Genomic DNA, 55397 nt, shown 5'->3' with positions numbered 1-55397 from the left:
TGGACGAAGCGGCGGGCCTCGGCCAGGCCGCGCTCGGTGATCGACTCGGCGGTGCGGACGTGGGTGCGGGCCTTCGCCGGGTCGGTGTCCCAGACGCGGTCGGCGGCCTGCAGCAGCATCTGCTGGCTGGACAGGCCCTGCGCGAGGGTGTCGTGGATCTCCATGGAGAGGCGCTGGCGCTCGGCGAGCGTGCCCTCGCGCCGTTCGGTGGCGGCCAGTTCGCGGCGGGTGCGGATCAGGTCGTCGATCAGCTCGCGCTGGCGGGCGGCCTGACGCTGCATGTACAGGAAGACGGCGGCCGCGACCGCCGCCCAGGCGGGCGGCGCGAAGAGCAGGTTCGGGTCGAAGCGGCCCGCGAGCTGCAACTGGGCGACGACCACGAACGTGGTGAGGACGGCGACCAGGAAGAGGGCGGCGCGCGGCGGCAGCGTACGGAGCCCGGTGTAGAAGAGCGGTACCGCGCACCACGCGAAGCTCGGCGCGAGTACGACGAGCACGACCCAGACGACGACGACCAGGATCAGCCAGCCGAAGCGGCGCGGCGCCGTGGGACGGGCGCCGACGGCGGGGCCGAGCAGGTGGAGCAGGGCGAGGGAGACGGAGAGCGCGATGATCCACGGCGTGCGCGGTTCGCCGGGGTGCCGCATCAGGAAGCGGGTCAGCGAGGAGCCGAGGAGCAGGAAGAACGCCGTGTGCATGACGGCCGCGAGCCAGCGGGCGTCGGGGTCCGGCCGCCCGGGGTCGAGCTCCGGCTTCCCCGGACCGGGGTCCGGCGCCCGGGGGGTGAGGCCCTGTCCGTGCTGTTCCACCGGGGCGCCTCCCTCTCGTGTCGGCGGTGCTTGTCGTGCGGGCGGTACTTCTCGTGCCGGGTGCCGGGTGTTTCTGGCGGCTGTCGTGTCTGGTGCCTGCGGACTGCTGCCCGCCCTGTCGCGTACTCCTCGTGTCTCGTCGGCGTCACCCACTCGCTGAACTGGGCAAACACCCTCATTGTGGCCCGTCGGGGCCCCCGCGGGGTCAACCGATCGGTTGACCCCGGTGTCGGCCGAGCCGCGCGCGGCCGCGAGCCGGTACGCCGAGGGGTACGGGGTGGTTCCGGCCGGAGGATCGATGGCAGAGGGAAAAACCCTCCCTCGCCCCCACCCTCACCGTATGGAGCCCCCGATGCAGAAGCTCTCCCGCCGCGCCCGTGTCCTCACCGTCGCCGCCACCGCCGCCGTCCTCGGCGCCGGTACCTTCGGCGCCGTCTCCGCCACCGCCGGCACCCCGGACGCCGCCGCCAAGGCCGCCGTCACCGCCGACGCGGGCAACAAGAACCTCACGCAGTCGACGCACCTCACCGTCGCCGCCGCCACCAAGGCCGCGCAGGCCACCCTCGACGCCGCCAAGAAGGAGAACCAGCGCGTCTCCGTCGCCGTCGTCGACCGCAACGGCAACACCATCGTCACCCTGCGCGGCGACGGCGCCGGACCGCAGTCGTACGAGTCCGCCGAGAAGAAGGCGTACACCGCCGTCTCCTGGAACGCGACCACCTCCGAGCTGGCCGGCCGCCTCGAGAAGGCGCCGAACCTGAAGGACATCCCCGGCACCCTCTTCCTGGCGGGCGGCGCGCCGGTCACCGCCAAGGGCGCGCCCGTCGCGGGCATCGGCGTCGCGGGCGCCCCGAGCGGCGACCTCGACGAGAAGTTCGCCCGGGCGGGCGTGGCCGCCCTCGGCCGCTGAGCACCCCGGGGCCGGTGAGAGCTTCGGACCCGCTGAGCGTGAAGGCGGCCGTCCGGCCACGCAACTCGCCGGGCGGCCGCCGACGCGCCGGATCACGAGCACCCCGCCGGGTCACCAGCACCCAACACGTCCCGCAGCCGTATGACGACGAGGAGAACGACCATGACCACCACCGCCGTCGACCAGCGGCTGCTCGACGCCGCACGGGCCGGGGACGCCGCCCAGGTGGCCGCCGCCCTCGGTGCGGGCGCCCGCACCGGGGTCCGGGACGCCGAACTGCGCTCGCCCCTCCTGCTCGCCGCCCTCGGCGACCACGTCGAGACCGCCCGGCTGCTGGTCGCCGCCGGCGCCGACGTCAACGCCCGGGACCACCGCTTCGACAGCCCCTGGCTGGTGACCGGAGTGACGGGCAGCGTCGCCATGCTGCACGTCCTGCTGCCCGCGGGACCCGACCTGAAGCTGCGCAACCGCTTCGGCGGGATCTCCCTGATACCCGCCGCCGAGCGCGGCCACGTCGCGTACGTACGAGAAGTCCTTCGCGTCACCGACACTGATGTCGATCACGTCAACGACCTCGGCTGGACCGCCCTGTTGGAGGCCGTGATCCTCGGCGACGGCGGCCGCCGGCATCAACAGGTCGTGGAGTTGCTGCTCGCCGCGGGGGCGACCGCGGACCTCGCCGACCGGGACGGCGTCACGCCGCTCGCGCACGCCGAGCGTCGGGGCTTCACGGAGATCGCGGCACTCCTGCGGGACGTCTCGTGAAGGCGCCCCGGGCCGTGCCCGGCGCGGCGGCCGCGCTGCTGGCCGCCGTCCTCCTCGCCGGCTGCGGCACGGGACCGGACCGGGCGGCCGGTGCCGCGCCCGCCACCGCCACCCTGCCCGCCGAGGCCGGGACCCCCGAAGGCACCCTGCTGGTCGCCGACTTCGGCTCCGACACCGTGACCTTCGTCGATCCCCGCAAGGGGCCCGTCGACTCGGTGCGGGTCGGAAAGGCCCCGTACGGGCTGGCCGTCGGCGCGGACGGCCGGGCCTGGGTCGCCACCGCGGAGGGCGTCGCCGTGGTCGACACGCGCGCCCGGGAGCGCGTCGACACCATCCCGTACGCGACGGAGACCGGCCCGGCCACCAGCGGCGAGTACCGCGGCGGCGGCATGGGCATCGCCCTCGCGCCGGACGGCCGGCACGCCTACGTCGGCGTCAACGTCCCCGGCGGCGACGGCACGCTGGAGGTCATCGACACGGGCACGCGCGAGGTCACCGACACCGTGCCCGTCGGCCGGCGCCCCTTCGACGTCGACGTGTCGCAGGACGGCCGGGAGATCTACGCCACCGGCCACGACTCCTTCGACGTGACGGTCATACGCGCCGGTTCGCTGGAGCCGCGCCGCATCGAGGTCGCCCCCTACGGCACCGAGGGCGGCCTCGGCTCCTGGCTGAAGCCGCACTACGCCGCCGTACGGCCGTCCGACGGGCGGCTCCTGCTGCCCTTCGAGGGCGAGCGGCTCGTCGTACTCGATCCGCGCACCGGTGAGTACGACGTCGAGAAGATGACCGCCGACACCCACCAGCACGGCGCGACCGTCACCGGCGACGGCACGCTGTTCGTGGTCGGCACCGGGCCCATCGACCCGGACGCCGACGCAGGGCCCTCGCTGACCGTGCGGCGTGCGGATGGAGAGGAGCGGGTCTTTCCGCTCCGGGGGCCGCACGAGGACGTCGCCGTCGCGAAGGACGGCCGCACCGCGTACGTCAGCGGCGGGTTCACGCGCGAAGGCCACTGGAACGGCATCTCGGTCGTCGACACGGCGGACGGCTCGGTGCGCCGACTCCCTGCGGGCGAGCGGCCGTTGGGCATCGCGGTGCTCTGACCCGGGTACGGGCGGCCGGGGGCCGGGGCCCATAACGCCCCGCCCCGAACATTTGCCGCATAAGATCACCGGGTGGACCTGCGATCTCCGGCCGTCCGAGCCGCCACCGTCACCTGCTCCCTCGCCCTGCTCGCCACCGTCGGCGCCTGCACGGGCACAGGCGTCGACGGCACCCCGGGCGCCGACGGCGTGCGCGACCCGTACTTCCCCAAACTGGGCAACGGCGGCTACGACGTGACCCACTACGGCCTGCGGCTCGGCTACGACCCGGACGACCGCCACCTCACCGGGACCGCCGACATCACCGCCCGCGCCACCAAGAACCTCAGCTCCTTCAACCTCGACCTGAAGGGCCTCGACGTCTCCGGCATCACCGTCGAGGGCAAGGCGGCCCGCTTCCAGCGCGCCGGACACGAGCTGAGGATCCGCCCCGCCGACGAACTCGACCGCGGCGAGACGTTCCGGGCGACCGTCCGCTACTCCGGCACCCCGGAGACCATCACCGACGAGGACGGCTCCGAGGAGGGCTGGCTGGAGACCGAGGACGGCGCGCTGGCGCTCGGCGAACCGGCCGGGTCCATGGCGTGGTTCCCCGGCAACCACCACCCCAGTGACAAGGCCTCGTACGACATGGAGATCACCGTCCCGAAGGGGCTGAAGGCCGTCTCCAACGGCGAGTTGACCCGCGAGTCGACGAAGAACGGCCGCACCACCTTCGCCTGGCACAGCGCCGAACCGATGGCGAGCTATCTGGCGACCGTGGCCATCGGCAAGTACGGGATGAAGACGTCGGCGACCGGCGACGGGCTGCCCGTCGTCACCGCCGTCGAGCCCTCGCAGGCCAAGGCGAGCGAGAAGGTGCTCGCGAAGATCCCCGACATCCTGGAGTGGGCGGAGTACAACTTCGGCCCCTACCCCTTCTCCTCGGCCGGCGCGATCGTCGCGGGCAAGGGCGCCGCCGGCTACGCCCTGGAGACCCAGACGCGCCCCGTCTTCCCCGGCGCCCCCGAGACCGGCCTCGTCGTCCACGAGCTGGCCCACCAGTGGTTCGGCGACTCCGTCACCCCCAAGTCGTGGCGCGACATGTGGCTCAACGAAGGCTTCGCCACGTACGCGGAGTGGCTGTACGAGGAGGACAACGACGGCGACAGCGCCCAGGAGACCTTCGACGCGCTCTACGACGGCGAGTACTTCGACGACGAGGAGGACAACGAAGCGGTCTGGGACTTCCCGCCCGCCAGACCCACCGACGCCGCCCACATCTCGGACTCACCCGTCTACGAACGCGGCGCGATGGTCATCCACAAGATCCGCCGGGCCGTCGGCGACGACACGTTCTACGACATCGTGCAGGGCTGGGCGAAGACGTACCGGCACAAGAACGCCGACACCAGGGACTTCACCGAGTACGTCGAAGAGCACGCGGGCGGCGACGCCGCGCGGGCCAAGGTCCGCCGGATCTGGGGCGACTGGCTGTACGGGGACGGCAAGCCCGACCACCGCTGAGGCGCCGTCAGAGCTGTTTGCGCAGGACCGCGCAGGGGCGGTGCAGGGCGCGGTCCTCGCGGTGCCCGATGACGAGGTAGCCGAGCGCGGTCCAGAAGCGCAGTGCCTTGGGGTTGTTCTCCAGGACGGCCAGGCGCACCGCCGCCCGCCCCGCCCGCCGGAACCGCTCCTCGACGAGCCCCGCCAACTCCCGCCCCACACCGGTGCGGTGTGCCCCCGCGTCGACCATCAGGAGCCCGATCCAGGGGTCGGGGTCGGCCGGGTCGGGGTGGCGGGCGAGTGTGACGGCGAGGCCCACGAGCCGGCCGGCCGAGCGGGCCAGGAGCACCTCGGCGTCCGGGTGGGCGAGCTCGTCGGCGAGGACCGCGGCGACCTGCTCGACACGGATGTCGTCCGGGTCGGGGAAGTCGCCGCCGAGCGCGAGGAACTCACGGTTCGACGCATACAGCGCGGTCACCTCGGTGAGGACGTGGCCGGGCAGCGCGCCGTCGACGGCGGTGAGCGGTTCGAGGATCATGCGGACAGACCCTAGGGGGTGCCGGCCGCCCCTACCCGTTACGCGCGCGGGTCGGTCTTCCGCTGCCCTCGCAGGGTGCGCCACTCGGTGAATGCGCCCCAGGCCGAGCAGCCGAACGCGCCCACGTAACAGGCCGCCCAGCCGAACGACCGGTCCTGCGCGTCGATCAGGTGGTCCACGGCCTGGGACGCGAAGAAGACGGCGGAGGCGACGGCGACGTACATCTTCTGGCGCGTCAGGCGCTGCTTCCTGCGCGGGCCCTCGGAGAGCCGCAGGGCGTAGATCTCGACGTCGCCGAAGACGTCCTGGGCGCTTCCCTCCTCCGGCGCGTCGGCGAGGTGCCTGCGGACCTCGCGCACGTGGCCGCGCGCTCGGCGGCCCGCATGCCGTGCCGCCCGCGCAGCAGGCCCTCGAGCCGGGCCAGCCAGGGTCCGTCGTCGCGGCCGCCGTCGGGGCGGGCGGGCGTGAACCACCGGTCGATCGTCTCGTCGGGCAGCAGGAAGGCGGCGGCCGCCCACGCGGCGCCGACCAGCATGAGCACCGGCGCGGGCACCCGGAACAGCTGGTCCTCGGGGAGCGCCGCGGCCAGCGCCGAGCCGCCCGCGATGGCGGCGACGGTAGCCGCGCACAACCCCCACATGCCGCGCAGCCATCCGGCGGCGCGCACGGCGAACGCGGCGCACAGCAGCGACGCGGCCGTCACGATCGCCGCGCACCCCGCGAGCGAGGACCAGCTGACGCCCACCCACAGCCCGTCCTGGATCCAGTACAGGCCGAAGACGGCGAACGCGATGAACCCGAGCGTGCCGACCGAGGCGGTGACACGCTCCCCGGGGCGCATGCCGCGCAGGTCGACCCCGGCGCGGTGGCGCTCGCTGACGCGCTCGGCGGCGACCGTGCGGGCGTAGGCGGCGGGGTCACCGAGCAGGTCGGCGGCGGGCCGTCCCGCCTCGGTCACCAGTTGGTGGGCCTCGGCGAGGATCTCGTCGGCGAATCCCACGGGCGCGGCCTCGTCGAGCGCGAGCCGGAACTCGACGACGGCGGCCCACTCCTCGTCCTCGGCGCGCGGCCAGTCGATCTCAGGCGTACGTGTCTTGCGCATCGTCATCCCCCTCGCCCGGGAGGAGTGAGGCGACGGTCCGGGAGAAGTTCCCCCAGGCGGCCTGGTCACGCCGCAGTCGCGCCCGCCCCTCCGCGGTGATCCGGTAGTACTTGCGTCCGGGGCCGCCTTCTCCGGCACCCCACTCGACCTCGACGGCGCCTTCCTCTTCGAGGCGGGTGAGGGCCGGATAGAGGGTCGCCGCCTTGACGCCGTCGAGTCCCGCGTCGGCGAGCCGGCCGAGCAGGGCGTACCCGTAGCTCCTCGGCTCGCCGTCGAGGATGCCGAGCAGGCAGAGGGGGAGAGCGGCGCGGGTCCAGACGGTGGGTGGGGCGGCCACGGGTCCCTCTCTCGGTTCGGCACGGCGGGACGCGACAGACTCTTTTTCCGGCTCTTCGGCATCCCGGACTATTCAAGAAACCATCATAGTCGCCGTCCGCGCGGGCCGAGGGGGCGGGCGGAGGGCAGGGACGCCGAAGGGCCCCGGCAGCAGTGCTGCCGGGGCCCTTCGGAGCGCGGCCCGTGGCGGGGCCGGTGATGTCCCGGGAGACGTCAGACGTTGACGCCGAAGTCCTGGGCGATGCCGACCAGGCCCGAGGCGTAGCCCTGGCCGACGGCGCGGAACTTCCACTCCGCGCCGTTGCGGTACAGCTCGCCGAAGACCATGGCGGTCTCGGTGGCGGCGTCCTCGGAGAGGTCGTAACGGGCGATCTCCGTGCCACCGGCCTGGTTGATGATGCGGATGAATGCGTTCCGCACCTGGCCGAAGTTCTGCGAGCGGTTCTCGGCGTCGTAGATCGAGACCGGGAAGACGATCTTCTCGATGTCGGCCGGCAGACCCGCGAGGTTCACGTTGATCTGCTCGTCGTCGCCCTCGCCCTGGCCCGTGACGTTGTCACCGGTGTGGACGATGGTCTGGTCCGGCGTCGCCTTGTTGTTGAAGAAGACGAAGTGCTGGTCCGAGAAGACCTTGCCCTGGGTGTTCACCGCGATCGCGGAGGCGTCCAGGTCGAAGTCGGTGCCGGTGGTGGTGCGGACGTCCCAGCCGAGCCCCACGGTGACGGCGGTCAGGCCCGGAGCCTCCTTGGTGAGCGAGACGTTGCCACCCTTGGACAGGCTTACTGCCATTGTTGGGAGTCCCTTCCCTCGTTACGACGCACCGCCTGTGCGGGCCGTGCGTACGGGCTTCGTACTGGGGACGAAGCTACCTTCACTGGTACCAACGCCGACCGGGGTCCCCAAGGTTCCACTCGCCTTTACTTTCTTTACCCGCGGAAAAGAGCGTGACGTGAGCCCGACAGACACGGGACCATGGGAGACATGTCCGGTCCCCATGTAATCCGCGGTTCGGTCTCCCTGCCGGAGGCCGAGCTCATGTGGCGTTTCTCGCGGTCCTCGGGGCCCGGCGGGCAGCACGTCAACACCACCGACTCCCAGGTCGAGCTCCGCTTCGACCTCGCCGCCACCGACGCGCTCCCGGAGGTGTGGAAGCGGCGCGCCCTGGAGCGCCTCGCGCCCCGGCTCGTCGACGGTGTCATCAGCGTACGGGCGAGCGAACACCGCTCCCAGTGGCGGAACAGGGAGATGGCGGCCACCCGGCTCGCGTCCCTGCTCGCCGAGGCCACCGCGCCGCCGCCCAAGCCGCGCCGCGCCACGAAGATCCCGCGCGGCATCAACGAACGCCGCCTGCGCAACAAGAAGGCGCGCAGCGAGACCAAGCGGGGGCGCTCCGGACAAGGGTGGGGCTAGCCCCACGCAGGCGCGTCTGCGGCTCGCCTGTGGTCGCTCGCGCCGTTCCCCGCGCCCCTTAAGGGGCTAGCCCAGCTTCCGGTACTTGCCGCGGAAGTACGTCAGAGGGCCACCGTCACCACTGGCGAGCGATGCGGTCAGTACGCGGCCGATCACCAGGGTGTGGTCGCCCGCCGTCACCGTCTGCTCGGTGCGGCACTCCAGCGTCGACAGGGCGCCGCCGATCAGCGGAGCACCGGATGCCTCGCCGCGCGTGCAGGGGATGTCCTCGAAGAGCAGCCGGTCGCTGATCCGCCCCTTCATGGCGAAGCGGCCCGCGATGTGCCGCTGGCTCTCGGCCAGCACCGACACCGCCCACAGGGGCTGCTCGGCAAGCAGGTCGTCCATGCGGGAGCCCTCGCGCAGACTCACCATGACCAGCGGCGGGTCGAGGGAGACGGAGACGAACGCCGTGGCCGTCATGCCCACGTCCTCGCCCAGCGGCGCGGCCGGATCGTCCGGGTCGAGGCCGGGCTCGCGCGCCGTCACCAGGACCACACCGGCGGCCAGCCGGGACATCGCCGCGCGGAACTCGTCGTTGCTCACCCCATCAGCATGCCCATCCGATGACGGGAGCCGTGGGGAAGGCGGGGCCGGAAGAGTCTTCAGTACGTGAGCCACACCGTCGAAGCTAGCCCGAGCGGTCCCCCCGAAACATCGGGCTGTGGGCCCAGAACGGTCCTAGGACCGAGGGCTGACCACCGGCCTTCCGCGGGTGGCACGCGGTGCCGCGCCTACGGTGGTCCAGTCCAAGGGACTGGACCAACGGCGGTTCCCCATCTGTGACTTGAGTCACAGGACCCATATTTTGTTGACCCTGTGTACCGAGTGAGCAGCTCGCTGTGATTCAGTGACGGTGGCAATAAGACACTGAGGGCACCAAAGGCACAAGGGCACAGAAAGAGCCACTGCCCCAGAAGTACGGGCACAGAGAACACTGCGGGCGCCGCGCATCCTGGAGTTGCTGTCGAGGTCTCGGGGAGAACGAGCATGGAGACCGAGTCGGAGCCGTACGTCCGTCTTGCGACCCTGCGGCAGCTGCACCAGGTGGTAGCGGAGCTGAACACGGCCCGGAGCCTGGCGGACACGCTGCAGACCGTCGCCGACGGCGTCGTCAACGGCCTTGGCTACGAACTGGCCTGCGTCAATCTCGTGCGCCCGGACGGCGACCTCGTCGTCGCCGCCTTCGCGGGCAACTCCTCCGCCGAGGCCCTCATCACCGGACGCGTCGGCTCCCGCGACGCCTGGGAGCGCCGCCTCGCCATGGGCGAGGCCTGGGGCGCCCTGCGCTTCATCTCGTACACCGAGGGCTGGGTCCTCGACGACGACGACGTCCCGCAGTGGTACACCGAAGGCCCCGAGCCCCGCTTCGAGGACGAGTGGCACCCCTCCGACCGGCTCTTCGCGCCCATGTACGCGACCGGCGCCGCCGGCGGCGAACTGCTCGGCGTGATCTCCGTGGACCGCCCCCGCAACGGCCGCAGGCCCGGCGCCTGGGGCCGCGAAGCCCTCCAGATGTACGCGTTCCAGGCCGCCATCGCGATCAGCAACGCCCGCCTGCGCGCCAACATGCAGCGCGCCCTGGTCCGCCTGGAGCGCGAACAGCAGGCACTGCGGGCCAGCGAGGAGTCCTTCCGGCAGGCCTTCGAGTACGCGCCCTCCGGCATGGCCATCGCCGAGATGGGCGGCGACCAGCACGGGCGGATCCTGCGCACCAACGACGCGCTCTGCCGCCTCCTCGGCCGCCCCGCCTCCGCCATGCGACGCTACTCCTTCTCCGACCTCGTCCACCCCGAGGACATCGGCACACTGCTGCGCACCTCCGCCGAGGGCGGCCGCGCCGAACTGCGCCTCGCCCGGCGCGACGGCACCTACGTGTGGGTGTCCCTGCGCAACTCCGTGGTGGCCGACGCCGCCGACGGGCCCCGCTTCTTGCTCACCCACGTCGAGGACATCGAGGAGCGCAAGCGCCGCGAGCTCCAGCTCGCCCACCGCGCAAGCCACGACTCCCTCACCGGGCTGCCCAACTCCGCCGAGCTGCGCGCCCGGCTCGGCGCCCGCCTCTGCCGCAGGCCCCACGCGGGCCAGCCCAGCGCCGTGGACTCCCTCGACGCCGCCTACGAACACGGCTTCGACTTCGGGCCCGCCGCCCACCGGCAGGACGACGGCTTCGACCACCACGTCCACACCGTCGCCCCCGAGGGCGGCGAGAACGACGTGGACGACGGCACCAAGGGCCTCGCCGTCCTCTTCTGCGACCTCGACGGCTTCAAGTCGATCAACGACAGGTTCGGGCACCACACCGGCGACGCCGTCCTCATCGAGGTCGCCCGGCGGCTGACCAGCGGAGTGCGCGACGGAGACACGGTGGCCAGGCTCGGCGGCGACGAGTTCGTCGTGCTCGCCGACGGGCTCGGCCGCGCCGACGCCCAGGACCTCGCCGTCCGGCTGCGCAACGCGATCATCCCGCCGATCCGCGTCGACGGCAGGGCGGTCCGCGTGGGGGCCAGTTTCGGCATCGGCTGGGCACACTGCGGCATGTCGGCGGACGAAGTGTTGCACTCCGCCGACCAGCGGATGTACGTGGAGAAGCGCTCCCGTGCCAAGCAGCACCGGCGCGCCGGCTGACGGTCCCGATGAGGTCAACGCCACCCCTTGGGCCCACCGGGACCGGGTAGGCTCCCCGCGTCAGCGATGTGAGGGAGTGACCTGGGAATGACGCCCGGCAATAACGGCGAGAACACGCCGAGCGCGCCGCAGGGCGACGACGATCCGTTCGGCTACCTGTACGAGGACGGACAGGCGGCCGGAGCGACCCCGCCCAGCGGCGGAGGCGGCTACGGATACCCGGGTCCCCGCTCCTCGTACAACCAGGTCAGAGCGGTCGGCGACCGGCGTCCGGCCTACGGCCAGCAGACCTACGGCGGCCAGCAGGCGTACGGGCAGCAGGTCCCGCCCCAGCAGGCCCAGCAGGGCTACGGCCGGCCCAACGCCCACTACACCGCCCCCGAGGCCCAGCCCGGCGGCGCGCCCGTCGCGTCGCCGCAGCACGCCCCCGCGGGCGGCGGCCGGGGCCGCGGACCCAACACCAAGGGGCTGCTGATCGCCGCCATCGCCGTGGTGGCGGTCGTCGCGCTGGGCATCGGCGCCGCGCTGCTCACCGGCAACGACGACGACAAGAGCGACGGCGCGAACGCCGGCGCCAAGCCGTCCCACGCCCAGTCCGTCGAGCCCAGCGAGAAGCCGACGAAGAAGCCCGAGAAGCCGGCCGCCCTGCCCAAGACCGACGCCAAGGCCCTCAAACTGGAGGGCGGCACGACGACGGCGTCCGACGTCGACGGCGCCAAGGCCGACGGCGGGGTCTACGTCGCCGGGTTCGACAAGGTCGGCGCCCAGGTGACGTGGACGGTCAACGGCATCCCCAAGGACGGGGCGTACAGCCTCCGGGTCAACTACGGCGTCCCCGGCAAGGACTCGAACGCCACCATCCTCGTCAACGGCAAGAAGCAGACCCGCCCCCTGAACATGAGGAACTTCGCCCACGCGGAGGAAGGGGCCTGGGACAAGGGCTGGACCAACACCTGGGCGGTGGTCCAGCTCACCAAGGGCACCAACACCATCACCCTCACCTGCGCGCAGAGCGACCTGTGCGGCACGACCGGCGCCAACATCGACCAGATGTGGCTGGTGAACGGCAGCAACGGCTAGCCGCCGCGCCTGTCTTCCCGGGTCACTTCAGCAGCCCCAGGAACCCCGCCACCGTCCCGGCCATCGCCTCGCGGGCCGGGGCGAGGTATTTCCGGGGGTCGACGCCCGTCTCGTGGGCGGCCAGGTAGGCGCGGACCTCGCCCGTGTACGCGGTGTTGAGGGCCGTGCCGACGTTGATCTTCACCATGCCGGAGGCGATGGCGCGGCGGATCTCCTCGTCCGGTACGCCACTTGAGCCGTGCAGGACGAGGGGCACCGGCACGGCTGCCGCGAGGGCACCGATCAACTCGTGGTCCAGGGACGCCGTGCGCTCCGTCATCGCGTGCGAGGAGCCCACCGCCACCGCGAGGGCGTCCACGCCCGTCTCCGCCACGTACGCGGCGGCCTCCGCGGGATCCGTCCGCACACCCGGCGCGTGCGCGTCCAGCGGCGCCTCGCCCGCCTTGCCGCCCACCCGGCCGAGCTCCGCCTCCACCCAGATGCCGCGCTCGTGGCCCCAACGCACCGCGTCCGCCGTCGCCTTCACGTTCTCGCCGTACGCCAGCTTCGACGCGTCGAACATCACCGAGCTGAAGCCCTCCGGGTGCGCGGCGCGCAGCAGCTCGGGGTCCGTGACGTGGTCGAGGTGGAGCGAGAGCGGCGCCGACGAGGCGCGGGCCACCGCCGCCGTCGCCGCCGCGATCGGGGCGAGCCGGCCGCCGTGGAACGTCACGGCGTTCTCCGATATCTGCAGGATCGCGGGGAGCCCGGCCCGCTCCGCGCCCAGTGCCACCGCCTCCGCGTGCTCCAGCGTGATGACGTTGAACGCGGCGACGCCGTGACCCGCCTCGCGGGCCCGTGAGACGAGTTCGCCGGTGCTGACCAGTGGCACGTGCTCCCCAATTCCCGGGGCGCTGTACCCCGTTGTGCGGTGCGGATACGGCTCTATGTGGGTGCGGACACGGCCGCGGCGACCGCGACGCGTGGCAGCAGTTCCTCGTACGTGACGGGATCGAACTCACCCGCCACCGGCGCCACCACCGTCGCCGCCGACAGCGCCACGGCGCGGGCCAGGCGGTCCGGCCACGGAAGGTGTTCGGCGAGGCCCGAGAGGAGCCCCGCGACCGCCGAGTCACCGGCGCCGGTCGGGTTGCCGCGGACCCGGGACGGCGGCCGGGCCTGCCAGGTGCCGTCCGGGGTGACGGCGAGGAGACCGTCGGCGCCGAGCGAGGCGACCACGGCGTGCGCGCCCCTGCGGCGGGCGTCACGGGTGGCCCTGGCCGGCTCGTGGGAGCCGGTCAGCTCGGCGAGCTCGTCGGCGTTGGGCTTGATGACGTCGGGGCGGGCGGCGACGCCGCGGCGCAGCGGCTCCCCGCTCGTGTCGAGCAGGACGGGGACGCGGGCGGCGCGTGCGGCCCGGATGAGCAGGGCGTACGCGCCGACCGGGACGCCGGGCGGCAGGCTGCCGCAGAGCGCGACCGCGTGGAGGCCGCCGCGGTGCACCAACTCCTCGTAGGAGTCGAGGAAGGCGGCCCATTCGGCGGGGGCGACGGGCGGGCCCGGCTCGTTGAGCTGGGTGGTGTCACCGGTCGCCGCGTCGACCACGGCGAGGGTGCGGCGGGTGGCGCCCGCGACCGGGGCGAGGGCGTCGGTGACGCGCGGTACGGCGGCGAGCCGCTCGCGCAGGACGCGCCCGGTGTCGCCGCCCGCGAAACCGGTGACCGTCACGTCGTGGCCGAGGGCGGCGAGGACGCGGGCGACGTTCAGGCCCTTGCCGCCGGGGCGCTCGGTCACCTCGGTGACGCGGTGCGAGGCGTGCGGGACGAGGGCGGGGACGCGATAGGTGAGGTCGAGCGCGGCGTTCAGCGTGACGGTGAGGATCACTCGTACCACCCCCGAAGTGCCTGTTCGTACGCGCGTGCCGTCGGCGTTTCCCGGGTTCTGATCATGCCAAACAGAAGGCGGTTGGCCCAGAGGTCAGGGCCAACCGCCTTGTGTCCGGATGGGGTTGTCAGCGGGCGGCGCCGGGGCGCCGGAGGGGGTTAAAAGGGCTCAATCACCCATTCGCCCTTGCGCATCACGCCCTTGAGGTCGAACGAGGCGTCGAGGACCACCAGGTCGGCGTCCTTGCCGGGCTCCAGGGAGCCCACCCGGTCGTCCATTCCGAGCAGGCGGGCCGGGTTGGCGGAGATGGCGCGGACGGTGTCCTCGACGGAGAGCCCGTCGACCGTCACCGAGCGCTTGAACGCCCGGTCCAGGGTGAGGGTCGAGCCCGCGATGGAGCCGCCCTCGACGAGCCGCGCCACGCTGTCCTTCACCTCGACCTCCAGCGGGCCCAGCATGTACGTGCCGTCGCCGAAGCCCGCCGCGTCCATCGCGTCGGTGATCAGCGCGACGCGGTCCGCGCCCGCGTGGTGGAAGGCCAGCTCGAAGGCGGCCGCGTGCAGGTGGGTGCCGTCGTTGATCAGCTCGACGGTGATCCGCTCGTCCTCCAGGAGGGCGGCGATCGGGCCCGGGGTGCGGTGGCCGAGGCCCGGCATGGCGTTGAAGAGGTGCGTGGCGACGGTGGCGCCCGCGTCGATGGCCTCCACCGTCTGCTCGTACGTCGCGTCGGTGTGGCCGATGGCCGCGATGACGCCGTGCTCGGCGAGGAGACGTACGGAGTCGAGGCCGCCCGGCAGCTCGGTGGCGAGGGTGCACATCTTCGCCTGGCCGCGGGCGGCGTCGAGCAGCTTGCGGACGTCGGCCGGGTCGGGGTGCCTGAGCAGGCTCTCGCTGTGGGCGCCCTTGCGGCACGGGGAGATGAAGGGGCCCTCGAAGTGGATGCCCGCGATGTCGCCCTGCTCGGCGAGTTCGGAGAGCACCCCGGCGCGCTGGGCGAGGAAGTCCATCTCGCCGGTGACCGTGGAGGCGACCACGGTGGTCGTGCCGTGCAGGCGGTGCGTGTGGACGCCCTTGAGCACGTCCTCGACGGTGCCGGAGGTGAAGGAGGCGCCGCCGCCGCCGTGGTTGTGGAGGTCGACGAAGCCGGGGACCACCCAGTGCCCGGTGAGGTCGACGGTCCCGGCGTCCGCGGGGCCGGCCGGGGCGGTGCCCGGGTCCGCGATGCGCGTGCCGTCGACGACCACGCGGCCGTCCGTGAGGGTTCCGGTGGGCAGTACCACCTTGGCACCGGCGAGAACCTTGCTAGCGGCCATCAGGTGGCTACCTCCGTGGGGTCGGTGTGCGGAGCGTTCTTCGGGTCGGTCTGCCGGTCGACGAGGTCCCAGGCGAGCAGGCCGGCGCCCAGGCACCCGGCGGTGTCGCCGAGGGCCGCGGGGACGATGTCCGGCAGGGTCTGGAACTGGACGACGCGCGCCGCGACGGCGGCCCGCAGCGGCGTGAACAACGTTTCCCCGGCCTCGGCCAGACCGCCACCGATGATCAGTGTCCGCGGGTCCAGCAGGGTGAGGGCGGTGAGCAGGCCGTCGGCCAGGGCGTCGACGGCGTTTTGCCAGACCTCCTCGGCCCGCGGATCGCCGGACTCCACGGCCTTCGCGCAGTCCGCGGCGTCCGCGTCCGGGTCGCCGCTGGCCGCCGCCCAGGCCTGGCTCACCGCGGAGGCGGAGGCGAGGCGCTCCAGGCAGCCGCGCTGACCGCAGCCGCAGGGCGGGCCGCCGGGGCGTACGACGATGTGGCCGATCTCGCCCGCCGAGCCGTGGGCGCCGGGCTCGATGGCGCCGCCGATGCCGATGGCGCCGGCGATGCCGGTGCCGAGGGGGACGAACAGGAACCGGTCGGCGCCCTTGCCCGCGCCGATGCGGCCCTCGGCGAGGCCGCCCGTGCGGACGTCGTGGCCGAGGGCGACGGGGACGCCTTCCAGGCGGGTGCTGAGGAGGTCCCTGAGCGGGACGTCGCTCCAGCCGAGGTTGGCCGCGTACACCGCGATGCCGCGTTCGGCGTCGACGATGCCGGGGACGGCCACGCCGGCCGCGGCGGCGGGTTCGCCGAAGTGGGTGATGCCGTGGGCGCGGAGGTCCTCGGCGAAGCCGAGGATGGACTCGACCACGGCGTCGGCGCCCCGGTCGCGTCCGGTGGGGCGGCGCGCCTCGTGCAGCAGCGTGCCGTCCGCCCCGACCAGGGCGGCCTTCATTCCGGTGCCGCCCACATCGAGGGCGATGACGTGTCTCACGGGGGACAGTCTCGCGCGTCACCCCGCGAGAGGTCTAGTCCATTCGGGGCAGACCTCGGCGCCGCCCCACCCCCTCCGCCCGTACGGGTGCGTCCGGAGCGGGGGAGCGGGGGACGACCGGCCTAGGAAAGGATCACGCTCCGCGTCAGGTTGCGGGGCCGGTCCGGGTCGTAGCCGCGGGATTCCGCGAGCGCCACCGCGAGCCGCTGCGCGCGGACGAGGTCGGCCAGCGGGTCGGCCTCCTGGCGGGCGACCAGCTCCCCGCCCACCCGGGCGACGTCACCCGCGAGCCCGTCCGGCAGCGTGCCGAACATCCACGCCACCCGGCCGGGTCCGGTGATGGAGATGGGCCCGTGGCGGTACTCCATCGCCGGGTACGACTCCGTCCAGGCGCCCGCGGCCTCCCGCATCTTCAGCGCCGCCTCAAGGGCCAGCCCGTACGTCCAGCCGCGGCCGAGGAACGTCCACTGCTCCGCGCCGACCACCGAGGCCGGCAGCGGCTCTGTCACCGCGAGTTCCGCGTCGAGCGCCGCCTCGGTCACCGTCTTCAGGCCGGGGATGTCGCCGAGCCCGGCCCGCAGGAAGGCCAGCGCCGTGGTGGCGAAGCGGGTCTGGACGACGGACTCCTCGTCGGCCCAGTCAAGGACCGCGACGGCGTCCGCCGCGTCCATGACCGGGGTCTTCGGGTCGGCGGTGAGGGCGACCGTGGGGACGGAGCCCTTCAGGCGGTTCAGGAGGTCGAGGACCTCCGTCGTCGTACCGGACCGGGTGATGGCGACGACCCGGTCGTACGTACGCCCGGCCGGGAACTCCGACGACGCGAACGCGTCCGTCTCGCCGAGACCGGCCGCCTCACGCAGCGCCGCGTACGCGATGGCCATGAACCACGACGTCCCGCACCCGGTGACGGCGACCCGCTCGCCCGGCCCTGGCAGCCCGTCGAAGGAGGCGGCCGCCTCCACCGCCCGTCGCCAGCAGGCGGGCTGGGTGGCTATTTCTGCTGCGGTACGCGACATGCGCCAAGGCTCCTCGTCAGTGCGGGACTGGTGCGGGGTTTCCGGTGTGCTGTGCATGAACGTGACGTGCATAGCAGCCACCGGCCGCGCGCGGCAATGGCGGACCCCCGGACGGGGGCGGCGGCCGCCCGCCGCGGAGGCCGTTGCACAAGTGATACGCGGGTGGTGTAGACCTTGTGTCCGGACTCGGGGGAAACTCGCAGTTCAAGAGCATGGGGGCCGAGGAGCCCCGGATCGCGGAAGCAATGAGGGTGGGACAGCTGTGCAGCGGCGCGTGACAGGACTGACCGCGGCGGTGGCCGCACTGGGCATGGCGGGCGTGCTCGCCGGCTGCGGTGGTCCCGGCGACTCCGGCGACGTCACCCTCAAACTGGTGGCCGCCGACTACGGCGACTCCGCGGCGAACAGCTCCGAGAAGTACTGGGCCAAGGTCGTCGAGGGGTTCGAGAAGGAGAACCCCGGCATCAAGGTCGACGTGACCGTCCGCTCCTGGAACGACGTGGACCGCGACGTCAAGGACATGGTCAAGAAGGGCGAGGCCCCCGACCTGGCGCAGATCGGCGCGTACGCCGACTACGCCGCGCAGGGCAAGCTCTACGAGGCCGACGAGCTCCTCTCGATCGCCACCCAGGCCGACTTCCTGGCCCCGCTCTCCCAGGCCGGCGAGGTCAACCGCATCCAGTACGGCATGCCGTTCGCCTCCTCCACCCGCCTGCTCTTCTACAACACCAAGCTGTTCAAGGACGCCCACCTCACCCCGCCGGAGAGCTGGAGCGAGCTGAAGGCGGACGCGAAGGTGCTCAAGGCGCGCGGCGTGAAGATCCCGTACGCGCTGCCGCTGGGTCCCGAGGAGGCGCCCGCCGAGACGCTGATGTGGATGCTGAGCGGCGGCGGCGGTTACACCGACAACGTCGGCTCGTACGACATCGACTCCAAGCAGAACGCGAAGACGTTCGGCTGGCTCAGGGACAACCTCGTCGGCGAGGGCCTGACCGGCCCGACGCCGCCCGGCGAGCTGAACCGCGCCGACGCCTTCGCGGCGTTCGCGCGCGGCGAGGTCGGCATGCTCAACGGCCACCCGACGCTAATGAAGATGGCCGCCAAGAAGGGCGTGAAGTTCGGCATGGTGCCGGCACCGGGCGTCAACGGCAAGGCGCAGGCCACCATGGGCGTCGCCGACTGGATGATGGCGTTCAAGCAGAACGGCCACCGCAAGGAGGCCGGCAAGTTCCTCGACTACGTCTACAGCAAGAAGAACGTGCTCGACTTCTCGAACGAGTACGACATCCTGCCGGTGACGACCTCCGCGTCCCAGGCGATGGCCGCCGACCGCGGCCACACCGCGCTCGGCAAGTTCCTCGAGGAGCTGCCGACCTCGCAGCTCTACCCGGTGGGCAAGACGTCCTGGGCGCAGGTCTCCGCGGAGATCAAGAAGAACATCGGCAAGACCGTCGAGAAGGGCGCCAGCCCCGACTCGGTCCTCGGCCGCATCCAGAACCGCGCGGTCTCCGAGGAGAACGCGGAGTAAGCGGAACAAGCGGAGCGAGCCGAATAACGTGTCGGCATGAACCCTCAGGAACCGCGGGAGCTCTCCGACCGGGACCGCGCCGTCCTCGCCCTCGAACGGCGCCAGTGGCCGGGCCCGGGGGCGAAGGAACGCGCCATCCGTGAGGAGCTCGGCATGGTGCCGGTGCGCTACTACCAGCTCCTGAACGCCCTCCTGGACGACGAGCGGGCCCTCGCCCACGACCCGATTACGGTCAATCGGCTGCGCCGGGTGCGGGACTCGCGGCGCGACGAGCGCTGACGCCGTTAAGGTCGGGCCCATGGGTGACCCTACGTACGCGCAGTCCGACCAGCCCGCACGTCCCGGCCTGCCCGAGCCCGTGACGCCCGCCGGACGCGACGGCCTCGCCGCGCTCCTCGACCGGCCCGAACGGGCCGTCGTGGCGCTGGACTTCGACGGCACGCTCGCCGCCATCGTGCCCGACCCCGAGCAGGCCCGCGCCCACCCCGACGCGGTGCCCGCGCTCGCCGCGCTCGCGCCCCGCCTGCGGTCGGTCGCCGTGGTGACGGGCCGCCCGGCGGGCGTCGCCGTCCGCTACGGCGGCTTCGCGGGCGTGCCGGGCCTCGACCACCTCGTCGTCCTCGGGCACTACGGCGCCGAGCGCTGGGACGCCGTCTCCGGCACCGTGCACGCCGCCGAGCCGCACCCCGGCGTCGCGGCGGTGCGCGCCGAACTCCCCGGGTACCTGGACGCGATCGGCGCCTGGCGCGGCACCTGGATCGAGGAGAAGGGCCGCGCCGTCGCGGTCCACACACGGCGCGCGGAGGACCCGCAGGCCGCCTACGAGGCGCTGCGCGAACCGCTCGGCGAGCTGGCGGCCCGGCACGGCCTGATCGTCGAGCCGGGCCGGATGGTCCTGGAGCTGCGGCCGCCCGGCATGGACAAGGGGGTGGCCCTCGCCGGGTATCTGCGCGAGGTGGGCGCCGAGTCCGTCCTGTACGCCGGCGACGACCTGGGCGACCTGCCGGCGTTCGGCGCGGTGGAGAAGCTCCGCTCGGACGGTGTCGCGGGGCTGCTGGTGTGCAGCGGCAGCGCGGAGGTCGCGGAGCTCGCCGACCGGGCCGACCTGGTGGTGGACGGCCCGGCCGGGGTGGTGCGGCTGCTGTCGGCGATCGCGGCCCGGCTGCCCTGACCGGCGCCGACGGCGGGCGGGCCGGGGGGCCGGTCAGCCGGTGAGGGCGTGCAGCTGGTCCAGGAACCACTGCGCGGGCGGCAGCGCGGTCGCCGCGGCGGCCAGCCGCTTGGTGCGTTCGGCGCGCTCCGCCGCCGGCATCACGAGGCCCGCGTGCAGGGCCTGTGCCGTGGCCGACACGTCGTACGGGTTGACGGTGAGGGCGTCCTCGCCGAGCTCCTCGTGGGCGCCCGCCTCCCGCGAGAGGACCAGCGCACAGCCCTCGTCGGAGACGACGGGGACCTCCTTGGCGACGAGGTTCATGCCGTCGCGGATGGGGTTGACCAGGGCCACGTCCGCCATGCGGTAGGCGGCGAGGGAGCGCGCGAAGTCGTCGTCGACGTGCAGCAGGACGGGGGTCCAGCCGGGCGTCCCGTACGTGGCGTTGATCGACTCGGCGACGCGGGAGACCTCCGCGGTGTACTCGCGGTAGACGGCCAGGTCCTGCCGGGAGGGGTAGGCGAAGGCGACGTGCACGACGCGCTCGCGCCACTCGGGGCGGGTCTCCAGGAGTTCCCGGTAGGCCAGCAGGCCGCGGACGATGTTCTTGGAGAGCTCCGTGCGGTCCACCCGCACGATCAGCCTGCGGTCCTCGCCGTCCTGCCGGCCCGCCTGCTCGCGCAGCGTCCGCATCCGCTCCTCGACGTCGTCCCGCCGCGAGCGCTCCCGCAGGAAGTCCGCGTCGGCGCCGAGCCCGTGCACCCCGATCCGGGTGCCCGACGTACCGCCGAGGATCCGCACGCAGCAGTCGGTGAACGCGTCGGCCCACCGGCCGGTGAGGAAGCCGAGCCGGTCGGCGCCGAGCATGCCGTTGAGCAGCTGCTCGGACACGTCGTCCGGAAGCATCCGGAAGTAGTCGACGGGCGCCCACGGGGTGTGCGAGAAGTGGCCGATGCGCAGGTCGTCGCGGAGCTCCCGCAGCATGCCGGGGACCAGCGTCAGGTGGTAGTCCTGCACGAGGACCGCCGCGCCGGGCGCAGCCTCCGCGGCCAGCGCCTCGGCGAAGGCGCGGTTGTACGTCTCGTACGCCGCCCACTGGGCGCGGAACTCCGGTCCGAAGGCCGGCTCCAGCGGCGTCTGGTAGAGCATGTGGTGGACGAACCACAGCACCGAGTTGGCGATGCCGTTGTACGCGTCCGCGTGGACGTCCGCGTCGATGTCCAGCATCCGGACGCCGGGCTCGCCGACGCCGCGCCGCACCGCCTCGCGGTCACCGTCGCCGAGCGCCGCGCACACCCACAGTGCGGCGGGGTCGTCGGCGGAGTCACCGATGGCGCTGAGCCCGGAGACCAGGCCGCCGCCACCGCGTTTGGCGGTGAGCTCCCCGTCCTCCCCGACCGTGTACGAGACGGGGCCGCGGTTGGACGCGACCAGGACCTGCGCTGCTGACGATGCGGACTCGGAGACCATGTGGCAAAACGTAGCCCGTGACGGGGTCGGGCAAACGTACGGCCCCGCTCCGCGTACGGCCCGGCCGGATGTGTCGCGTGCCGGGCGGCCCCGGCGCCGATCACCCGCGACGGGCAATGTAGGCAGAGCGCATGATCGGCGCGGGTTACGCCACGCGGCGACGCGCGTACTCCGCGACATCGGTCATCGGCGGCCGCTCCTCCGTGTCGACCGCGTACGTCCGCGGCACGAACCCGCCATCGCCCCGCTCGAACTGCGTCAGCTCGGGACGCAGGAGATGGCCGCGGGCGAGCCGCAGCTGCGCCGTGCGGTAGATCGCCGCCGCCATCCGGCCGAGCGCCTGCCCGTCCTGGTGCCGGTGCCTGCGCACCCCCACGTCCACCTGCGCGAGCGCGTCCAGACCCACGGTGTGCAGCGCGTCCACGAGCAGCCCCAGCTCCACGCCGTACCCGACGGGAAACGGCAGCCGCTCCAGGAGCGACCTGCGGGCGGCGTACTCACCGCCCAGCGGCTGGACGAACCCCGCGAGGCGCGGCCAGTGCATGTTCAGCAGCGGGCGCGCCATCAGCTCCGTCACCCGGCCGCCCTGCCCGGCCGCCTCGCCCAGCGGCCGGTCGTACATCGCCTTCACGAAGGCCACGTCCGGGTCGGTGAGCAGCGGGCCCACTATCCCCGAGACGAAGTCCGCGGAGAACTCCCGCAGGTCGGCGTCGACGAACGCGACCACGTCCCCGCCCGTCACGAGCAGCGACCGCCACAGCACCTCGCCCTTGCCCGGCACGGGCGCGATGCGCGGCAGGATCTCGTCCCGGTGCACGACCCGGGCGCCCGCCTCGGCGGCGGCCCGCGCCGTGCGGTCCGTCGAGCCGGAGTCGATCACCACGAGCTCGTCGACCAGCGGCACCTTCTCCATCAGCTCGCGGCGGATCTCGGCGACGATCGCACCGACCGTCTCCTCCTCGTCGAGCGCGGGGAGCACGACGCTCACCGAGGTGCCCGAGGCGCGCTTGGCCGCGAGCAGCAGCTCCGACGGCCGGTCGGCGACGGACCAGGAACGCCTGCTCAGCCACTGCTCGACCTCTTCCAGCACGGTCGCGGTCCTCCCATATGTGATCCATCTCGCGGTTCGGACGACTATCTCAAGGGTCCGGGGCTTCGGTTACAGTCTTGAACAACGCCGGTGGCCATCGCATGTCGGGGTCGCCGCCGCGTTCGAGATCGACAACTGCTGGACCACAATCGAATACCGCTCATCCAGAGGGGCAGAGGGATACGGCCCGTTGAAGCCCCGGCAACCACCCAGCCGCGCGTCGCAGGACGCCAGTGTCACCGTGCGCGCGAACAGCGCCGCGAGGCTCCCGGCTCGGGAAGGTGCCAATTCCGTCTCGCGGCGAGATGCGTCGCGAGGAAGATGAGGAGAAAGGGCCTCGCCTCCATGGCTGTGCAGACTGTCGCCACCGAAAGCACCACCTCTTCCGTAGACCTCGGCCCCGCCTCGGGTCTTTCCTGCCGGGAGTGCGGCACCACGTTCCCCCTCGGCCCGATCTTCGCCTGCGTCGAGTGTTTCGGCCCCCTCGAAGTCGCGTACGACCTGCCGCTCGGCGACCCGGAAGCCCTGCGCAAGCAGATCGAGGCCGGCCCCGCCAACATCTGGCGGTACGCCCCCCTCCTGCCCGTCCCCGCCGACGTCGCCGACAAGCCCAACCTGAACCCCGGCTGGACCAAGCTCGTCAAGGCCGACAACCTCGCCGCCGAACTCGGCATCCAACAAGGCAAGTTGTTCGTCAAGGACGACTCCGGCAACCCCACGCACTCCTTCAAGGACCGTGTCGTCGCGCAGGCCCTCGAAGCGGCCCGCGCCTTCGGGTTCACCACCCTCTCCTGCTCCTCCACCGGCAACCTCGCGGGCGCCGTCGGCGCCGCCGCAGCCCGCGCCGGCTTCCGCTCCTGCGTGTTCATCCCGCACGACCTGGAGCAGGGCAAGGTCGTCATGGCCGCGGTCTACGGCGGCGAGCTCGTCGGCATCGAGGGCAACTACGACGACGTGAACCGCTTCTGCTCCGAGCTCATCGGCGACCCGCTGGGCGAGGGCTGGGGCTTCGTCAACGTCAACCTGCGGCCGTACTACGGCGAGGGCTCCAAGACCCTCGCGTACGAGATCTGCGAGCAGCTGGGGTGGGTCCTTCCCGACCAGCTGGTCATCCCGATCGCCTCGGGTTCGCAGCTCACGAAGATCGACAAGGGACTCAAGGAGCTCATCGCCCTTGGCCTCGTCGAGGACAAGCCGTACAAGATCTTCGGCGCCCAGGCCGAGGGCTGCTCGCCGGTCTCCGCCGCCTTCAAGGCCGGCCACGACGTGGTGCGCCCGCAGAAGCCGAACACCATCGCCAAGTCGCTCGCCATCGGCAACCCCGCCGACGGCCCGTACGTCCTGGACATCGCGCGCCGCACCGGCGGGGCGGTGGAGGACGTGAACGACGAGCAGGTCGTCGACGCGATCAAGCTCCTCGCGCGCACGGAGGGCATCTTCGCGGAGACCGCGGGCGGCGTGACCGTCGGCGTCACCAGGAAGCTCGTCGAGGCCGGACTCATCGACCCCACGCTGACCACGGTCGTGCTGAACACCGGGGACGGACTCAAGACGCTGGACGCCGTCGCCGAGACCTCGCAGGCCACGGCGACCATCAAGCCGAGCCTCGAGGCGTTCCGCTCCGCGGGTCTCGCCGGCTGAGGCCGTAACGTCCTTGCGGGACGGCTGCGGCTGGTCGCGCAGTTCCCCGCGCCCTGGAGGGGCGGCCCCCGCGGCGCGCCCCCTTGATCTACCGAGGTGAATCCATGAGCGTCAACGTCCGCATCCCCACCATCCTGCGCACCTACACCGGCGGCAAGGCCGAGGTCGCCGCCGAGGGCGCCAACCTCGGCGAGGTCATCGCCGACCTGGAGAAGAACCACACCGGTATCGCCGCCCGCGTCCTGGACGACCAGGGCAAGCTGCGCCGCTTCGTGAACGTGTACGTCAACGACGACGACGTCCGTTTCGAGCAGGGCCTGGAGACCGCCACCCCGGACGGCGCGGGCGTCTCGATCATTCCGGCCGTCGCCGGCGGCTGACCTTTCCGCAAGTACCCTGCGTTATCTGAATTGCCCCCTCCGCGAGAGAAACGGAGGGGGCAATTCTGCATGGTTGAGCGCGGTACAGTTGGGAAGCGTGCTCCGCCGTTTGTGCCGAGCGCATATACGAAGTCGGCGCGGAGCCGACAAGAAGCAGCCAATGCGCGCCGCCCATTTCAGCCCTATGCGGCTTTTGCCCGGCCCGACTTGCCCTGAATTCCGGCAAATTCTCCGCATATTACCGATCGGGCCCGCCCAGAATTCTCGTCCGATTGACCTGTTGCAGACGGCAGTTGGACAGATACATTCAGCGGCGGTCGACGCGTTCCGGCGCACACCCCCAATCAGTGGGGGGTGAGGTCTGACCCGGGTCCGCGAAGTGCGGTCCTGTGCAAGGGCCAGTAATAGGGGAGTTAGGCATGGCTCAGGGCACCGTCAAGTGGTTCAACGCGGAGAAGGGGTACGGCTTCATCGCGGTCGACGGTGGTGCGGATGTTTTCGTCCACTACAGCGCGATCCAGATGGACGGGTACCGCACCCTTGAAGAAGGTCAGCGAGTCGAGTTCGAGATCTCGCAGGGCCAGAAGGGTCCGCAGGCGGACATGGTCAAGCTCGCCGTCTAGCTCGGCGCGACCGACCACCGAAGCAAGCATCGCGAGGGGCTCGTATCCCACCAGGGGTACGGGCCCCTCGTGTGCGCCGGGGGCACCCCGGGCGTCGGCCCGGATCCATGAGAGGCGCTTGCACTCGCAGGGGTCGAGTGCTAATCATTGGGCTTAGCACTCTACGAGTGAGAGTGACAGAACTTGGATCGGGTCAGCGAGGCCCGCGCGCCGGGTGGGGCAAGGAACCACACGGTGCGCAGGCCGTCCGTCGCGGGCGCGGGCACGGTCCGTTTGCGTTTCCACCCCGTCCGGGAGGACCACTTCACATGGCCAAGATCATCGCGTTCGACGAGGAGGCACGGCGCGGCCTCGAGCGCGGCATGAACCAGCTCGCCGACGCCGTCAAGGTGACCCTGGGCCCCAAGGGTCGCAACGTCGTCCTCGAGAAGAAGTGGGGCGCCCCCACGATCACCAACGATGGTGTCTCCATCGCCAAGGAGATCGAGCTCGAGGACCCGTACGAGAAGATCGGCGCCGAGCTGGTCAAGGAGGTCGCGAAGAAGACGGACGACGTCGCCGGTGACGGCACGACGACCGCGACCGTCCTGGCCCAGGCCCTGGTCCGCGAGGGCCTCCGCAACGTGGCCGCCGGCGCCAACCCGATGGCCCTCAAGCGCGGCATCGAGAAGGCCGTCGAGGCCGTCTCCGGCGCCCTGCTCGAGCAGGCCAAGGATGTCGAGACCAAGGAGCAGATCGCTTCGACGGCCTCCATCTCCGCCGCCGACACCCAGATCGGCGAGCTCATCGCCGAGGCGATGGACAAGGTCGGCAAGGAAGGCGTCATCACCGTCGAGGAGTCGCAGACCTTCGGTCTCGAGCTCGAGCTCACCGAGGGCATGCGCTTCGACAAGGGCTACATCTCGGCGTACTTCGCCACCGACATGGAGCGTATGGAGGCGTCGCTCGACGACCCGTACATCCTGATCGTCAACTCCAAGATCTCCAACGTGAAGGACCTCCTTCCGCTGCTGGAGAAGGTCATGCAGTCGGGCAAGCCGCTGCTGATCATCGCGGAGGACGTCGAGGGCGAGGCGCTGTCCACGCTCGTCGTCAACAAGATCCGTGGCACCTTCAAGTCCGTCGCCGTCAAGGCCCCGGGCTTCGGTGACCGCCGCAAGGCCATGCTCGGCGACATCGCCATCCTCACCGGTGGCACCGTCATCTCCGAGGAGGTCGGCCTCAAGCTGGAGAACGCCGGTCTCGACCTGCTCGGCCGCGCCCGCAAGGTCGTCATCACCAAGGACGAGACGACCATCGTCGACGGTGCCGGTGACAGCGACCAGGTCCAGGGCCGCGTCAACCAGATCCGCGCCGAGATCGAGAACAGCGACTCGGACTACGACCGCGAGAAGCTCCAGGAGCGCCTCGCCAAGCTCGCCGGCGGCGTGGCCGTCATCAAGGCGGGCGCGGCCACCGAGGTCGAGCTCAAGGAGCGCAAGCACCGCATCGAGGACGCCGTCCGCAACGCGAAGGCGGCCGTCGAAGAGGGCATCGTCGCCGGTGGTGGCGTGGCCCTGCTCCAGGCCTCCCAGGTCTTCGAGAAGCTCGAGCTCGAGGGCGACGAGGCCACCGGTGCCGCCGCTGTGAAGCTGGCCCTGGAGGCCCCGCTGAAGCAGATCGCCGTCAACGCCGGCCTCGAGGGTGGCGTCGTCGTCGAGAAGGTGCGCAACCTCACCGTCGGCCACGGCCTCAACGCCGCGACCGGTGAGTACGTCGACATGATCGCCGAGGGCATCCTCGACCCGGCGAAGGTGACGCGTTCCGCCCTGCAGAACGCCGCCTCCATCGCCGCGCTGTTCCTCACCACCGAGGCCGTCATCGCCGACAAGCCGGAGAAGGCGGGCGCCGCCCCGGCCGGCGGCGGCATGCCGGGCGGTGACATGGACTTCTGATCGACCTCTGGTTGATCACTGTCCTCAGGTTCCGAGGGCGGTACCCCTTTCTTCTTGGGAAGGGGTACCGCCCTCGGGCGTTTCTCGTCCGTCCTAGGTGAGGTCCCTACGGCAACCGGTCCAGGATCCAGGCGCAGAGTTCCTCGGTGGCCAGGGTGTGGCCCTCGTTCCGGGAGGCGCAGAGGAACTCGTCGAGTTCGCTCTCCTCCTCCGCCGACGCCGTGACCGGGCCGTACAGCTTCTCGTGCGTGTCGATGTCGCGCAGCGCGATCGCGCTGACCACCGGTACGAAGCAGTGCTCGCGGATGTCCGCCTCGGAGCCGAGCCCGATGATCGCCGGGATCTTGTCCAGCTCGTCGGCGAGGATGCCGAACCCCTCCAGCGTGCCGCCCGGGGCGCCGTCCATCTCGGGCAGGCCGGAGGTGCGGATGCGCGGCTTGCGCAGCGTCACCACCCGCAACTGGGCGACGAGTTGGCTCTCGCCGGCGCTCTGCGTGTGCAGGCGGGTGCCGGTGATGGCGAGGCCCTTGCCGTGGAAGGCCTTCTCGCCGCCGCGGATGCCGTTGCCCTCGCCGGTGCGCACGCCGTTGGCGACGCCGATCTTGCGGGGCTGCGTGGGCCAGGAGCCGACCCGTTCCAGCTCGGCGAGGAACTCCAGCCGCTCCTTGTCGGTCTCCGGCGTGGCGTCCCACTCGGCGATGTGCTGCCACAGGAGCTGCCGGGCGGCGGGGCTGTTCATCTGGTCCGAGAAGGCGGCGTTGAGCCGGCGGATGTAGTGCGCGAACGACTGCAGGGCGATGGGGACCCACGCGCCGCGGTGCGGGCTGTCGTACGAGAAGTACAGGGCCGTCTGGTGGTTGATGCCTTCGTGCTCCATCTTGGCGAGCGCGTAACGGGTGACGAGGCCGCCCATGCTGAAGCCGCCGACGGTGAGGGGGTGCTCGCCCCGGCGCCGGGCGATGGCCTCCAGGATCGCGCCGCGCGCGACCTCGGCGTTGTCCAGGATGGAGGCGCTGCGCTCGTCGTAGCCGAGCAGGATGACGTCGTACCCGCGCCGGCGCAGCGCGCTGATGAACGGGTACGGGCCGCGCTCCAGGATCTCCCAGGAGAAGTCCAGCTCACTGGGCCCGCTGCTGAACCCGTCGCCGAGGATGACGGGCCGGGTCAGCCCTCGTCCGGCGTCGGCGAGGTACACCCAGGCCCTGCCGTGGGGCAGCGCCCACTCGTCATCGGCCGCAGGGGCCTCACCCGGCCGCTCCCTGGCCTGCTTGGACCCGGGCGCGAGGATGACACGGGCGGCGCCTCCGAAGGCTTCGGCGATATGGGGGTCGTGGGGTTCGGGGGATTGGTGGGGCTCGTTGGATTCCTGGGGTTCGTTGGATTCCTGGCGGGGGTCGGTGGGCTTGACCATGAGGGTGGGCTCCTCCGGGTGCGCGGGGTTGGGTGTGCGGGTCGGCTGTGGGCGTTACGGGTACGGGACGTGGCCGCTGCCGTACCGGTCACGTGCGGTGCCATCTTTGGTACGTCGGGTAGCCGCCGGATAGAGGGGGCGCCCGCTCCGGCGGGTTGCGCGGGGACTTTCGGACAGGGCGAGTTCGGCCGTTACGGATGGGGAGGGAGGTGGCACGCCCGCCTGGCCAGGACTGTCGGCGAGGCCTCACCGGGAGCACGGTTACGGGTGACGGCGCGTCGGCCAACTCGACGCCGGCGCAGGGCAGATGACCGAGGGCAGAACCACGGAACTATGTCGCGAAGGCACCCGGCCCCGGGGCGGGGGCGAGGCGCCGGACTACTTGATTCCCAACGCGGAGGTATGGACCGGTGGGGGTGTCGGGCCATCGGCTTCGGTGCCGAGTGCGGCCCGGCTCATCGTGGGTGGCCCTCAGGGTCGTGGCGCGGGAGGGCCGGCGCCTTCGGCGGGCCGGGGTCTTCGAAGGTGGCCGGGGCCGCCCGGGTTTTGCGTGAGTGTGGCGGTTCCGGGCCGGGAGTAAAGGGCGCCCTGCGGGCGTCGGCTGCGCCGATTCCGCTGCGCTCCACCCTTGACTCCCGTCCCTCCACCGCAGCTTGACCTTCGACCCGGACGGCTAGGGGCGAGGCGGCGGGCTTGGCTGGTGGGGTCATCGGCTCTCATCGCCGGGTGCGGTCCGGTCCATCGTGGGCGAGGGCCACGGTGCGAGCTGGGCCAGCCGGGCGGCTTCGCTGCTCGGGCCATCGGCTTTCGTTGCCGGGTGCGGTCCGGCTCATCGTGTGCGGACGCCACGACGCGGGCTCAGCCAGCGGGGTGGCTTGGCGTGCCGGGTCATCGGCTCTCATCGCCGGGTGCGGACCGGTCCATGGTGGGCGGAGGCCACCGTGTGGGCTTGCCCCGCCACGCGGCCTCGCCGCTCGGGTCATCACCTTTCGTCCCCGGGTGCGGTCCGGTCCATCGTGGGTGGCCGCCACGGTGCGTGGCGGGGGAGGGCGGCGCCTTCGGCGGGCCGGGGTCTTCGAAGGTGGCCGGGGCCGCCCGGGTTTTGCGTGAGTGTGGCGGTTCCGGGCCGGGAGTAAAGGGCGCCCTGCGGGCGTCGGCTCCGCCGATTCCGCTGCGCTCCACCCTTGACTCCCGTCCCTCCACCGCAGCTTCACCTTCGACCCGGACGGCCAGGGGTGAGGCGGCGGGCTTGGCTGGTGGGGTCATCGGCTTTCGCTGCCGGGTGCGGTCCGGTCCATCGTGGGCGAGGGCCACGGTGCGAGCTGGGCCAGCCGGGCGGCTTCGCTGATGGGGTCATCGGCTTTCGTTGCCGGGTGCCGACCGGCTCATCGTGGGCGAAGGCCACGGTGCGGGCTCGGTCAGTCGGGCGGCTTCGCTGCTCAGGCCATCACCTTTCATCGCCGGGTGCCGACCGGCCCATCGTGGGCGAAGGCCACGGTGCGGGCTCGGTCGACCAGGCGGCTTCGCTGCGCGGGCCATCACCTTTCATCGCCGGGTGCGGGCCGGTCCATCGTGCGTCGCCGCCATCGTCGGGGCGCTGGCCTCGCGGGTCGGTGGCCCTGGGCTGTGGTGCTGGTGGCTTGGGTGGTGTGGGGTGGGGGTGTGTCGGGTGGTGCGTTCTGAGGCGCCATCTCCGGCCCGCATTTCGAGCATTTGCATCTCGCGAGGGGTGGAGTGCAGGGAAGTCTCAGGGGGAGGGCCTAATTGGTGGGGTGTCGGGGAGACTTTCCTGCGATCGGGCCGGAAGCCGTGCGGACCTGGTCCAGCGCGCCCGCATGGCTTCCCGCGCGCGATGCCCGGAAGGCAGCCGCACCCCTGCGCCGCAGTCGACCCGATGCGCGCGCCGCTGACCGAGCCCGGGCCCGCACCCGGCGGCGAGACCTCACGAGCTGAGCACCGACCGGGGCTCGCCCACGACAGACCGGACCGCAGCCGGCACCGAATGGCGCACGGCCCCGAGCGGCCACGCCATCCCGTGAGCCGCGTCGCACTCGGCGGCGAGAGCTGATGACCCGGCACGCCAAGCCGCCCGGTCAACCGAGCCCGCACCGTGGCAGCGGCCAACAATGAGCCGGTCCGCACCGGCGATGAAAGGTGATGACCCGAGTGGCCAGGCCGGTCCGCTGGCCGAGCCCGCACCGTGGCGCCCGCACGCGATGAGCCGGTCCGCACTCGGCGATGAAAGATGATGGCCCGTGCGGTGAAGCCGCTCGACTGGCCGAGCGCCTCACCCTGACCCCCGCCCACGATGAGCCGGTCCGCACCCGGTGACGAAGGCTGATGGTCCGAGCGGGGAGGCCGCGTGGTCGGGCGAGCTTGCGTCGTCGCGCGCGATGCGGCTGACCGCTCGGGCCGTGCACCTTTCGGTGCCGGGTGCGGCCCGGTCGGTCGTGGGTGCGCCCCGGTTGGCGCTCAGGTTGTGGGGTCTCGTCGTCGGGTGTAGGGCCGGGGGCTCGGGCAGTGGGGTGCCTTGGGCCGATCGCGGCTTTGGGGCTCGGGGCCTTCCGGGCCTCGCGCGCCGGGGGCCGTCGGGGCGCTCTGGAGCGAGCCCGCAAGGCCGCTCCTGGGCCCCATCGCAGGAAAGTCTCCCCGACACCCCACGAATCAGGCCCTCCCGCTGAGACTTCCCTGCACTCCACCCCTCACGAGACCCAAATGACCGAAATGTGGGCTGGGGGTGGCCCGCAGGGGAGCCCCATCCGTCTCACCGCTCACCCCCCGCCACCGAAGCCCCCGGCTCGCCAAGCCGCGAGGCCGACGGACCCGACCGAGCCCTGGCCCTGGCCGCCACCCACGATGGACCGGGCCGCACCCGGCGATGAGAGCCGATGACCCGGCACGTCAAGCCGCCCGGTCAACCGAGCCCGCACCGTGGCAGCCGCCCACGATGAGCCGGTCCGCACCCGGCGATGACAGGTGATGGCCCGAGCAGCAAAGCCGCCTGGTCGGCCGAGCCCCGACCGTGGCCCTCGCCCACGATGGACCGGTCCGCACCCGGCAGCGAAAGCCGATGACCCCACCAGCCAAGCCCGCCGCCTCATTTCTGGCCGTCCGGGTCGAAGGTGAAGCTGCGGTGGAGGGACGGGAGTCAAGGGTGGAGCGCAGCGGAATCGGCGGAGCCGACGCCCGCAGGGCGCCCTTTACTCCCGGCCCGGAACCGCCACACTCACGCAAAACCCGGGCGGCCCCGGTCACCTTCGAAGACCCTGGCCCGCCGAAGGTGCCGCCTTCCCTCGCCACGACCCTGACGCCCGCCCACGATGAGCCAGGCCGCACCCGGCGCCGAGTGCGGATGAGTTGTGCGTCGGCGGACTGGGTTGGGTGAGTGTGGTCAGGTGTGCTTGATGGTTGTGATGAATGCGGACCAGGTTGCGGCTCCGAATACGACGTTCGGGCCTGTGGGGTTCTTGGAGTCCCGGACCGGGACGATCTCCGGGTGGCCGTCGGCGACTTCGAGGCAGTCGCCGCCGTCACCGGCGCTGTAAGTGGACTTCCGCCAGTAGGTGACCGTCATATGGTCGCCGGCGCCTGCTCCGTCTGGGGCGGGCTTCTGTTGAACGGTCCTGACTGAGCCGTACTCAGGGGTGTTGTTCCTCATGGTCGTAATCGTGCGCCACCGATTCGATTAGGGCCAGGGATGCCTCGGGTGAAAGGCCCAACGCCTGCAGGAGGTTGAACGTCATCGTGTGGCGGGCCATCGTGGCGGGGTCATCGATCAACCAGCCGGTGTCCAGCCCGTCGACGAAGCAGAGAGGCGGGGCATCCGCGAACTCCATGAGCTTGAGGGACCCGCCCATTCCCGCGTGTGCCCCGGCCTCGAACGGAATCACCTGCAGGATGATGCGATGTTGACGTGCGAGGCAGGCCACATGCCGCAGGGCCTCGGCCATGATGGCAGGGCCGCCTACCGGGCGCCGGATCGCGGCCTCGTCCAGAATCACCCACAGCAGAGGCGCAGTTGGCTTTTCGATGAGCCGAGCACGCTCCATGCGTGTCGCCACCAGTTCCTCGATCTCGTCCTCACCGGCCATCGGCCGGTAGGACCGGAACAGCGCGGCAGCGTAAGCCGGCGTCTGGAGCAGGCCCGGGATCAGTAGCGGCAGGTAGTGCTTGATGGTGGTGGCGGCCGCTTCCAACTCCGCCGCTTCCGCGAAGTGGTCCGGGTATTTGGACTTGGCCAGGGCTTCGCAGTTGCGGGCGAAGAAGCCGTCCTTGCCCAGGACGGAGTCGAAGTGTTCGGCGTACTCCAGGTGCATCCGGCGCGTGCCGGCCTCCAATTGGCCGATGAACGAGCCGCTGACGAACAGCGGTGTACCCAGCGCCTCCTGGCTCAGGCCCGCCCGTTCGCGGGCGTGGCGCAGTTCCGCGCCGAGGAGGGCCCGGGGGTTGGAGGAGGGGTCGAGGTCCTTGGGGCGGGTCATGGGCGCACATCCCTCCGACACGGGGGGTTGTTGGGTGGATTGCCCTGTTCAGCATACGCATGCCCGGACACGCTGGGTGAGGAAAAGGCAACACTCGGTGTGAGAGGCAGAGTTCATGGCGCTGACGGCGGAGGAAAGGATGCGGGCGGCGGAGGAGGCCGTACGGCAGGTGAGAGCGGCGCTCACGGGCGTGGGGATCACGCTGCCGTCGCTGCGGGTCGACCCGCTGAGCATGTCGGAGGGCGCGTTGCCGCTCGTGGAGTTGGGACGCTGCAACCTGGACACGGCGTTGCGGCTGGCTGCGGTCGTCGAGGGGGCGCGGTGAACGAGGATCCTTGCGTGCCGGAGAAGGGGACGTACGCCGTCGACTACCGGGACGGCAGCGTCGGTGAGGTCATGGGCTGCGAGGGCGGGCTCGTGCAGCTCCGGCCCATCGGGGGCGGGCGGGAGTGGGACTGTCCGCCCGGCGCGGTGGGGGACGCGCCGCCGACGGAGGTGCTGCGGGAGCGGGTGCGTGAGCTGAACCGGCAGGCCCAGGCCCGGCCGCGTTGAGTGTCCCCCGGGGGGCCTGGCCGCGCTAAGTCCCCCAAGGTCCGGTTCCCCGGGGCCCCCGCCCCCCCCTCGCCCCGCCCCCCTCCTACGAAGCCCCCGCCCCCGCCCCCCGCGCCGCGTCCAACGCTGTGCGGAGGTGGCCGGCGGAGGTGGTGAGGAGGTGGGCGGCGGTGGGGCCGTCGACGCGGCCGAGGATGGTGAGGATGGCGTTCTTGACCTCGCCGTCCGTGGCGGCGAGCGCCGCCTCGATCTCGGTGTCCTCGGCGCCGGTGGCGAGGGCGACGATGCGGCGGGAGCGGGCGCGCAGCTTCTCGTTGGAGGCGCGGACGTCCACCATCAGGTTTCCGTAGGTCTTGCCGAGGCGGATCATCGTGATCGTCGACAGCATGTTGAGGACGATCTTCTGGGCGGTGCCCGCCTTGAGGCGGGTGGAGCCGGTGAGGAGTTCGGGGCCGACGACGACCTCGATGCCGTGTTCGGCGGCGGCCGCGAGTGCGCTGTCCGCGTTGCAGGAGAGGCCGATGGTCAGCGCCCCGTACCGTTTCCTGGCGTGTTCGACGGCGCCGATCGCGTACGGGGTGCGCCCGGAGGCGGAGATGCCGACGACGACGTCGTCCGCCGTGAGTTTCAGGGCGTCCAGGTCGTCGGCGGCCAGTTCCTTGCTGTCCTCCGCGCCCTCGACCGCCGTGACCATGGCGGTCGGGCCGCCCGCGATGAGGCCGATGACCTCGTCGGGGGCGGTGTTGAAGGTGGGCGGGCACTCGGAGGCGTCGAGTACGCCGAGCCGTCCCGCGGTGCCCGCGCCCGCGTAGACGAGGCGGCCGCCGCGGGCCATGCGCTCGGCGGTGCCGTCGATGGCGGCGGCGATCTGCGGCAGCTGTTCGGCGACGGCGGTGGGGACGGAGGCGTCCTCGCCGTTCATGATCCGCGCGATCTCCGCCGTGGGCAGCCGGTCGATCTCGGAGAGCTCGGGCCGGAACGCCTCGGTGGTGAGGGTGGCGAGCTGGGCGCGGAGTTCTCCGTAGTCGTCGCCGCGCTTGTGCTGGTGGTGGTGCGGGGAGGAGTCCGGGCCGGCCTGGCTCGGCGAATCGGTCGGGGCCGGGGAGCCCGTTGCGCCGGTCGAGTCGGTCGGGGCCTTCGGGGTGGTCGCGTCCGTCGGGTCGGGGGTGGAGGTCATGGCGGCTGCGGCTCTTTCGTGTCCGGTGAGGGGGGTGGTGTGGCCGGCCCGGTGAGGCTGGTCCGGGGAGCCGGCGCGGGTGTCAGCGGCTGGTGCCGCGCGAGTGGTGGCGGTGGGCCAGCGCCTCGTAGGACGCGGCGAGCGCGGGCGCCGCCGTCTCGTACGTCCGCTGCGCGACGCCCACGAACAAGCAGTCCACGACGAGGAGTTGACTGGTCCGGGAGGACATCGCGGCGGGCCTCAGCTCGCTCTCGCGGGCCGTCGAGGTCGTCAGTATGTGGTCGGCGTACTGCGATACGGCGGCGTCGGGCCGACCGGTGATCGCGATCGTGGTGGCCCCGTGCTCGAAGGCGACCCGCAGCGGTTCGATCACGTCGCCCGTCGAACCGGAGTGGGTGATCGCGATGGCGACGTCCTTGGCGCGGAGCGTCACCGCGTTGGTGACGGCCAGGTGCGGGTCGGAGTGCGCGTGCGCGACGTGTCCGATGCGGAGCAGCTTCTGGGCGAGGTCCTGGGCGACGAGTCCCGAGGCGGCGACGCCGTAGATCTCCGCGCGGCGTGCGGTGGCGAGTGCGGCGACGGCGGCGCCGAGCTGCACGGTGTCGAGTCCGGCGGCGGTGTCGGCGAGGGTCTGCTGCTCGTCGTAGGCGAGCTTCGCCACCACGTCCGCGATCGGGTCGTCGACGGCGATGTCCGCGGTGACGGCGGGCGCGCGCCCGGACTGCTGCTGGGCGGCGAGTCCGGCGAGGGCGAGCCGCAGGTCGCGGTAGCCGGGGTAGCCCAGGAGGCGGGCGGTGCGCACCACCGTCGCCTCGCTGGTGCCGGTGAGTTCGGCGAGGCCGGTGACCGTGAGGGCGGCGCAGCCGGCGGGGTCCCCGGCGACGGCTTCGGCGACCCGGTGCATGGAACGGGTCATCGACGGGCCCAGGGTCCGCACCTTGGCCGCGAGGGCGGCGGGGGCGGGGGGTGCGGCGTCCGCGAAAATTTCCTTCACGTGGTGGGTCACATCTGAAAGATATTTTTGCGGGGATGGCCGGTCAATACGCCGGTCGATACCTTGCGGGGCCCTGGCCCGGGCCCTGGGGGCCGACGGGAGCCGGCGGCTGGCGGGGCTTGCCTTTTCGCGGGTGTGGCGTGCGGGGTGACAATGGGGTGCATGGACGCGATCGACCCCCTGGAGCAGGCGTTGCACGCCGCTCGCGCACTTGTCCTCGCCGACCTCGTCGCCCGTGAGGTCGCCGAGGCCGAGGTCGTCTCGATGGTCGAGGAGGCGGTGGCGCACCGCCGCTGGTGGGTCGAGCAGTGGCCGGAGGGCGTCGCGTACGTCGCCGGGCTCGTCGCCCAGGACGTCCAGGACGCGCTCCTGGAACGGTACGGGCGGTGGCCGCTGTGCCCCGTCTGCGGTACCGGCGATCCCCACGCGCTGGACGTGGAACCGGAGTTGGGTCCCGACCCGCACTGGGTCTGCGGCAAGGCGGGGGTCGTGGTGGCGCCGGTGGGGAGCCTGACGTGAGGCCGGGCCGGGAAGTTCGGGGCGGCCGGGGTGGCCGGGGTGGTCGCGCGTGACGGTCTACATAGACCCGCCGACCTGGCCGGGCCACGGCCGCATGTGGTCCCACCTGGTCAGCGACGTCTCGTACGAGGAACTGCACGCCTTCGCGGCCGCCATCGGCTGCCCGCGCCGCGCCTTCGACGGCGACCACTACGACGTGCCGTCGGAACGGTACGAGGACGCGGTGCGCGCGGGCGCGGCGCAGGTCGGCTCGAAGGAGCTCGTGCGCAGGCTCACGGGGGCGGGGCTGCGGAGGCCCAAGGGGCGCCCGGCGTGATGGTCGGTTCCGGTGGGGGCGAACTTCAGGTCCGGGAGGGGCTTTTGGTGACGTACTCCCCGGCGGGGTCGGCGGAGGCCGCCGGGGCTGCGGAACCCGCCGTACCTGCCTGATCCGCCGAGCCCGCCGTACGCGCCGTGCCCGCCGAGCTCCCCGAGCCCGCCGTACCCGCCGAATCCCCCGCACCCGCCGACGCCGTGACCACACGGCTGGGTGCCCTGCGGTGCAGGCGCAGCGAGAGTGCCACCGCGATGATCGCCACCGCCGTCATCGCCGCGCCCGCCCACGCGGTGGACGCGTAGCCGAAGTCGAGGTCGATCACCGTGCCGCCGAGCCAGGGGCCGCCGGTGTTGCCGAGGTTGAACGCGGCCGTCGTCGTCGCGCCCGCCAGGGTGGGAGCGGCGCCCGCGACGTTGAACATGCGGGCGTTGAGCGCCGGGGCGGTGTAGAACGCCGAGACGCCCAGCAGGAACGAGAGCGTGATCGCCGCGGCGGGAGTCGCGGCGAACAGGGCCAGGGAGACGAGGAAGACGGTGGAGGCGGCGATGCCGCTGAGCAGGACCCCGAAGAGGTGCGCGTCCGCGACCCGGCCGCCGATGGTCGTACCGACGAGGGCGCCGACGCCGAAGAGGCCGAGGATCGTGGGGACCCAGCCCTCGGAGAGGCCCGCGACGTCCGTGAGGAGCGGGGAGAGGTACGAGAACGCGCAGAACACGCCGCCCGCGGCGAGCGCGGTGACGGTGATGGACAGCCAGACCTGGCGGTCGCCGTAGATGGACAGCTCCTTCTTGAGCTGCGGCTTCTCGGCGGGGAGCGGGATGCGCGGGATGAGCGTGAGTACGCCGACGAGCGCGATCGCGGAGGCGGCGCCGACCGCCCAGAACGCGGCGCGCCAGCCGAGGTTCTCGCCGAGGAACGCGCCCGCGGGGACGCCGAGCACGTTCGCGATGGAGAGGCCGCCGATCATGACCGCCATGGCGCGGGCGCGCTGGTGGTACTCCACCATCGCGATGGCGACGGCGGCGCCGACCGCCCAGAAGCCGGCGCAGGCGAGGGCGCTGATGACGCGGGAGGCGAAGAGGATCTCGTAGGTGGGCGCGAGCGCACCCGCGACCTGGCCGAGGCCGAAGACGGTGATGAGCGTGATGAGGGTGGTGCGGCGGGGCAGGCGCAGGGTCGCGACGGCGAGGAGCGGGGCGCCGATGACCATGCCGATGGCGAAGGCGGAGATGAGGAGGCCGGCCCGGGGGATGGAGACGTTCATGTCGTCGGCGATGGGCGGGAGGAGGCCGGAGAGCATGAACTCGCTGGTGCCGAGCGCGAAGACGGCGAGGCCGAGCATGTAGACGGCTGTGGGCATGCGCGAGCGGTCGGCCGCGCCGGAGTCGGACGGGGTGGGGACGGAGGTCGGCATAACAGGAGTGAACGCCGTGATGGGACCTGTCATTCCCGGAAGTCCCCGCCCACCACCGGGCTCCCACCCACCCCGACCACCACTCATTCCGACCGCTGACCGATCACCCCAGCCCCACCCCCACCCTCACCCCCGCCCCACCCCATAAGCCCGATGCGCCCCCCGGTCCGGCAGTCGTACGTACCCCGCCCGTGCCGCCACCGCCTGTGACGCCGTGTTCTCCGCTTCGACCACGGCGAGGAGCGAGGTCACCTCGGAGTGGGTGAGGGCCCACTCGGAGAGGGCTCGGAGTGCCCCGGAGGCGTATCCGTGTCCGCGTGCTCCCGGCACCAGGTCGTAGCCGACCTCGACGCAGCCGTCGTCGTCCGGCGGGCCGTGGAAGCCCATGCCGCCGATGGCCAGTTCGTCGGCGGTGCGGACCAGGGCGTACATGCCCCATTCGGGGCGGTGCACCCCGGCCGCGTACGCCTTCGTCACCATGCCGGCGGCGCGGCGCGTGCCGTCGTAGGGGGAGCCGTCGAGCCAGTCGAGTCCGCCGGTGCCGCCCGTGGCGAGGTCCGCGGCGACCGCGGGGGTCACTTCGCGCAGGGCGACGTCGCCGGCGGGGAGGGAGGCGGGGTTGCGCCAGTGCCAGTGGTCGAGGCGGGGGCGGCCGGGCAGGGTGCCGCGGCCCGTGGCCCACAGGAGCGTCGTCCAGGGTGTGCCGCCCGCGGGGGTGGGCGGTATGTGCGGGAAGAGGTGGGCGAGGACCGCCTCGCAGAGGGGGGCCGGGGGTTCCGCGTCGACTCCGAGGGCGCGGGCGATGTCGTGGGTGTGGAGGAGGGCTTCGGTGATGCCCATCGCGGCGAAGCCCGCCGCGTCCGCGGAGCCCGCGGGGAAGGGGTGGAAGGCGCGGGTGCCGCGCGGGGTGGTGCGGACGACCGAGGCGAGGATGCCGCCGGTGGCCTCGATGACGCGGATGGCGCCCTCGGGGCCGGTGCCCGGGTCGAGGACGGTCTCGAAGGGCGCGTAGGTGTCGGTGGCCCGGCCGGTCAGCTGGGCCGCGTATCCGACGAAGTCGCCCGCGATGTGTTCGGCCGTCCGGAGGCAGCTCCAGTCGAGCCCTTCCGCTTTGACGCTCCAGTCGCGGTCGGCGGCCGCGCGCAGCACCTTCACCGTGTGTGCCACGGCCTCGTCGATCCGGTCCCCACCCATGAGAAGCATGCGCCGAGAGTACGGGAGCGCGGGCTGGGCGGCCGCCGAGTTTTCAGGGGGCGAGCAGGGCGAGTTCCGTGGCGAGGTTCTCGCGGGCCGGGGCCTCCCAGTTGGCCGCTCCGTGGGCGGTCCTGAACAGGCGTGGCAGCGCGATGAGTTGGCGCAGCACGTCGGCCCGGCCCCGGCGGAACGCCTCGTCGGGGACGAAGCCGTACTCCTCGCGGACGGCGGCGGCGTAGGCGGCGTACGCGTCCGGGGGCGCGGCGAGGATCGCCAGGTCGGCGTCGCACAGGGCTTCGCCGTTGTGGTCGCCGTCGGCGGGGTCGTGCGTGGTGGTGAGGCGGACCAGGCGGGCGACTTCGTGGACGTGGGCGGGTGCCAGGCCGGCTTCGGTGAGGGCGCGTTCGGCGAGGCGTGCCGAGCGCTCCTCGTTCTCGGAGCGGTCGGGCGCGTACACCGCGTCGTGGAACCAGGCGGCGAGGCGTACGAGTTCGGGGTCGTCGGCGTGGTCCGCGAGGACGTCGAGGTGGCCGAGGACGGCCGCCAGGTGGGCGGTGGTGTGGTACTTGCGCTGCGGTTCGGACCAGCGGGCGAGCAGCCGGTCCGCGTAGGGCGCGGGGTCGGGGGTGTCCTGGCTCGCGCGCAGCAGGGTGGCGGCCCAGCGGGCGTGGAGGTCCTTGTCGTCGGCCATGGGTGGATCCTAGTCGTTGTGTACCCCTGGGGGGTATGTTAACGTCCCCGGGTCAAGTACCCCAGGGGGGTATCCAGAGCGGGTATGGATCCGTGGAGGAAAACGTCATGCAATCCGCCAACCCCATGCGCTGGTGGGCGCTGTTCGTCCTCGCCACCGCGCAGTTCATGGTCATCATGGACACCTCGATCATCGGGGTCGCGCTCCCCGAGATGCAGCGTGACCTGGGCTTCTCGCAGGGCGAGCTGCAGTGGGTCTTCAACGCGTACGTCATCGCCTTCGGGGGGCTCCTGCTGCTCGGCGGCCGCCTCTCCGACCTGCTCGGCGCCCGCAAGGTCTTCGCCGCCGGCTGGGTGGTCCTCATCGCCGGGTCCGTGCTCGCCGCCGCCGCGCAGGGCGCCGCGGCCGAGGTCGCCGGGCGCGCCGTGCAGGGCGTGGGCGGCGCGCTCATCGCGCCGGCCGCGATGACCCTGCTGATGATGCTCTTCGGGCACGACCCGAAGGAGCTGGGCAGGGCCATGGCCCTCTACGGCGCCGCGGCCCCGGCGGGCGGCACGGCCGGTGTCTTCCTCGGCGGTGTCTTCACGGAGTGGCTGAGCTGGCCCTGGGTCTTCCTCATCTACATCCCGATCGGCCTCGCCACGCTCGCCGCGACCCGCCTGCTGCCCGCCGTCGAGGGCAGGCGCGGCTCCGTCGACCTCCTCGGCGCCGTCGCCGTCACCGCCGGTCTCGCGCTCGCCGTCTTCGCCGTCGTCCGGGCTCCGGAGGCCGGCTGGGGTTCGACCGGGACCGTCCTGCAACTGGCCGGTGCGGCAGGCCTGTTGGCGCTCTTCCTCGTCGTGCAGAAGTCGGTGTCCCAGCCCCTCATGCCGCTGGGCGTGTGGCGTGTGCCGCGGCTCGGCTCCGCCAACGTCGCGATGGCGCTGCTCGGCGCCGCCTGGATCCCGATGTGGTACTTCCTCAACCTCTACCTCCAGCAGGTCATGGGGTACGGGGCGTTCGCCAGCGGCGCGGCCCTGCTGCCGATGACCGGTCTGCTGATGGTCTTCATGACCGCCGTCACCGCCCGGCTGCTCGGCCGGTTCGGCGCAAAGGCGCTGATCGGCAGCGGTCTCCTGGTCCTCGCGGCCGGTCTGCTGTGGCTGGCGCAGGCGGGCCCGACCGGCTCCTTCGCCGTCGACGTCCTGCCCGCATCGCTGGTCGCCGCGCTCGGCATGTCCCTCGCCTACATCCCGGCGATGATGGCAGCCATGTCCGGCGCCCCGCAGGAGCAGGCGGGGCTCGCCTCCGGCATCGTCAACACCACGTACCAGGTGGGTTCGGCGCTCGGCCTCGCCGCGCTGACCGCGCTCGCCACGTCGCAGGGGGCCGGTGAGCTCGGGAACCTGCCCGCCCTGACGGACGGGTTCGGCGCCGCGTTCACCGGCGCGAGCGCCATCGCGGCGGTCGGCGGCCTGGTCACCCTGCTGGTGATGCGGAAGGACTCCGCTCCCGCGGCCGGGGAGCGGGAGAAGGTGAACGCCTGACGGATGCGGGGCTGTCGCCGTCCCCATGGCCCTGCTCAAGTCGTCCCCGTCGCCCCATCCGCCCCCATCGCCCCATCGGTCCACGGGAGCCGGGCGGGCCGGACACTTCCGGCCCGCCCGGCTCTCCGCGTTCCCGAGGGGGCGACGAGGCCGCCGGGGAAAAGGAGTTGGCGTCTGACGGCTCCGGTGGATCATGGGGGGATGTCCAGTGAACCGAATCCTCCCGGGGCCCTCGTGCCCGCCGACCCGACCGTGGTGCACCCGATGCCCGGGCAGCAGCGCGTGGTGCTGCTCAAGCCCCTCGTGACCTCGCCGTTGATCGAGGTCGGGGAGTTCTCGTACTACGACGATCCCGATGACCCGACCGCCTTCGAGACGCGGAACGTGCTCTACCACTACGGTCCCGAGCGGCTGGTCATCGGGAAGTTCTGCGCGCTGGGGGAGGGCGTGCGGTTCATCATGAACGGCGCCAACCACCGGATGGACGGGCCGTCGACCTTCCCCTTCCCGATCATGGGCGGCTCCTGGAGCGAGCACTTCGACCTGATCAGCGGCCTGCCGGGGCGCGGTGACACGGTCGTCGGCAACGACGTCTGGTTCGGTTTCGGCGCCACCGTGATGCCGGGCGTCAGGATCGGGCACGGCGCCGTCATCGCCTCGCGCGCGGTGGTCGTCGACGACGTGCCGGACTACGGCATCGTCGGCGGCAACCCGGCGAAGCTCATCCGCCACCGCTTCGGCGCGGAGGACATCGCCCGGCTGCTCGACATCGCCTGGTGGGACTGGCCGGTCGAGCACCTCACCGCGCACATCCGGGCCGTGATGTCCGGCTCGGTGGACGAACTGGCCGCCGTGGCCCCGGCCGGACACACGCGTACCCCGGAGGCCGACTGACCTCCGGGGTGTCCCGTACGTTCCGCGGCGCCACCGGCCCTCAGTGCCGGTGGCCCCCGTCCTTTCCGCCGGCGGTGTGCCCGCCCCCGCCGGCGTGCACCGTGAACGCCGCCGTGTGCACCTTGCCCCCGTGCCGGAAGTCCAGGAACAGGCGGTACGCGCCCTTGCTCGGTGCCGCCGCGCCGAACGAGATGTCCGGTCCCGGCCGCGTCTTCCCGTCGCCGGGCTCGCCGTTCGGGTGGACGTGGAGGTAGGCGAGGTCGCCCGAGCGCAGGGCCACCAGGTGGCCGTACGCGCCCAGGTAGGGCTGGAGATCGGTCACCGGCTCGCCGTTCCGCGCCACGCTCAGGGTGAGGTCGCCGCCCGCGCCGGTCTTCAGCTCGCCCTTCAGGGTCACGTCGTACCCGTCGACGTGGGCCGTCGTGGTGTGCGCGGGCAGCTCCTTCGGCTCGTACGCCCCCGCCACCCCGAGGTCCGCGCCGAGGGTGAGGCCCTCCTTCGCGCCCTCGGGGCGGAAGTCGGCGAAGACGCGGTAGCCGCCCGCCTCGGGCAGCTCGAGGGGGGTGGACCAGGTGCCGTCGGCCGCGCGGGTGGGGTGCAGGTGGCGGTAGGTGGTCAGGTCGCGTGAGGCGACGATCAGGTGGAGCTCCTTGTCGTGCTCCTTGCGGTACGCGGTGACGTTGCGCCCCGAGGCGTCCTCCACGACGGCGAAGCGGAGCTCCTGCTTCTTGTCCGCCTGGATGCGGGCGGTCCTCAGGTCGAGGGTGTAGCCGCGGTCGGAGACCTTCAGGCCGCCGGGTGCGGCCTCGGCGTGGCCGGCGTGCCCTCCGTGCTCCTGTGGTTCTCCTTCCCGCCGGTCGCCGTCGTGGTCGCCGTGCCGGGCCGCCGGCGTCGTGTCCGTGACGGGGTCGACGCCCTTGCCGATCCCGTACGCGGTTCCGAACGTCGCGGCGACGGCGGCGGCGAAGGCGGTGATCTTCAGTCCGGTGTTCATGACGGCTCCCCGGTTCATGCGGTTGGTCGGTGATCACTGATCGGTGATCGGTGGCGCGGGATGTGTCGGTCCCGATGAGACGAAGGTACCCCCTGGGGGTATTAAGTCAAGTCTCGGATCACCCTTGCGTTCGGTACCCCCCAGGGGTATACATGGATCTCGTCAGCGGTACCCGCCCCGGGTATCGGCAGTCCGCCCGTACAGGAGCAGCCCATGGCCGCGTCCACCACCACTCCAGGTGCCCCGCACACGGCGCCAGCCGCCGAGGTCGAGCTCGCCATCGGTGGCATGACCTGCGCCTCCTGCGCGGCCCGGATCGAGAAGAAGCTCAACCGCATGGACGGCGTCGAGGCGACCGTCAACTACGCCACCGAGAAGGCCAAGGTCACCTACCGCGGCGCGGACGTCTCCGTGCGGGACCTCATCGCCACCGTCGAGGCCACCGGCTACACCGCCCAGGAGCCCGCCCCCGCCCCCACCGGCCGCGAGACCGGCCCCGGGGCGGGCGAGGACGACGAGGAGCGCGCCGAGGACGACGCGCTGCGGCCACTGCGGCAGCGGCTGACCGCCGCCGTCCTGCTCTCGGTGCCCGTGATCGCGATGGCGATGGCGCCCGCGCTGCAGTTCGAGTACTGGCAGTGGCTCTCGCTCACGCTGGCCGCGCCCGTCGTGACGTATGCCGCCTGGCCCTTCCACAAGGCGGCCTTCACCAACGCCCGGCACGGCGCCGCCACCATGGACACGCTCATCTCGGTCGGCACCTCGGCGGCGTTCCTCTGGTCCCTGTGGGCGCTGTTCTTCGGCACCGCGGGCACGCCCGGCATGACGCACCCCTTCGAGCTGACCATCACCAGGAGCGACGGCGCCGGGAACATCTACCTGGAGGCCGCCGCCGGCGTCACCGCGTTCATCCTCGCCGGGCGGTACTTCGAGGCCCGCTCCAAGAGGAAGGCGGGCGCCGCCCTGAAGGCGCTGCTGCGGCTCGGCGCCAAGGACGTCACCGTGGTGCGCAAGGACGGGCGCGAAGAGACCGTGCCGGTCGGGCAGTTGGCGGTCGGCGACCGGTTCCTGGTGCGGCCCGGCGAGAAGATCGCCACCGACGGCAGGGTCGTCGAGGGCTCATCGGCCGTGGACGCCTCCATGCTGACCGGCGAGTCCGTGCCCGTCGAGGTCGCCGCGGGCGACGCGGTCACCGGCGCCACCCTCAACGTCGGCGGCCGGCTCGTCGTCGAGGCCACCCGCGTCGGCGCCGACACCCAGCTGGCCCGCATGGCGAGGCTCGTGGAGGACGCGCAGAACGGCAAGGCCGCCGCCCAGCGCCTGGCCGACAAGATCTCCGCGGTGTTCGTGCCGGTCGTCATCGGCCTTGCGCTCGCCACCCTCGGCTTCTGGCTCGGCAACGGCGCGGGGCTGACCGCCGCGTTCACCGCCGCCGTCGCCGTACTGATCATCGCCTGCCCGTGCGCGCTCGGCCTCGCCACCCCGACCGCTCTCATGGTCGGCACCGGCCGCGGCGCCCAGCTCGGCATCCTCATCAAGGGCCCCGAGGTCCTTGAGTCCACCCGCCGCGTCGACACGATCGTCCTGGACAAGACCGGCACCGTCACCACCGGCCGGATGACCCTGCTCGCCACCCACACCGCCGACGCCACCGAGACCGAGGTCCTGCGCCTGGCCGGCGCCCTCGAGCACGCCTCGGAGCACCCCATCGCCCAGGCCGTCGCCGCCGGCGCGGCCGCCCGGGTCGGCGACCTGCCCGCCCCCGAGGACTTCGCCAACATCGCGGGGCTCGGCGTCCAGGGCGTCGTCGAGGGGCACGCGGTCCTGGTGGGCCGCACCCAGCTCCTCGACGAGTGGGAGATCCACCTGCCCGTCGAGCTGGAGCGCGCCAAGGCGCGGGCCGAGGCGGCCGGACGTACCGCCATCGCGGTCGCCTGGGACGGTGCGGCCCGCGCGGTTCTGGAGGTCGCCGACGCGGTCAAGGACACCAGCGCCGAGGCCATCGCGCGGCTGCGGGCCCTCGGCCTCACCCCGATCCTGCTGACCGGCGACAACGCGGCCGTCGCCGCCTCGGTCGCCGCCGAGGTCGGCATCGCGCCCGATAACGTGATCGCCGAGGTCATGCCGCAGGACAAGGTCGACGTGGTGAAGCGGCTGCAGGCCGAGGGGCGCAGCGTGGCCATGGTCGGCGACGGCGTGAACGACGCGGCGGCGCTGGCCCAGGCCGACCTGGGCCTTGCGATGGGCACCGGCACGGACGCCGCGATCGAGGCCGGTGACCTGACGCTGGTCCGGGGCGACCTGCGGGCCGCGGCGGACGCGATCAGGCTCTCCCGGCGCACGCTCGGCACGATCAGGTCCAACCTCTTCTGGGCCTTCGCCTACAACGTGGGTGCCCTGCCGCTGGCCGCGGCCGGTCTGCTCAACCCGATGATCGCGGGTGCGGCGATGGCCTTCTCGTCCGTCTTCGTGGTCGGCAACAGCCTGCGGCTGCGCGGGTTCAAGCCGCTCGCCTGACTCCTTTCTGGCCCCCTTCCCGTCTCCCGTTCCCGTCTCCCCTTCCGTCTCCCCGGCGTGGGCCTCCCGGCTCGCACCGGGGAGTTCTGCGCGTAGGCTGGTAATTGGACTAGACCTATGCCAGGTTTCCGGTGGTAATTCGGCAGCCGAGCCGCAGCGACCAGAAGGAAGAGACATCCATGAGCAAGCGTGCAGTCCTGGAGGTGATCGCCCTCGACGCCGAGGACGCCGTCGCCGCCCAGGCCGGCGGAGCGGACCGCCTCGAGCTGGTGACGGACATGGCCGCGGACGGCCTCACGCCGTCCCGCGAGACCTTCGCCCGGATCCGCTCCGCCGTCGACATCTCGCTGCGCGTGATGCTCAGGCTCGCCGACGGCTTCGCCGCGGGCGACGTCGACGCTTTGGTCCGCCGCGCCCACGAGCTGCGCGGCGAGGGCGCCGACGAGTTCGTGCTCGGCTTCCTCGACGAGTCGGGCGGCCCCGACCTGCCCGCGATCGAGACGCTTGTCGCCGCGCTCGACGGCTGCCGCTGGACCTTCCACCGTGCGATCGACCGCGCCGCCGACCGCGACGCCCTGCGCAAGCAACTCGCCGACCTGCCCGGCCTGGACACGTACCTCACCGCGGGCTCCGCGGCCGGCGTCGACGACGGACTGCCCACCCTGCTCGCCGAGGCCGCGCGCCGCGGCGAACCGGGATACGGCCCTCAGCTCCTGATCGGCGGCGGTCTGCGCCTCGACCACCTGCCCCGGCTGCGGGCGGCCGGCGTCGACGCGTTCCACATCGGCGGGGCCGCCCGCCCCGACGGCTGGAGCGCCCCGGTCTGCCCCGCGGCGGTCGCGCAATGGCGGACCGCGCTCGACGGTTGATCGTTTCTCCGCGGGACACGATAGAACTGGGTCGACACGGAGGGGATCTCATGCCGACACCAGCCCATCAGACGCGTCCCGCGGAGCGGATCCTCGCGGCCGGGACACTGCCCGTTGCCGCGATGCTCCTCACGGGGACGGTCGCGCTCTACATCGCACTCGTCGCGTTCGGGAACATCACCGACTTCGGCACCAACCAGCAGTTCGTACGCCATGTCCTGTCGATGGACACCACCTTCAAGGGCAACGGCCTCAGATGGCGCGCGGTGGAGTCCACCGCGCTGCAGGACGCGGCCTACGTCGGGATCATCGCCTGGGAGACCCTGGCCGCGCTGGTCCTCACCGCCTCGACGGTCCTGTGGGCCCGGGCGCTGCGCAGGCCCGACGGGCTGCGCAGCGCCCAACGCGTGGGATCCATCGGCCTGTTGATGATCCTCCTGCTCTTCGGGGTCGGTTTCATCGGCATCGGCGGCGAGTGGTTCGCCATGTGGCAGTCCCAGGCCTGGAACGGCCTGGACGCGGCCACCCGCGTCGTGACGCTCGCGGGCATCGTGCTCGTCGTCACCCACCTGCCGTCCGCCGCCTCGTCGGCGGACGGCCGCGAGGTGAAGGCCGACTAGCCGAGCGGCGCGGGCAGTTCGGCGCCGTGCACGACGACGAGCCCCGACACGGCACGGGTCAGCGCCACATAGAGCCGGCGCAGGCCCGTCCGTTCGTCGGGCTCGCCGTCGACGACGGCGGCAGGCTCGTCGAGCACCACGTAGTCGTACTCCAGGCCCTTCGCGAGGGAGGCGGGCACCAGCGTCAGGCGGGTGTCGGGCGTCGTCTCCTCGCCGGGCGCGAGATACGTGAGCCCGGCCGCGTCCAGCGCCCCGGCGAGCGAGGGGATCCGGGCGTCCGCGGCGATGAGCCCGACGGACCCCTCCCGCCGCAGCGACTCGGCGCACGCCTCCAGGCAGGCCGCGTCCAGCTCCGCCGCGTCCGCCACCCGGCGCACCGCGAGCGAGCCCGGCGACTCGCGCACCGAGTCGACCGCCGCGAGCCCCGGCGCGATCTCCGGCAGCAGCCGCGACGCGTACGCGATGACCTCGCGCGGCACACGGAAACCGGCCGTCAGCTCCTCCACCACGGCGCCGCTCTTGCCCAGATGGTGCAGGGCCTCCTGCCAACTCCGCGTCGCCCAGGGCGTGGTGCCCTGCGCGAGGTCGCCGAGGACGGTCGCCGAACCGGTCGTGCAGCGCCGGCCGACCGCCCGGTACTGCATGGGGGAGAGGTCCTGCGCCTCGTCCAGGACGACGTGACCCAGCGAGTGGGTGCGCGCGACGAGGTCGGTGGCCTCGTCGATCAGTACGGCGTCGGCCGCCGACCACTTGGCGGACTTCACGCTCCGCGCGGGCTTCGCCCACAGCAGCGCCTTCTGCTCCTCCTCGGTCAGCACCCCCTCGGCGTGCTCGGCGGTGAAGGCGGCGTCCGAGAGCAGCCGCAGCACGAGCTTCGCGGGATCGACCTGCGGCCAGAGGGACTTGACCGCCGCCTTCACCGCCGGGTTGCGGGCGACGGCGTCCTGCACCCGGTCGTCGGGCGCCTCGCCCGCCTGCTCCATGCGGACGAGCACGGCGTGGGCGATGCGCTGCGGCAGGGCCTCGCGCGCGGCCCCGTACCGGATGTCCCGCGCCAGCAACTCCCGGACGATCTCCTCCACTTCGTACGCGGGCACCCGCCAGCGGCGTGAGCCGCGCACCACCACGACGGGCTCGGTGGGCATCGTGACGTGCGAGCGCACGGCGGCGCGCAGCACCTCGGCCATCCGGGCGTCGCCCTTGACGAGGGCGGTGGCCGCGTCGTCCGTGCCGCGCACCTCGACGTGGGCGACGAGGTCGTCGACGGTGGCCTGCCTGACCTCCAGCTCGCCGAGCGCGGGCAGGACCTGCTCGATGTAGTGGAGGAAGGAGGCGTTCGGCCCGATGACGAGGGTGCCGGTGCGGGCGAGGCGGTCCCGGTGCGCGTACAGCAGGTAGGCGACGCGGTGCAGGCCGACGGCGGTCTTTCCGGTGCCGGGCCCGCCCTGCACGCAGACGCTGCCGCTCAGCCCGCTGCGGACGATCTCGTCCTGTTCGGGCTGGATGGTGGCGACGATGTCCCGCATCGGTCCCACGCGCGGCCGCTCGATCTCCTGCTGGAGGAGCCTGCTGGTCCGCTCGGTCTCCGTGGCGTCGCTGAGGTGCTCGTCCTCGTACGCCGTGAGGTCGCCGCCCGTGTAGCCGAAGCGGCGGCGCAGCGCGATGTCCATCGGGTCCTTCTTGGAGGCCCGGTAGAACGGCTGCGACACCGGCGCACGCCAGTCGATCACCATCGGATCGCCGTCGGCGTCGTGCACGTGGCGCCGCCCGATGTAGAACCGCTCGCCCTCGGCGCCCTCGGCCCGGTCGGCGCCGGGCGCGTGGAGGTAGTCGAGCCGTCCGAAGAAGAGCGGGGTGTGGGCGAGGTCGGCGAGGGACCGGATGCGCTCGTCGAGCTGGCGCTCGAGGACGGCGGCGTTCACCCAGTTCGCGGTGACGTCGCGGATGTCCAGGGCCTCGGCGTCCTCGCGCATGGCGCGCAGGGCGGCGCGGGAGGCGGCGAGGTGGCCGCGTTCCCTGGCGAGGGGGTCGTCGGGCGGGTCGAGCGGATGGGGGTGGGCGTGCGCGTGCACGGGGTGCCTCCGGCGGTTCTGCGGTGTGGTCTGCGGCCTCTGCTCCGTTGCTGCTTGGGCGAGGTGGGCCGGCCGGTTTCCGTCCGGGCGGCGGCGCTCCGCGGGGGAGGCGGGAAGGAGGCATCCTAGGACGGCGGTGGCCGCCGGGGCCAACGAATTCGCGCGGCGGCTCCGGACGGGAGCCGCCCGCGCGCCCGCACGGGGTGCCGGTCGTCGGTGTCAGTCGTCGGTGTCAGTCGTCGGCGAGTTCGGCGACGCCGGTGACGCGGTGCAGGGGGTACGTGCGGACTTCGTCCGCCGTGTGGTCGTACGCCGTGACGAAGCCGCCCTCCACGCGCACCGGGGCGATCACCCGCTGGCTGGCGGCGCCCTCGGCGTTCACGTACCCGATCCACACGGCCTCGCCGGTCAGCACCGCGGCCTGCATGGTGGCGAGGGTCTCGGCGGCCGTGGTGCGCGGCAGCCTGCCGTCGGCGGCCGGGACCTCCTTGCGGGGCGCCGTCGACGCCAGGTCGCCCGCGCGGATCGCCCGTACCGCCGCGTCGATGAGCGTGGCGCCCGGCAGCGGCGGGCCGTCGGGCACCGGCTCGGGGGCCGAGCGGGGCGGGGTGCGGTGGGCGTGGGCGCGGGTGATCAGGACGTCGCCCTCGGCGCTCTCCGCGGCGGGCGCGAACCCCATGGCGCGCAGCCCTTCGAGGAGCGTGCCCGGGTCCGCCTGCGCGGCCAGCACGGTGGGCGCGAGGCGGCGCAGGCGCAGGGCCTGGGCGCGCTTGTCGGCCATGATCTCGTCGAGCAGGGCTTCGTCGTCGCAGCGCACATAGGCGGAGGCGGCGCCGATCCGCAGGTGGCCGTGGCGGCGCGCCACGTCGTCGATCAGGTAGGCGAGGGGCTGCGGCACCGGCGTACGGGAGTGGGCGGCCAGGAAGGCGTGCAGGTCGGAGGCCGACTGCCCGGCGTCGAGCGCGCGGCGCACGGAGCCGGGCGTGAAGCGGTAGACGGTGGCGCCGCCCTTCGACTCGACGTCGGCGATGACGGCGAGGGCGTCGGCGAGCGGCCGCTCCAGCGGTCCTGGCGCCACGGCGGTCAGGTCGGCCTGGAGGAGGACGTGGTCGAGGGGTTCGGGGAGCAGCGGCGCGAGGAGCCGGGCGGCGTGGGCCGCGGCGGCGCCCCGCTCGGCGGTGCTCTCGGTCCGCGTGCCGTGCGCGCTGTGGGCCAGCAGTGCCCGGCCGTGCGTCGACAGCGCTCCCCGTCCCGTGACGCCCAGCAACTCGGCCTCGTTCAGGGTCCATCGGGCGATGCGGGAGCGCAGGTCCTGCGGGGTGGGGGAGTCGGAGGGGTTGGCGGCGCCGTCCCTGCCGGGGGCGGTGGGGGCTCCGGTGAGGCGCCCTGCGGCGGGGCGTTCCCAGTGGAGGCGGGCCAGCAGGGAGTCGGGGTCGGGTGCCGTGCCCTCGGGGAGCGTGCCGAGGAGGGTGAGGACGCGGTGGCGGACCTCGGGGGCGGCCGAGCGGTCCAGGTGCGGGCCGAGCGCGGAGAGCGTGCGGTCCTTGCCGTCGCGGCCGCCGACCAGGCCGGCCGTGCGGGTGGCCGCGAGCCACGCCGTGGCCAGCGCGGACCAGCGTTCGGCGGCGGGCAGCTCCTGCCACTCGTCGTACGCGGGGGTCGCGGCGTACCGTTCCTCGGCCTCGCCGTCGGAGGCCAGCAGACCGGCGGCGTAGGCCAGTTCCACCCAGAACGCGGCGAGCGGCTCGGACGTGTCGAGGGCCACTGCCGTCCGCTTGAGGTCGCGCACGCTCAGCCCGCCCGCGCGCAGCACCGCTGGGCCGCCCTCGTCCCAGTCCTTCAGCAGCTCCTCGACGGTGGCGAGCGCGGTGTACGCCTGGCCCGCGGCGGTCGCGTCCACAACCTGTGGACGGTGTTCGCGCGCCGCCCCCACGGGCGGCGGCACCGGCTCGGGCGTGCGGTGGGCGCGGCCCCCGCGCAGATGCAGGGCGGCCTCGCGGGGCAGCACGACCGTGCCGGGGGCCGTGGGCAGCAGGAGGCCCCGGTCGAGGAGCCAGCGCAGATGGCGTGCCGGGTCGGCGGTGACCTGCCCGTACGGCGGCCCCCAGACGAGCCGCGACAGCACTTCCACGGACTCGGCGGGCGCCTGGTCGAGCAGCGCCGACATCCGGGTGCGGTCCGTGAACAGGGCGGTCAGCGCCTGTACGGCGGAGACCGGGTCGTGCGTGGTGGGCAGCCCGGCCGCCGCGACGATGTCCTGCACGCGGGTCGGCGACATGCCGGCCGTGGCCTCGGCGACGGTCGGGCCGAGCCCGGTCGGCGACGGGTGCTGCGGGGTGGGGGCGAGCAGCTCGCGGGCGGTGCGGACGAGCCGCAGCCGGTCGTCGGGCCCCCACACCAGGGCCTGCGCGTGGAGGGTGGCGAGGGCGCGCGGCAGGGCCTCCTCGACGGCGGCGTCCCCGTCGTCCCCCGCCAGCAGCGCGCGCACGTCGTCGTACGAGGCGGGCTCCGGCGCCACCGCGAGCACCTCGGCGACCTGCTGCGCGAACCGGTCGAGCCGCTCCAGGGCGCGCACCACGGAGGCGCGGGTGCCGGCGCGGGTGGCGAGCTGGGTGAGGTCGGTGGGCACGGGGCTGAGGAGATCGGGCCGCGCCCGCAGCAGCTCGCCGAGCGCGCCGTCCTCCCGCGACCGGAGCGCCTCGGCGAGGGAACGCGGCACCGCACTCCCGCTCGCGCGGGCGTCGGCGCTGTCCCTGGGCTGCGACTCGTCGGTGCTCATCCGGTTCACGGTAGCGGGTCGGGCGGGGGCGGCGGGGGTGCCGGCCGCGCGGACGGCGGCGCGTGGAGACATGTCCGCCGCCCCGGAACGGCGTGAACGTTTCCCCACCTCTCGAAAGAGTGAACGCATCCCGTTGCCCGGGCGGGCTCCCCGGCGGGCCACCTAGCTTGCGCCCATGGTCAGTTCAGCCCACGAGGGCTTGCACCGCATCTTCCAGGAGCGGCCGGAGATCCTCGCCCCCGTCTTCAGAGTGCTGGGCATCGCCTTCCCCGAGAAGGCGACCCTGGACGCGCTCACCCCCGACGTGACGGAGACCCGGCCGCTGGAACGCCGCGTGGACACCGTGCTGCGCGTCGGCCCGTCCGACGGGGACGATTTCCTGCTGGCCGTCGAGTCGCAGGGCGCCCGCAAGCCGGACAAGGAGCTCAGCTGGGCGTACTACGTCGCCCACCTCCAGGCCAAGTACCGCCTGCCCGTACTGCTGCTCGTCGTCTGCCAGGACCAGGCGACGGCCAAGTGGGCGAGCGGTCCCTTCGTCTGCGGTACGCGCGGCTGGGTCACTCAGCGCACGTATCCGATGGTCATCGGCCCCGACAATCTGCCGGTGATCACCGACCGGCGGACCGCCGCGGCAAACCCCGCCATGGCGGCCTTCTCCGCCCTGGCACACGCCCGCAACCCACACATCGACGCCATACTGGAAGCATTCGGCGCCGCCCTTCAGGAGCAGCACGGGCAGGCCGCCGACTACTTCTACGAGTTCCTGGACATCAATCTGCGGGGTACCGCAGCCGGAAACAAATGGAGGGAAATCATGGGCTTCGTCAGCTACTTCCCCGGCCGCGGCACGGTCCGCGAGACGGCTTACCTCGAGGGCAAGGCCGAAGGCAGGGCCGAGGGAAGGGCCAAGGACCGCGCGTGCCTGATCCTGCGCGTGCTGGAGAAGCGTGATGTCCACGTCCCCGATGACGTCCGGGAGCGTGTCACCTCCTGCACGGACCTCGACACCCTCGGCCTCTGGTTCGACCGCTCGCTGACGGCCGCCGCGGCGGAGGACCTCTTCGAGGAGGCGCCGGAGCCCCCGGAGGTCGCGCAGGCCACGGACACGAGCGCGTAAGCCCTACCCCTCCCGTCCGTCCCGGGGTCCGAACACCGCGAGGGCGTCCGCGTCGGTGGCGCGGGCCCGCAGGTAGTAGTCGGCCCACTCGGCGATGTCCGGGTAGCCGGACTCCCGGGTCAGACGGGTGACCGCGGCATCGATGTCGTACTCCGTGGTCCGCAGTTCGATGCCCGGGCCCAGGAGTGCCCAGTGGGCGCCGGCTCTGCCGTAGGGCATGCCGACGCTGCCCGGGTTGACCACCATGCGGCCGTGCGCGAGGCGGGCGAACGGCATGTGGGTGTGGCCGCAGACCACCGTCCGCACCTCCGGGCCGAGGCCGTCGAACACTTCCCGCCAGCGGTCGAGCCGGGAGTCGACCAGGACGACTTCCTCGTCGTCGCGGGGCGTGCCGTGGCAGAAGAGGGTGTCGCCGAGGTCGGGCAGGGACAGCCGCACCGACTGGGGCAGCCCGGCCAGCAGGTCGAGGTGGTCCTCGCGCAGCCGCTCCGCCGCCCAGGCGGAGATGGCGTCGTCACAGTGCTGTCCCCGCCGGTGTTCGACCAGCTCCCGGTCGGCGTTGCCCCGGACCCAGACGGCGCGGTCCCCCAGCCCGGCCAGCACGTCGAGCACCTCGACGGGCTGCGGCCCCGCCGCCATGTCCCCGGTCAGCACGATCCGATCCGCCGCCCGTACGTCGGGTTCGGCGAGCACCGCCTCCAGGGCGGGCAGGACCCCATGTATGTCGGACAGGACGGCGACTCGGCGCAGCTCGGTGATCATCATGGGCATCACGGTGGCGGACGTTCGGCGAGGGTGCGCAGGGTTTCGCCGTCCGCGAAGGACGGCGTTCCCGCACGCCCTGTAGCCCACGTCACCACCCCCACCCGCCCCCATGCGGCACACTGGACGTTTGGCCTTAACGAAAGGGCGCTCGCGTGAACGGTCCCCTCATCGTCCAGTCGGACAAGACCCTCCTGCTCGAGGTCGACCACGAGCAGGCCGACGCCTGCCGCCGTGCCATCGCGCCCTTCGCCGAGCTGGAGCGGGCGCCCGAGCACATCCACACCTACCGCGTCACCCCGCTCGGCCTGTGGAACGCGCGCGCCGCCGGGCACGACGCCGAGCAGGTCGTGGACGCGCTCGTGGAGTTCTCCCGGTACCCCGTGCCGCACGCGCTGCTCGTCGACGTCGCCGAGACGATGGCGCGGTACGGGCGGCTGACGCTCTCCAAGCACCCCACCCACGGGCTCGTCCTGACCACCACCGACCGGCCCGTCCTCGAGGAGATCCTGCGGTCGAAGAAGGTGCAGCCGCTCGTCGGCGCCCGGCTCGACCCGGACACCGTCGCCGTGCACCCCTCCGAGCGCGGGCAGATCAAGCAGACGCTGCTGAAGCTCGGCTGGCCCGCCGAGGATCTCGCCGGATACGTGGACGGCGAGGCGCACAAGATCGACCTGGACGAGAGCGGCTGGTCGCTGCGGCCCTATCAGCAGCAGGCCGTCGAGGGGTTCTGGCACGGCGGCAGCGGAGTGGTCGTGCTGCCCTGCGGCGCGGGGAAGACCCTCGTCGGCGCGGGCGCGATGGCGCAGGCCAAGGCCACCACCCTCATCCTCGTCACCAACACCGTCTCCGCCCGGCAGTGGAAGCACGAGCTGGTGAAGCGGACCTCCCTCACCGAGGACGAGATCGGCGAGTACAGCGGGACCCGGAAGGAGATCCGGCCCGTCACCATCGCCACGTACCAGGTGCTCACGACGAAGCGGAAGGGCATCTACCCGCACCTGGAGCTCTTCGACTCCCGCGACTGGGGACTCGTCATCTACGACGAGGTGCACCTGCTGCCCGCGCCCGTCTTCAAGTTCACCGCCGACCTCCAGGCGCGCCGCCGCCTCGGCCTCACCGCCACCCTCGTACGGGAGGACGGCCGCGAGTCCGACGTCTTCTCGCTCATCGGGCCCAAGCGTTTCGACGCGCCGTGGAAGGAGATCGAGGCGCAGGGGTACATCGCGCCCGCCGACTGCGTCGAGGTGCGGGTCAACCTCACCGACGGCGAGCGGCTCGCGTACGCCACCGCCGAGGCCGAGGAGA

General features: G+C 72.6%; 51 protein-coding genes and 1 riboswitch (2 of these 52 running past the window's edge). Of the genes, 25 read left to right on the top strand and 26 right to left on the bottom strand.

Annotated elements, in window-relative coordinates; all coding sequences use genetic code 11:
• Window positions 1-698, bottom strand: the 5' portion of a protein-coding gene (locus ACZ7DY_RS27685) for a sensor histidine kinase (RefSeq protein ID WP_471139928.1). Its footprint begins 427 nt before the window's first position; the window shows 698 of its 1125 coding nt (coding positions 1-698); it begins with the start codon at window positions 696-698; its stop codon lies beyond the left edge, outside the window.
• A 463-nt stretch (window positions 699-1161) separates the two neighbouring features.
• On the opposite strand from ACZ7DY_RS27685, the gene ACZ7DY_RS27680 reads away from it, so the two are divergent.
• From ACZ7DY_RS27680 to ACZ7DY_RS27665, 4 genes are all read left to right on the top strand, one after another.
• Window positions 1162-1719, top strand: a complete 558-nt coding sequence (locus ACZ7DY_RS27680) for a GlcG/HbpS family heme-binding protein (protein ID WP_471139581.1) — start codon at window positions 1162-1164, stop codon at window positions 1717-1719.
• 162 nt (window positions 1720-1881) lie between these two features.
• Complete coding sequence (locus ACZ7DY_RS27675) at window positions 1882-2484, top strand: ankyrin repeat domain-containing protein (protein WP_471139578.1); 603 nt, start codon at window positions 1882-1884, stop codon at window positions 2482-2484.
• The gene (locus ACZ7DY_RS27670) at window positions 2481-3590 is read left to right on the top strand and encodes a YncE family protein (protein WP_471139576.1); all 1110 of its coding nucleotides are present in this window, start codon (window positions 2481-2483) and stop codon (window positions 3588-3590) included. The genes ACZ7DY_RS27675 and ACZ7DY_RS27670 overlap by 4 nt, the downstream gene beginning before the upstream one ends.
• Window positions 3591-3716: 126 nt before the next feature.
• A complete protein-coding gene (locus ACZ7DY_RS27665) occupies window positions 3717-5096 on the top strand; it encodes a M1 family metallopeptidase (protein ID WP_471139925.1) in 1380 nt (459 codons plus the stop codon).
• A 7-nt stretch (window positions 5097-5103) separates the two neighbouring features.
• Here the strand turns inward: ACZ7DY_RS27665 and ACZ7DY_RS27660 are convergent, their stop codons facing one another.
• From ACZ7DY_RS27660 to ACZ7DY_RS27640, 5 genes are all read right to left on the bottom strand, one after another.
• Complete coding sequence (locus tag ACZ7DY_RS27660) at window positions 5104-5613, bottom strand: GNAT family N-acetyltransferase (RefSeq protein WP_471139574.1); 510 nt, start codon at window positions 5611-5613, stop codon at window positions 5104-5106.
• Between the two features lie 38 nt (window positions 5614-5651).
• Window positions 5652-5837 carry a hypothetical protein gene (locus ACZ7DY_RS27655; protein ID WP_471139571.1) on the bottom strand — a complete coding sequence of 62 codons (186 nt, stop codon included), beginning with the start codon at window positions 5835-5837 and terminating at the stop codon, window positions 5652-5654.
• Between the two features lie 11 nt (window positions 5838-5848).
• Window positions 5849-6715, bottom strand: a complete 867-nt coding sequence (locus ACZ7DY_RS27650; RefSeq protein ID WP_471139569.1) for a hypothetical protein — start codon at window positions 6713-6715, stop codon at window positions 5849-5851.
• On the bottom strand, window positions 6693-7052 hold the full coding sequence (locus ACZ7DY_RS27645; protein ID WP_471139566.1) for a PadR family transcriptional regulator: 360 nt from the start codon (window positions 7050-7052) through the stop codon (window positions 6693-6695). Before ACZ7DY_RS27645 ends, ACZ7DY_RS27650 begins: the two co-directional genes overlap by 23 nt.
• 212 nt (window positions 7053-7264) lie before the next feature.
• Window positions 7265-7840 (bottom strand): TerD family protein, encoded by a 576-nt coding sequence (locus ACZ7DY_RS27640; protein ID WP_030791572.1) that lies wholly within the window; start codon window positions 7838-7840, stop codon window positions 7265-7267.
• Window positions 7841-8023: 183 nt separating this feature from the next.
• On the opposite strand from ACZ7DY_RS27640, the gene arfB reads away from it, so the two are divergent.
• Window positions 8024-8461: an alternative ribosome rescue aminoacyl-tRNA hydrolase ArfB gene (gene arfB, locus ACZ7DY_RS27635; protein ID WP_471139563.1), complete on the top strand. Its 438-nt coding sequence runs from the start codon at window positions 8024-8026 to the stop codon at window positions 8459-8461.
• Window positions 8462-8527: 66 nt separating this feature from the next.
• Here arfB and ACZ7DY_RS27630 read toward each other — a convergent pair whose 3' ends face one another.
• Complete coding sequence (locus ACZ7DY_RS27630) at window positions 8528-9019, bottom strand: flavin reductase family protein (protein ID WP_471139922.1); 492 nt, start codon at window positions 9017-9019, stop codon at window positions 8528-8530.
• 471 nt (window positions 9020-9490) lie between these two features.
• Here ACZ7DY_RS27630 and cdgB point away from each other — a divergent pair, with 471 nt between their 5' ends.
• Window positions 9491-11128 carry a diguanylate cyclase CdgB gene (gene cdgB, locus ACZ7DY_RS27625; protein ID WP_471139562.1) on the top strand — a complete coding sequence of 546 codons (1638 nt, stop codon included), beginning with the start codon at window positions 9491-9493 and terminating at the stop codon, window positions 11126-11128.
• An 87-nt stretch (window positions 11129-11215) separates the two neighbouring features.
• Window positions 11216-12208, top strand: a complete 993-nt coding sequence (locus ACZ7DY_RS27620) for a carbohydrate-binding protein (protein ID WP_471139559.1) — start codon at window positions 11216-11218, stop codon at window positions 12206-12208.
• Window positions 12209-12230: 22 nt separating this feature from the next.
• Here ACZ7DY_RS27620 and ACZ7DY_RS27615 read toward each other — a convergent pair whose 3' ends face one another.
• The 5 genes from ACZ7DY_RS27615 to ACZ7DY_RS27595 all read right to left on the bottom strand — a co-directional run bounded on the left by ACZ7DY_RS27615 (window position 12231) and on the right by ACZ7DY_RS27595 (window position 17374).
• Complete coding sequence (locus ACZ7DY_RS27615) at window positions 12231-13079, bottom strand: class II fructose-bisphosphate aldolase (protein WP_471139557.1); 849 nt, start codon at window positions 13077-13079, stop codon at window positions 12231-12233.
• Window positions 13080-13132: 53 nt separating this feature from the next.
• The gene (locus ACZ7DY_RS27610) at window positions 13133-14071 is read right to left on the bottom strand and encodes a 1-phosphofructokinase family hexose kinase (RefSeq protein WP_471139554.1); all 939 of its coding nucleotides are present in this window, start codon (window positions 14069-14071) and stop codon (window positions 13133-13135) included.
• A 158-nt stretch (window positions 14072-14229) separates the two neighbouring features.
• Entirely contained in the window at window positions 14230-15384 is a 1155-nt protein-coding gene (gene nagA / locus ACZ7DY_RS27605) for an N-acetylglucosamine-6-phosphate deacetylase (protein ID WP_471139553.1), read from the bottom strand.
• The gene (locus ACZ7DY_RS27600; RefSeq protein WP_471139551.1) at window positions 15384-16358 is read right to left on the bottom strand and encodes an ROK family protein; all 975 of its coding nucleotides are present in this window, start codon (window positions 16356-16358) and stop codon (window positions 15384-15386) included. The genes nagA and ACZ7DY_RS27600 overlap by 1 nt, the downstream gene beginning before the upstream one ends.
• A 122-nt stretch (window positions 16359-16480) precedes the next feature.
• Window positions 16481-17374: an SIS domain-containing protein gene (locus ACZ7DY_RS27595; RefSeq protein ID WP_471139548.1), complete on the bottom strand. Its 894-nt coding sequence runs from the start codon at window positions 17372-17374 to the stop codon at window positions 16481-16483.
• 262 nt (window positions 17375-17636) lie between these two features.
• On the opposite strand from ACZ7DY_RS27595, the gene ACZ7DY_RS27590 reads away from it, so the two are divergent.
• Genes ACZ7DY_RS27590 through otsB form a run of 3 tightly spaced genes read left to right on the top strand, consistent with a single transcriptional unit; the run spans window position 17637 to window position 20073 of the window.
• Entirely contained in the window at window positions 17637-18902 is a 1266-nt protein-coding gene (locus ACZ7DY_RS27590; RefSeq protein WP_471139546.1) for an ABC transporter substrate-binding protein, read from the top strand.
• A 36-nt stretch (window positions 18903-18938) separates the two neighbouring features.
• Window positions 18939-19181 carry a DUF3263 domain-containing protein gene (locus ACZ7DY_RS27585; protein ID WP_471139544.1) on the top strand — a complete coding sequence of 81 codons (243 nt, stop codon included), beginning with the start codon at window positions 18939-18941 and terminating at the stop codon, window positions 19179-19181.
• A gap of 19 nt (window positions 19182-19200) precedes the next feature.
• The gene (otsB, locus tag ACZ7DY_RS27580) at window positions 19201-20073 is read left to right on the top strand and encodes a trehalose-phosphatase (RefSeq protein ID WP_471139542.1); all 873 of its coding nucleotides are present in this window, start codon (window positions 19201-19203) and stop codon (window positions 20071-20073) included.
• A gap of 33 nt (window positions 20074-20106) precedes the next feature.
• Here otsB and ACZ7DY_RS27575 read toward each other — a convergent pair whose 3' ends face one another.
• Complete coding sequence (locus ACZ7DY_RS27575) at window positions 20107-21522, bottom strand: alpha,alpha-trehalose-phosphate synthase (UDP-forming) (protein WP_471139540.1); 1416 nt, start codon at window positions 21520-21522, stop codon at window positions 20107-20109.
• 145 nt (window positions 21523-21667) lie between these two features.
• The gene (locus tag ACZ7DY_RS27570; RefSeq protein ID WP_471139537.1) at window positions 21668-22612 is read right to left on the bottom strand and encodes a glucosyl-3-phosphoglycerate synthase; all 945 of its coding nucleotides are present in this window, start codon (window positions 22610-22612) and stop codon (window positions 21668-21670) included.
• 157 nt (window positions 22613-22769) lie between these two features.
• Window positions 22770-22940: riboswitch (SAM riboswitch) on the top strand.
• Here ACZ7DY_RS27570 and thrC point away from each other — a divergent pair.
• The 4 genes from thrC (at window position 22934) to groL (ending at window position 27190) form a co-directional block, all read left to right on the top strand.
• Complete coding sequence (gene thrC / locus ACZ7DY_RS27565) at window positions 22934-24253, top strand: threonine synthase (protein WP_471139534.1); 1320 nt, start codon at window positions 22934-22936, stop codon at window positions 24251-24253. Its footprint overlaps the riboswitch before it by 7 nt.
• Window positions 24254-24357: 104 nt before the next feature.
• Entirely contained in the window at window positions 24358-24633 is a 276-nt protein-coding gene (locus tag ACZ7DY_RS27560; protein WP_150217764.1) for a MoaD/ThiS family protein, read from the top strand.
• Window positions 24634-25052: 419 nt separating this feature from the next.
• The gene (locus ACZ7DY_RS27555) at window positions 25053-25256 is read left to right on the top strand and encodes a cold-shock protein (RefSeq protein ID WP_005315736.1); all 204 of its coding nucleotides are present in this window, start codon (window positions 25053-25055) and stop codon (window positions 25254-25256) included.
• 308 nt (window positions 25257-25564) lie between these two features.
• On the top strand, window positions 25565-27190 hold the full coding sequence (gene groL, locus ACZ7DY_RS27550; protein WP_062776541.1) for a chaperonin GroEL: 1626 nt from the start codon (window positions 25565-25567) through the stop codon (window positions 27188-27190).
• 106 nt (window positions 27191-27296) lie between these two features.
• Here groL and ACZ7DY_RS27545 read toward each other — a convergent pair whose 3' ends face one another.
• The 3 genes from ACZ7DY_RS27545 to ACZ7DY_RS27535 form a co-directional block, all read right to left on the bottom strand.
• Window positions 27297-28601, bottom strand: a complete 1305-nt coding sequence (locus ACZ7DY_RS27545; RefSeq protein WP_471139531.1) for an esterase/lipase family protein — start codon at window positions 28599-28601, stop codon at window positions 27297-27299.
• Between the two features lie 3391 nt (window positions 28602-31992).
• On the bottom strand, window positions 31993-32259 hold the full coding sequence (locus tag ACZ7DY_RS27540; RefSeq protein WP_471139528.1) for a DUF397 domain-containing protein: 267 nt from the start codon (window positions 32257-32259) through the stop codon (window positions 31993-31995).
• Window positions 32240-33082, bottom strand: coding sequence for a helix-turn-helix domain-containing protein (locus ACZ7DY_RS27535; protein ID WP_471139524.1), 843 nt, complete (start codon window positions 33080-33082; stop codon window positions 32240-32242). Before ACZ7DY_RS27535 ends, ACZ7DY_RS27540 begins: the two co-directional genes overlap by 20 nt.
• A gap of 115 nt (window positions 33083-33197) precedes the next feature.
• On the opposite strand from ACZ7DY_RS27535, the gene ACZ7DY_RS27530 reads away from it, so the two are divergent.
• Window positions 33198-33407: a hypothetical protein gene (locus ACZ7DY_RS27530; protein ID WP_471139521.1), complete on the top strand. Its 210-nt coding sequence runs from the start codon at window positions 33198-33200 to the stop codon at window positions 33405-33407.
• Window positions 33404-33634, top strand: coding sequence for a hypothetical protein (locus ACZ7DY_RS27525; RefSeq protein ID WP_471139519.1), 231 nt, complete (start codon window positions 33404-33406; stop codon window positions 33632-33634). The genes ACZ7DY_RS27530 and ACZ7DY_RS27525 overlap by 4 nt, the downstream gene beginning before the upstream one ends.
• A gap of 85 nt (window positions 33635-33719) precedes the next feature.
• Here the strand turns inward: ACZ7DY_RS27525 and murQ are convergent, their stop codons facing one another.
• Both murQ and ACZ7DY_RS27515 read right to left on the bottom strand, forming a co-directional pair.
• Window positions 33720-34811, bottom strand: a complete 1092-nt coding sequence (murQ, locus tag ACZ7DY_RS27520; protein WP_471139516.1) for an N-acetylmuramic acid 6-phosphate etherase — start codon at window positions 34809-34811, stop codon at window positions 33720-33722.
• An 82-nt stretch (window positions 34812-34893) separates the two neighbouring features.
• Complete coding sequence (locus ACZ7DY_RS27515; RefSeq protein WP_471139514.1) at window positions 34894-35817, bottom strand: MurR/RpiR family transcriptional regulator; 924 nt, start codon at window positions 35815-35817, stop codon at window positions 34894-34896.
• Window positions 35818-35967: 150 nt separating this feature from the next.
• Between ACZ7DY_RS27515 and ACZ7DY_RS27510 the strand changes: the two genes are divergently transcribed.
• Together ACZ7DY_RS27510 and ACZ7DY_RS27505 are read left to right on the top strand one after the other, a co-directional pair.
• On the top strand, window positions 35968-36324 hold the full coding sequence (locus ACZ7DY_RS27510) for a hypothetical protein (protein ID WP_471139512.1): 357 nt from the start codon (window positions 35968-35970) through the stop codon (window positions 36322-36324).
• A 49-nt stretch (window positions 36325-36373) separates the two neighbouring features.
• On the top strand, window positions 36374-36640 hold the full coding sequence (locus ACZ7DY_RS27505) for a DUF4031 domain-containing protein (protein WP_471139509.1): 267 nt from the start codon (window positions 36374-36376) through the stop codon (window positions 36638-36640).
• Window positions 36641-36665: 25 nt separating this feature from the next.
• Here the strand turns inward: ACZ7DY_RS27505 and ACZ7DY_RS27500 are convergent, their stop codons facing one another.
• From ACZ7DY_RS27500 to ACZ7DY_RS27490, 3 genes are all read right to left on the bottom strand, one after another.
• On the bottom strand, window positions 36666-38000 hold the full coding sequence (locus tag ACZ7DY_RS27500; RefSeq protein ID WP_471139920.1) for a Cmx/CmrA family chloramphenicol efflux MFS transporter: 1335 nt from the start codon (window positions 37998-38000) through the stop codon (window positions 36666-36668).
• A 180-nt stretch (window positions 38001-38180) separates the two neighbouring features.
• Window positions 38181-39257, bottom strand: a complete 1077-nt coding sequence (locus tag ACZ7DY_RS27495) for a GNAT family N-acetyltransferase (RefSeq protein WP_471139506.1) — start codon at window positions 39255-39257, stop codon at window positions 38181-38183.
• Between the two features lie 43 nt (window positions 39258-39300).
• Complete coding sequence (locus ACZ7DY_RS27490; protein ID WP_471139505.1) at window positions 39301-39939, bottom strand: HD domain-containing protein; 639 nt, start codon at window positions 39937-39939, stop codon at window positions 39301-39303.
• A gap of 107 nt (window positions 39940-40046) precedes the next feature.
• Here ACZ7DY_RS27490 and ACZ7DY_RS27485 point away from each other — a divergent pair, with 107 nt between their 5' ends.
• Both ACZ7DY_RS27485 and ACZ7DY_RS27480 read left to right on the top strand, forming a co-directional pair.
• Window positions 40047-41465: an MFS transporter gene (locus tag ACZ7DY_RS27485; RefSeq protein ID WP_471139503.1), complete on the top strand. Its 1419-nt coding sequence runs from the start codon at window positions 40047-40049 to the stop codon at window positions 41463-41465.
• A gap of 201 nt (window positions 41466-41666) precedes the next feature.
• Window positions 41667-42359 (top strand): CatB-related O-acetyltransferase, encoded by a 693-nt coding sequence (locus tag ACZ7DY_RS27480; protein WP_471139501.1) that lies wholly within the window; start codon window positions 41667-41669, stop codon window positions 42357-42359.
• A gap of 40 nt (window positions 42360-42399) precedes the next feature.
• Here ACZ7DY_RS27480 and ACZ7DY_RS27475 read toward each other — a convergent pair whose 3' ends face one another.
• Window positions 42400-43353, bottom strand: coding sequence for a hypothetical protein (locus ACZ7DY_RS27475; protein WP_471139499.1), 954 nt, complete (start codon window positions 43351-43353; stop codon window positions 42400-42402).
• A 213-nt stretch (window positions 43354-43566) separates the two neighbouring features.
• Here ACZ7DY_RS27475 and ACZ7DY_RS27470 point away from each other — a divergent pair, with 213 nt between their 5' ends.
• The 3 genes from ACZ7DY_RS27470 (at window position 43567) to ACZ7DY_RS27460 (ending at window position 47359) form a co-directional block, all read left to right on the top strand.
• The gene (locus tag ACZ7DY_RS27470; RefSeq protein ID WP_471139497.1) at window positions 43567-45870 is read left to right on the top strand and encodes a heavy metal translocating P-type ATPase; all 2304 of its coding nucleotides are present in this window, start codon (window positions 43567-43569) and stop codon (window positions 45868-45870) included.
• 179 nt (window positions 45871-46049) lie between these two features.
• Entirely contained in the window at window positions 46050-46739 is a 690-nt protein-coding gene (locus ACZ7DY_RS27465; protein WP_471139495.1) for a copper homeostasis protein CutC, read from the top strand.
• 50 nt (window positions 46740-46789) lie between these two features.
• Window positions 46790-47359: a DUF2165 domain-containing protein gene (locus ACZ7DY_RS27460; RefSeq protein WP_471139492.1), complete on the top strand. Its 570-nt coding sequence runs from the start codon at window positions 46790-46792 to the stop codon at window positions 47357-47359.
• On the opposite strand, the gene ACZ7DY_RS27455 is transcribed toward ACZ7DY_RS27460, so the two are convergent.
• Both ACZ7DY_RS27455 and ACZ7DY_RS27450 read right to left on the bottom strand, forming a co-directional pair.
• A complete protein-coding gene (locus ACZ7DY_RS27455) occupies window positions 47356-49431 on the bottom strand; it encodes a HelD family protein (protein ID WP_471139491.1) in 2076 nt (691 codons plus the stop codon). The two genes, ACZ7DY_RS27460 and ACZ7DY_RS27455, sit on opposite strands and share 4 nt — an antisense overlap.
• A gap of 232 nt (window positions 49432-49663) precedes the next feature.
• A complete protein-coding gene (locus ACZ7DY_RS27450) occupies window positions 49664-52210 on the bottom strand; it encodes a helicase-associated domain-containing protein (RefSeq protein ID WP_471139488.1) in 2547 nt (848 codons plus the stop codon).
• Window positions 52211-52385: 175 nt separating this feature from the next.
• Here ACZ7DY_RS27450 and ACZ7DY_RS27445 point away from each other — a divergent pair, with 175 nt between their 5' ends.
• A complete protein-coding gene (locus tag ACZ7DY_RS27445) occupies window positions 52386-53327 on the top strand; it encodes a hypothetical protein (RefSeq protein WP_471139486.1) in 942 nt (313 codons plus the stop codon).
• Between the two features lie 3 nt (window positions 53328-53330).
• On the opposite strand, the gene ACZ7DY_RS27440 is transcribed toward ACZ7DY_RS27445, so the two are convergent.
• Complete coding sequence (locus tag ACZ7DY_RS27440) at window positions 53331-54089, bottom strand: metallophosphoesterase family protein (RefSeq protein WP_471139917.1); 759 nt, start codon at window positions 54087-54089, stop codon at window positions 53331-53333.
• Between the two features lie 155 nt (window positions 54090-54244).
• On the opposite strand from ACZ7DY_RS27440, the gene ACZ7DY_RS27435 reads away from it, so the two are divergent.
• A protein-coding gene (locus ACZ7DY_RS27435) for a DNA repair helicase XPB (protein ID WP_471139484.1) crosses the window boundary here: on the top strand, window positions 54245-55397 show its 5' portion. Its footprint extends 488 nt past the window's final position; only the first 1153 of its 1641 coding nucleotides appear in the window; the start codon lies at window positions 54245-54247; its stop codon lies beyond the right edge, outside the window.

The organism is Streptomyces sp. NPDC037013 (genome assembly GCF_055607265.1).
The sequence above is the reverse complement of the archived record's forward strand: the minus strand, read 5'-3'. Positions and strand labels throughout refer to the sequence as shown.

Bases quoted from the DNA above. Each gene is read 5' to 3' on its own strand.
- ACZ7DY_RS27510 (WP_471139512.1), top strand. From the start codon at position 35,968: ATGGACGCGATCGACCCCCTGGAGCAGGCGTTGCACGCCGCTCGCGCA.
- ACZ7DY_RS27630 (WP_471139922.1), bottom strand. From the start codon at position 9,019: ATGTCCCGGCTGGCCGCCGGTGTGGTCCTGGTGACGGCGCGCGAGCCC.
- thrC (WP_471139534.1), top strand. From the start codon at position 22,934: ATGAGGAGAAAGGGCCTCGCCTCCATGGCTGTGCAGACTGTCGCCACC.
- otsB (WP_471139542.1), top strand. From the start codon at position 19,201: ATGGGTGACCCTACGTACGCGCAGTCCGACCAGCCCGCACGTCCCGGC.
- ACZ7DY_RS27555 (WP_005315736.1), top strand. From the start codon at position 25,053: ATGGCTCAGGGCACCGTCAAGTGGTTCAACGCGGAGAAGGGGTACGGC.
- ACZ7DY_RS27680 (WP_471139581.1), top strand. From the start codon at position 1,162: ATGCAGAAGCTCTCCCGCCGCGCCCGTGTCCTCACCGTCGCCGCCACC.
- arfB (WP_471139563.1), top strand. From the start codon at position 8,024: ATGGGAGACATGTCCGGTCCCCATGTAATCCGCGGTTCGGTCTCCCTG.
- ACZ7DY_RS27540 (WP_471139528.1), bottom strand. From the start codon at position 32,259: ATGAGGAACAACACCCCTGAGTACGGCTCAGTCAGGACCGTTCAACAG.
- ACZ7DY_RS27450 (WP_471139488.1), bottom strand. From the start codon at position 52,210: ATGAGCACCGACGAGTCGCAGCCCAGGGACAGCGCCGACGCCCGCGCG.
- ACZ7DY_RS27560 (WP_150217764.1), top strand. From the start codon at position 24,358: ATGAGCGTCAACGTCCGCATCCCCACCATCCTGCGCACCTACACCGGC.
- ACZ7DY_RS27535 (WP_471139524.1), bottom strand. From the start codon at position 33,082: ATGACCCGCCCCAAGGACCTCGACCCCTCCTCCAACCCCCGGGCCCTC.
- ACZ7DY_RS27545 (WP_471139531.1), bottom strand. From the start codon at position 28,601: ATGGTCAAGCCCACCGACCCCCGCCAGGAATCCAACGAACCCCAGGAA.
- murQ (WP_471139516.1), bottom strand. From the start codon at position 34,811: ATGACCTCCACCCCCGACCCGACGGACGCGACCACCCCGAAGGCCCCG.
- ACZ7DY_RS27500 (WP_471139920.1), bottom strand. From the start codon at position 38,000: ATGCCCACAGCCGTCTACATGCTCGGCCTCGCCGTCTTCGCGCTCGGC.
- ACZ7DY_RS27640 (WP_030791572.1), bottom strand. From the start codon at position 7,840: ATGGCAGTAAGCCTGTCCAAGGGTGGCAACGTCTCGCTCACCAAGGAG.
- ACZ7DY_RS27595 (WP_471139548.1), bottom strand. From the start codon at position 17,374: ATGTCGCGTACCGCAGCAGAAATAGCCACCCAGCCCGCCTGCTGGCGA.
- ACZ7DY_RS27620 (WP_471139559.1), top strand. From the start codon at position 11,216: ATGACGCCCGGCAATAACGGCGAGAACACGCCGAGCGCGCCGCAGGGC.
- ACZ7DY_RS27460 (WP_471139492.1), top strand. From the start codon at position 46,790: ATGCCGACACCAGCCCATCAGACGCGTCCCGCGGAGCGGATCCTCGCG.
- cdgB (WP_471139562.1), top strand. From the start codon at position 9,491: ATGGAGACCGAGTCGGAGCCGTACGTCCGTCTTGCGACCCTGCGGCAG.
- ACZ7DY_RS27660 (WP_471139574.1), bottom strand. From the start codon at position 5,613: ATGATCCTCGAACCGCTCACCGCCGTCGACGGCGCGCTGCCCGGCCAC.
- ACZ7DY_RS27475 (WP_471139499.1), bottom strand. From the start codon at position 43,353: ATGAACACCGGACTGAAGATCACCGCCTTCGCCGCCGCCGTCGCCGCG.
- ACZ7DY_RS27530 (WP_471139521.1), top strand. From the start codon at position 33,198: ATGGCGCTGACGGCGGAGGAAAGGATGCGGGCGGCGGAGGAGGCCGTA.
- ACZ7DY_RS27440 (WP_471139917.1), bottom strand. From the start codon at position 54,089: ATGATCACCGAGCTGCGCCGAGTCGCCGTCCTGTCCGACATACATGGG.
- ACZ7DY_RS27675 (WP_471139578.1), top strand. From the start codon at position 1,882: ATGACCACCACCGCCGTCGACCAGCGGCTGCTCGACGCCGCACGGGCC.
- ACZ7DY_RS27480 (WP_471139501.1), top strand. From the start codon at position 41,667: ATGTCCAGTGAACCGAATCCTCCCGGGGCCCTCGTGCCCGCCGACCCG.
- ACZ7DY_RS27585 (WP_471139544.1), top strand. From the start codon at position 18,939: ATGAACCCTCAGGAACCGCGGGAGCTCTCCGACCGGGACCGCGCCGTC.
- ACZ7DY_RS27490 (WP_471139505.1), bottom strand. From the start codon at position 39,939: ATGGCCGACGACAAGGACCTCCACGCCCGCTGGGCCGCCACCCTGCTG.
- ACZ7DY_RS27445 (WP_471139486.1), top strand. From the start codon at position 52,386: ATGGTCAGTTCAGCCCACGAGGGCTTGCACCGCATCTTCCAGGAGCGG.
- ACZ7DY_RS27495 (WP_471139506.1), bottom strand. From the start codon at position 39,257: ATGCTTCTCATGGGTGGGGACCGGATCGACGAGGCCGTGGCACACACG.
- ACZ7DY_RS27650 (WP_471139569.1), bottom strand. From the start codon at position 6,715: ATGCGCAAGACACGTACGCCTGAGATCGACTGGCCGCGCGCCGAGGAC.
- ACZ7DY_RS27465 (WP_471139495.1), top strand. From the start codon at position 46,050: ATGAGCAAGCGTGCAGTCCTGGAGGTGATCGCCCTCGACGCCGAGGAC.
- ACZ7DY_RS27655 (WP_471139571.1), bottom strand. From the start codon at position 5,837: ATGTACGTCGCCGTCGCCTCCGCCGTCTTCTTCGCGTCCCAGGCCGTG.
- nagA (WP_471139553.1), bottom strand. From the start codon at position 15,384: ATGGCCGCTAGCAAGGTTCTCGCCGGTGCCAAGGTGGTACTGCCCACC.
- ACZ7DY_RS27575 (WP_471139540.1), bottom strand. From the start codon at position 21,522: ATGGTCTCCGAGTCCGCATCGTCAGCAGCGCAGGTCCTGGTCGCGTCC.
- groL (WP_062776541.1), top strand. From the start codon at position 25,565: ATGGCCAAGATCATCGCGTTCGACGAGGAGGCACGGCGCGGCCTCGAG.
- ACZ7DY_RS27485 (WP_471139503.1), top strand. From the start codon at position 40,047: ATGCAATCCGCCAACCCCATGCGCTGGTGGGCGCTGTTCGTCCTCGCC.
- ACZ7DY_RS27470 (WP_471139497.1), top strand. From the start codon at position 43,567: ATGGCCGCGTCCACCACCACTCCAGGTGCCCCGCACACGGCGCCAGCC.